At 44.1% G+C, this 57,110-nt stretch carries 61 protein-coding genes; 18 read left to right on the top strand and 43 right to left on the bottom strand.

Annotated elements, in window-relative coordinates:
• Positions 1-62: 62 nt before the first annotated feature.
• The 11 genes from pcp to HMPREF0240_RS17725 all read right to left on the bottom strand — a co-directional run bounded on the left by pcp (position 63) and on the right by HMPREF0240_RS17725 (position 10,931).
• A complete protein-coding gene (gene pcp / locus HMPREF0240_RS17775; protein WP_009004801.1) occupies positions 63-707 on the bottom strand; it encodes a pyroglutamyl-peptidase I in 645 nt (214 codons plus the stop codon).
• Between the two features lie 102 nt (positions 708-809).
• The gene (locus HMPREF0240_RS17770) at positions 810-1,802 is read right to left on the bottom strand and encodes a peptidase (protein ID WP_035314062.1); all 993 of its coding nucleotides are present in this window, start codon (positions 1,800-1,802) and stop codon (positions 810-812) included.
• Positions 1,803-1,877: 75 nt separating this feature from the next.
• On the bottom strand, positions 1,878-2,825 hold the full coding sequence (locus tag HMPREF0240_RS17765) for a DUF979 domain-containing protein (protein WP_009004799.1): 948 nt from the start codon (positions 2,823-2,825) through the stop codon (positions 1,878-1,880).
• 14 nt (positions 2,826-2,839) lie between these two features.
• On the bottom strand, positions 2,840-3,520 hold the full coding sequence (locus HMPREF0240_RS17760; RefSeq protein WP_009004798.1) for a DUF969 domain-containing protein: 681 nt from the start codon (positions 3,518-3,520) through the stop codon (positions 2,840-2,842).
• Positions 3,521-3,974: 454 nt separating this feature from the next.
• Complete coding sequence (locus HMPREF0240_RS17755; protein WP_035314061.1) at positions 3,975-4,568, bottom strand: VanZ family protein; 594 nt, start codon at positions 4,566-4,568, stop codon at positions 3,975-3,977.
• 158 nt (positions 4,569-4,726) lie between these two features.
• On the bottom strand, positions 4,727-5,335 hold the full coding sequence (locus HMPREF0240_RS17750) for a dihydroxyacetone kinase subunit L (RefSeq protein ID WP_009004796.1): 609 nt from the start codon (positions 5,333-5,335) through the stop codon (positions 4,727-4,729).
• Positions 5,336-5,349: 14 nt separating this feature from the next.
• Positions 5,350-6,360 (bottom strand): dihydroxyacetone kinase subunit DhaK, encoded by a 1,011-nt coding sequence (locus HMPREF0240_RS17745; RefSeq protein ID WP_009004795.1) that lies wholly within the window; start codon positions 6,358-6,360, stop codon positions 5,350-5,352.
• 54 nt (positions 6,361-6,414) lie between these two features.
• Entirely contained in the window at positions 6,415-7,356 is a 942-nt protein-coding gene (locus HMPREF0240_RS17740) for a nucleoside hydrolase (RefSeq protein ID WP_035314060.1), read from the bottom strand.
• A gap of 16 nt (positions 7,357-7,372) precedes the next feature.
• The gene (locus HMPREF0240_RS17735) at positions 7,373-8,395 is read right to left on the bottom strand and encodes a sugar ABC transporter substrate-binding protein (RefSeq protein WP_035314059.1); all 1,023 of its coding nucleotides are present in this window, start codon (positions 8,393-8,395) and stop codon (positions 7,373-7,375) included.
• Positions 8,396-8,453: 58 nt separating this feature from the next.
• Positions 8,454-9,413, bottom strand: a complete 960-nt coding sequence (locus tag HMPREF0240_RS17730; RefSeq protein ID WP_009004792.1) for an ABC transporter permease — start codon at positions 9,411-9,413, stop codon at positions 8,454-8,456.
• 24 nt (positions 9,414-9,437) lie between these two features.
• Positions 9,438-10,931, bottom strand: coding sequence for a sugar ABC transporter ATP-binding protein (locus tag HMPREF0240_RS17725; protein ID WP_035314058.1), 1,494 nt, complete (start codon positions 10,929-10,931; stop codon positions 9,438-9,440).
• A gap of 305 nt (positions 10,932-11,236) precedes the next feature.
• Between HMPREF0240_RS17725 and HMPREF0240_RS17720 the strand changes: the two genes are divergently transcribed.
• The 4 genes from HMPREF0240_RS17720 to HMPREF0240_RS17705 all read left to right on the top strand — a co-directional run bounded on the left by HMPREF0240_RS17720 (position 11,237) and on the right by HMPREF0240_RS17705 (position 14,636).
• A complete protein-coding gene (locus tag HMPREF0240_RS17720; RefSeq protein WP_009004790.1) occupies positions 11,237-11,887 on the top strand; it encodes an orotidine 5'-phosphate decarboxylase / HUMPS family protein in 651 nt (216 codons plus the stop codon).
• 4 nt (positions 11,888-11,891) lie between these two features.
• Positions 11,892-12,836, top strand: coding sequence for a ribokinase (locus HMPREF0240_RS17715; protein ID WP_009004789.1), 945 nt, complete (start codon positions 11,892-11,894; stop codon positions 12,834-12,836).
• 4 nt (positions 12,837-12,840) lie between these two features.
• Positions 12,841-13,677: a sugar phosphate isomerase/epimerase family protein gene (locus HMPREF0240_RS17710; RefSeq protein WP_009004788.1), complete on the top strand. Its 837-nt coding sequence runs from the start codon at positions 12,841-12,843 to the stop codon at positions 13,675-13,677.
• A gap of 110 nt (positions 13,678-13,787) precedes the next feature.
• On the top strand, positions 13,788-14,636 hold the full coding sequence (locus tag HMPREF0240_RS17705) for a DeoR/GlpR family DNA-binding transcription regulator (protein ID WP_009004787.1): 849 nt from the start codon (positions 13,788-13,790) through the stop codon (positions 14,634-14,636).
• Between the two features lie 162 nt (positions 14,637-14,798).
• Here HMPREF0240_RS17705 and HMPREF0240_RS17700 read toward each other — a convergent pair whose 3' ends face one another.
• From HMPREF0240_RS17700 to HMPREF0240_RS17655, 10 genes are all read right to left on the bottom strand, one after another.
• Positions 14,799-15,407: a dihydroxyacetone kinase subunit L gene (locus tag HMPREF0240_RS17700; protein ID WP_009004786.1), complete on the bottom strand. Its 609-nt coding sequence runs from the start codon at positions 15,405-15,407 to the stop codon at positions 14,799-14,801.
• 15 nt (positions 15,408-15,422) lie between these two features.
• Complete coding sequence (locus HMPREF0240_RS17695) at positions 15,423-16,433, bottom strand: dihydroxyacetone kinase subunit DhaK (protein ID WP_009004785.1); 1,011 nt, start codon at positions 16,431-16,433, stop codon at positions 15,423-15,425.
• Positions 16,430-16,777 (bottom strand): PfkB family carbohydrate kinase, encoded by a 348-nt coding sequence (locus HMPREF0240_RS25240; protein ID WP_083806340.1) that lies wholly within the window; start codon positions 16,775-16,777, stop codon positions 16,430-16,432. Before HMPREF0240_RS25240 ends, HMPREF0240_RS17695 begins: the two co-directional genes overlap by 4 nt.
• On the bottom strand, positions 16,722-17,432 hold the full coding sequence (locus HMPREF0240_RS25235) for a PfkB family carbohydrate kinase (RefSeq protein ID WP_035314056.1): 711 nt from the start codon (positions 17,430-17,432) through the stop codon (positions 16,722-16,724). The genes HMPREF0240_RS25240 and HMPREF0240_RS25235 overlap by 56 nt, the downstream gene beginning before the upstream one ends.
• On the bottom strand, positions 17,425-18,447 hold the full coding sequence (locus HMPREF0240_RS17680) for a PfkB family carbohydrate kinase (protein ID WP_009004782.1): 1,023 nt from the start codon (positions 18,445-18,447) through the stop codon (positions 17,425-17,427). Before HMPREF0240_RS17680 ends, HMPREF0240_RS25235 begins: the two co-directional genes overlap by 8 nt.
• A 24-nt stretch (positions 18,448-18,471) precedes the next feature.
• Positions 18,472-19,041, bottom strand: coding sequence for an SIS domain-containing protein (locus HMPREF0240_RS17675; protein ID WP_050794568.1), 570 nt, complete (start codon positions 19,039-19,041; stop codon positions 18,472-18,474).
• Positions 19,042-19,677, bottom strand: coding sequence for a 3-hexulose-6-phosphate synthase (gene hxlA, locus HMPREF0240_RS17670; RefSeq protein WP_035314054.1), 636 nt, complete (start codon positions 19,675-19,677; stop codon positions 19,042-19,044). It lies immediately after the preceding gene.
• Between the two features lie 17 nt (positions 19,678-19,694).
• Positions 19,695-20,687: an ABC transporter permease gene (locus HMPREF0240_RS17665; protein ID WP_009004781.1), complete on the bottom strand. Its 993-nt coding sequence runs from the start codon at positions 20,685-20,687 to the stop codon at positions 19,695-19,697.
• Position 20,688: 1 nt separating this feature from the next.
• Positions 20,689-22,197 (bottom strand): sugar ABC transporter ATP-binding protein, encoded by a 1,509-nt coding sequence (locus HMPREF0240_RS17660; protein ID WP_242833358.1) that lies wholly within the window; start codon positions 22,195-22,197, stop codon positions 20,689-20,691.
• A 99-nt stretch (positions 22,198-22,296) separates the two neighbouring features.
• Complete coding sequence (locus tag HMPREF0240_RS17655) at positions 22,297-23,322, bottom strand: ABC transporter substrate-binding protein (protein WP_035314052.1); 1,026 nt, start codon at positions 23,320-23,322, stop codon at positions 22,297-22,299.
• Positions 23,323-23,636: 314 nt separating this feature from the next.
• On the opposite strand from HMPREF0240_RS17655, the gene HMPREF0240_RS17650 reads away from it, so the two are divergent.
• Both HMPREF0240_RS17650 and HMPREF0240_RS17645 read left to right on the top strand, forming a co-directional pair.
• Positions 23,637-24,866 carry an ROK family transcriptional regulator gene (locus HMPREF0240_RS17650; protein ID WP_009004778.1) on the top strand — a complete coding sequence of 410 codons (1,230 nt, stop codon included), beginning with the start codon at positions 23,637-23,639 and terminating at the stop codon, positions 24,864-24,866.
• 396 nt (positions 24,867-25,262) lie between these two features.
• Positions 25,263-25,802, top strand: coding sequence for a methylated-DNA--[protein]-cysteine S-methyltransferase (locus tag HMPREF0240_RS17645; protein WP_009004777.1), 540 nt, complete (start codon positions 25,263-25,265; stop codon positions 25,800-25,802).
• Here the strand turns inward: HMPREF0240_RS17645 and HMPREF0240_RS17640 are convergent.
• The gene (locus HMPREF0240_RS17640) at positions 25,799-26,623 is read right to left on the bottom strand and encodes a MerR family transcriptional regulator (RefSeq protein ID WP_009004776.1); all 825 of its coding nucleotides are present in this window, start codon (positions 26,621-26,623) and stop codon (positions 25,799-25,801) included. The genes HMPREF0240_RS17645 and HMPREF0240_RS17640 overlap by 4 nt on opposite strands.
• 149 nt (positions 26,624-26,772) lie before the next feature.
• Between HMPREF0240_RS17640 and HMPREF0240_RS17635 the strand changes: the two genes are divergently transcribed.
• The gene (locus tag HMPREF0240_RS17635; RefSeq protein ID WP_009004775.1) at positions 26,773-28,137 is read left to right on the top strand and encodes an MATE family efflux transporter; all 1,365 of its coding nucleotides are present in this window, start codon (positions 26,773-26,775) and stop codon (positions 28,135-28,137) included.
• 60 nt (positions 28,138-28,197) lie between these two features.
• Here HMPREF0240_RS17635 and HMPREF0240_RS17630 read toward each other — a convergent pair whose 3' ends face one another.
• Genes HMPREF0240_RS17630 through HMPREF0240_RS17590 form a run of 9 tightly spaced genes read right to left on the bottom strand, consistent with a single transcriptional unit; the run spans position 28,198 to position 35,015 of the window.
• Entirely contained in the window at positions 28,198-28,713 is a 516-nt protein-coding gene (locus tag HMPREF0240_RS17630) for a YjbQ family protein (protein ID WP_009004774.1), read from the bottom strand.
• A gap of 9 nt (positions 28,714-28,722) precedes the next feature.
• A complete protein-coding gene (locus HMPREF0240_RS17625; protein ID WP_009004773.1) occupies positions 28,723-29,418 on the bottom strand; it encodes a triose-phosphate isomerase in 696 nt (231 codons plus the stop codon).
• Positions 29,419-29,429: 11 nt separating this feature from the next.
• Positions 29,430-30,263, bottom strand: coding sequence for a class II fructose-bisphosphate aldolase (locus HMPREF0240_RS17620; RefSeq protein WP_009004772.1), 834 nt, complete (start codon positions 30,261-30,263; stop codon positions 29,430-29,432).
• 22 nt (positions 30,264-30,285) lie between these two features.
• The gene (locus tag HMPREF0240_RS17615) at positions 30,286-31,437 is read right to left on the bottom strand and encodes a cysteine desulfurase family protein (RefSeq protein ID WP_050794567.1); all 1,152 of its coding nucleotides are present in this window, start codon (positions 31,435-31,437) and stop codon (positions 30,286-30,288) included.
• A complete protein-coding gene (locus HMPREF0240_RS17610; protein ID WP_009004770.1) occupies positions 31,434-31,724 on the bottom strand; it encodes a PTS galactitol enzyme II, B component in 291 nt (96 codons plus the stop codon). Before HMPREF0240_RS17610 ends, HMPREF0240_RS17615 begins: the two co-directional genes overlap by 4 nt.
• Positions 31,725-31,745: 21 nt before the next feature.
• Positions 31,746-32,216, bottom strand: coding sequence for a PTS sugar transporter subunit IIA (locus HMPREF0240_RS17605; RefSeq protein WP_009004769.1), 471 nt, complete (start codon positions 32,214-32,216; stop codon positions 31,746-31,748).
• A gap of 23 nt (positions 32,217-32,239) precedes the next feature.
• Complete coding sequence (locus tag HMPREF0240_RS17600) at positions 32,240-33,496, bottom strand: PTS transporter subunit IIC (protein ID WP_009004768.1); 1,257 nt, start codon at positions 33,494-33,496, stop codon at positions 32,240-32,242.
• Positions 33,497-33,536: 40 nt separating this feature from the next.
• On the bottom strand, positions 33,537-33,848 hold the full coding sequence (locus HMPREF0240_RS17595) for a galactitol-specific phosphotransferase enzyme IIB component (RefSeq protein ID WP_009004767.1): 312 nt from the start codon (positions 33,846-33,848) through the stop codon (positions 33,537-33,539).
• Positions 33,849-33,875: 27 nt separating this feature from the next.
• Positions 33,876-35,015 (bottom strand): uroporphyrinogen decarboxylase family protein, encoded by a 1,140-nt coding sequence (locus HMPREF0240_RS17590; protein ID WP_009004766.1) that lies wholly within the window; start codon positions 35,013-35,015, stop codon positions 33,876-33,878.
• Positions 35,016-35,221: 206 nt separating this feature from the next.
• On the opposite strand from HMPREF0240_RS17590, the gene HMPREF0240_RS17585 reads away from it, so the two are divergent.
• Positions 35,222-36,181 (top strand): sugar-binding domain-containing protein, encoded by a 960-nt coding sequence (locus HMPREF0240_RS17585; protein WP_009004765.1) that lies wholly within the window; start codon positions 35,222-35,224, stop codon positions 36,179-36,181.
• Between the two features lie 71 nt (positions 36,182-36,252).
• On the opposite strand, the gene HMPREF0240_RS17580 is transcribed toward HMPREF0240_RS17585, so the two are convergent.
• The 4 genes from HMPREF0240_RS17580 to HMPREF0240_RS17565 form a co-directional block, all read right to left on the bottom strand.
• Complete coding sequence (locus HMPREF0240_RS17580) at positions 36,253-37,788, bottom strand: FGGY family carbohydrate kinase (RefSeq protein WP_009004764.1); 1,536 nt, start codon at positions 37,786-37,788, stop codon at positions 36,253-36,255.
• Positions 37,789-38,022: 234 nt separating this feature from the next.
• Complete coding sequence (gene feoB / locus HMPREF0240_RS17575) at positions 38,023-40,176, bottom strand: ferrous iron transport protein B (RefSeq protein ID WP_009004763.1); 2,154 nt, start codon at positions 40,174-40,176, stop codon at positions 38,023-38,025.
• Between the two features lies 1 nt (position 40,177).
• Positions 40,178-40,423 (bottom strand): FeoA family protein, encoded by a 246-nt coding sequence (locus tag HMPREF0240_RS17570; protein WP_009004762.1) that lies wholly within the window; start codon positions 40,421-40,423, stop codon positions 40,178-40,180.
• Between the two features lie 190 nt (positions 40,424-40,613).
• Entirely contained in the window at positions 40,614-41,486 is an 873-nt protein-coding gene (locus HMPREF0240_RS17565; RefSeq protein WP_009004761.1) for a LysR family transcriptional regulator, read from the bottom strand.
• Between the two features lie 226 nt (positions 41,487-41,712).
• Here HMPREF0240_RS17565 and HMPREF0240_RS17560 point away from each other — a divergent pair, with 226 nt between their 5' ends.
• The 7 genes from HMPREF0240_RS17560 to HMPREF0240_RS17530 all read left to right on the top strand — a co-directional run bounded on the left by HMPREF0240_RS17560 (position 41,713) and on the right by HMPREF0240_RS17530 (position 46,279).
• Entirely contained in the window at positions 41,713-42,123 is a 411-nt protein-coding gene (locus HMPREF0240_RS17560) for a RidA family protein (protein WP_009004760.1), read from the top strand.
• A gap of 109 nt (positions 42,124-42,232) precedes the next feature.
• The gene (locus tag HMPREF0240_RS17555; RefSeq protein ID WP_009004759.1) at positions 42,233-43,132 is read left to right on the top strand and encodes an amidohydrolase family protein; all 900 of its coding nucleotides are present in this window, start codon (positions 42,233-42,235) and stop codon (positions 43,130-43,132) included.
• A 31-nt stretch (positions 43,133-43,163) separates the two neighbouring features.
• The gene (locus tag HMPREF0240_RS17550) at positions 43,164-43,943 is read left to right on the top strand and encodes an SDR family oxidoreductase (RefSeq protein ID WP_009004758.1); all 780 of its coding nucleotides are present in this window, start codon (positions 43,164-43,166) and stop codon (positions 43,941-43,943) included.
• Positions 43,944-43,990: 47 nt separating this feature from the next.
• Positions 43,991-44,671 (top strand): metal-dependent hydrolase, encoded by a 681-nt coding sequence (locus tag HMPREF0240_RS17545; RefSeq protein WP_009004757.1) that lies wholly within the window; start codon positions 43,991-43,993, stop codon positions 44,669-44,671.
• 33 nt (positions 44,672-44,704) lie between these two features.
• A complete protein-coding gene (locus tag HMPREF0240_RS17540) occupies positions 44,705-45,061 on the top strand; it encodes a RidA family protein (RefSeq protein WP_035314101.1) in 357 nt (118 codons plus the stop codon).
• A gap of 67 nt (positions 45,062-45,128) precedes the next feature.
• On the top strand, positions 45,129-45,641 hold the full coding sequence (locus HMPREF0240_RS17535) for a DUF1097 family protein (RefSeq protein ID WP_009004755.1): 513 nt from the start codon (positions 45,129-45,131) through the stop codon (positions 45,639-45,641).
• 197 nt (positions 45,642-45,838) lie between these two features.
• Positions 45,839-46,279, top strand: coding sequence for an iron dependent repressor, metal binding and dimerization domain protein (locus tag HMPREF0240_RS17530; RefSeq protein ID WP_009004754.1), 441 nt, complete (start codon positions 45,839-45,841; stop codon positions 46,277-46,279).
• Here the strand turns inward: HMPREF0240_RS17530 and HMPREF0240_RS17525 are convergent.
• Both HMPREF0240_RS17525 and HMPREF0240_RS17520 read right to left on the bottom strand, forming a co-directional pair.
• Entirely contained in the window at positions 46,231-47,280 is a 1,050-nt protein-coding gene (locus HMPREF0240_RS17525; RefSeq protein ID WP_009004753.1) for an aromatic acid exporter family protein, read from the bottom strand. The two genes, HMPREF0240_RS17530 and HMPREF0240_RS17525, sit on opposite strands and share 49 nt — an antisense overlap.
• Positions 47,281-47,389: 109 nt before the next feature.
• Positions 47,390-48,130: an AraC family transcriptional regulator gene (locus HMPREF0240_RS17520; RefSeq protein ID WP_035314046.1), complete on the bottom strand. Its 741-nt coding sequence runs from the start codon at positions 48,128-48,130 to the stop codon at positions 47,390-47,392.
• Between the two features lie 215 nt (positions 48,131-48,345).
• Between HMPREF0240_RS17520 and HMPREF0240_RS17515 the strand changes: the two genes are divergently transcribed.
• Positions 48,346-49,590, top strand: a complete 1,245-nt coding sequence (locus HMPREF0240_RS17515) for a hypothetical protein (RefSeq protein WP_009004751.1) — start codon at positions 48,346-48,348, stop codon at positions 49,588-49,590.
• Here HMPREF0240_RS17515 and HMPREF0240_RS17510 read toward each other — a convergent pair.
• The 6 genes from HMPREF0240_RS17510 to HMPREF0240_RS17485 all read right to left on the bottom strand — a co-directional run bounded on the left by HMPREF0240_RS17510 (position 49,585) and on the right by HMPREF0240_RS17485 (position 55,543).
• Positions 49,585-50,853, bottom strand: a complete 1,269-nt coding sequence (locus tag HMPREF0240_RS17510) for a HAMP domain-containing sensor histidine kinase (protein WP_009004750.1) — start codon at positions 50,851-50,853, stop codon at positions 49,585-49,587. The genes HMPREF0240_RS17515 and HMPREF0240_RS17510 overlap by 6 nt on opposite strands.
• A complete protein-coding gene (locus HMPREF0240_RS17505) occupies positions 50,850-51,524 on the bottom strand; it encodes a response regulator transcription factor (protein ID WP_035314044.1) in 675 nt (224 codons plus the stop codon). The genes HMPREF0240_RS17510 and HMPREF0240_RS17505 overlap by 4 nt, the downstream gene beginning before the upstream one ends.
• 101 nt (positions 51,525-51,625) lie before the next feature.
• Positions 51,626-52,216, bottom strand: coding sequence for a hydrolase (locus HMPREF0240_RS17500; protein ID WP_009004748.1), 591 nt, complete (start codon positions 52,214-52,216; stop codon positions 51,626-51,628).
• A gap of 35 nt (positions 52,217-52,251) precedes the next feature.
• Positions 52,252-53,241, bottom strand: a complete 990-nt coding sequence (locus HMPREF0240_RS17495) for a diguanylate cyclase (RefSeq protein WP_009004747.1) — start codon at positions 53,239-53,241, stop codon at positions 52,252-52,254.
• Between the two features lie 144 nt (positions 53,242-53,385).
• On the bottom strand, positions 53,386-54,741 hold the full coding sequence (locus tag HMPREF0240_RS17490) for a family 43 glycosylhydrolase (RefSeq protein ID WP_009004746.1): 1,356 nt from the start codon (positions 54,739-54,741) through the stop codon (positions 53,386-53,388).
• A gap of 49 nt (positions 54,742-54,790) precedes the next feature.
• Positions 54,791-55,543, bottom strand: coding sequence for a hypothetical protein (locus HMPREF0240_RS17485; RefSeq protein WP_009004745.1), 753 nt, complete (start codon positions 55,541-55,543; stop codon positions 54,791-54,793).
• 193 nt (positions 55,544-55,736) lie between these two features.
• Here HMPREF0240_RS17485 and HMPREF0240_RS17480 point away from each other — a divergent pair, with 193 nt between their 5' ends.
• Complete coding sequence (locus HMPREF0240_RS17480; protein ID WP_009004744.1) at positions 55,737-56,039, top strand: helix-turn-helix transcriptional regulator; 303 nt, start codon at positions 55,737-55,739, stop codon at positions 56,037-56,039.
• 224 nt (positions 56,040-56,263) lie between these two features.
• Positions 56,264-57,094 carry a MerR family transcriptional regulator gene (locus HMPREF0240_RS17475; protein WP_009004743.1) on the top strand — a complete coding sequence of 277 codons (831 nt, stop codon included), beginning with the start codon at positions 56,264-56,266 and terminating at the stop codon, positions 57,092-57,094.
• Positions 57,095-57,110: the final 16 nt, after the last annotated feature.

The following is a 57,110-nucleotide window of genomic DNA, read 5'->3' as shown; positions in this document are numbered from 1 at the left end:
AAAGGGCACTTCGAATATGAGGCGCCCTTTTTCGCAACTATTCAAATATATTAACAACATCTCTAATGGGTTTCCCCCATAACAATATCAATATCCACCCGATTTTCCACCACAGCCTCCACAGCCGCCTCAATTCCCCGGGCAATCATTTCCGCCGACATACTCGGCATTCCGTCCGGCAGATCTATCACCTGCTCCGGCAGATACGGTACATGAATAAACCCGCCTCTCATCCCGGAATATTTCTTATCAATCAGATACAGCAGACGGTACATCACATCATTGCACACATAGGTTCCAGCCGTATAGGATATCCGTGCCGGAATCCCTCTGCTTCGTACAGCCGCTACCATGGCCTTCACAGGAACCGCTGCAAAATACGCATTCTCGCCGTCCTCACAGACCGGCTGGTCAAAAGGCTGCTGCCCTTCGTTATCCGGTATTCTTGCTTCCATCAGGTTGATTGCCACTTTCTCTACGGATATACCGGAACGCCCTCCGGCCTGCCCGATGCAGATTACAGCGTCCGGCTTATGTTTCTGAATTCCCGCCTCAAGTATCTTTCCCTCCCTGAAAAAAACCGTAGGAATTTCCATCTTAATTACTTCTGCACCTTTGATCACATCGGGCAGTAATTTTACGGCTTCATATGCCGGATTGATGTCAGCGCCTCCAAAAGGATCAAATCCTGTAATCAATACTTTCATTTTGCTCCTCCTAACCTATAATTTCTCAGTACTTTTTTGCCGGGTATATCTACATCCAGGGATATCCATTACCCGTTCTATTATGTGCGGCTGATACGCTCATCAGACTTCCGGTTCGGGGATGATAATCTTCCCTCTCTCCATAATCATCCGGTTGTCCGCATAGATATCCGGCTTATGCACCACCAGATCAAAATGTCCGTTCGCCTCATGCACACCGCCCAGGGCAATGTTCCGTCCCACACCTATGTGAAATGTTCCGTAGGCAGACTCATCCTCGATGTAACATTTTCCTCTGCACTTTGCATAGGAATTCAGACCAATCCCTAATTCCGATGCAACATAGATACCCGGGTCTTTAAAATCCGCCATGTACTCTATCAGCTTTTTTCCGGCGGCCGTCCTTTCAATCTCCTGTATGCAGCCGTGTTCCAGACATATCCGAAACGGCTCATCGGGTCTCCCGATATACCCCAGTGAACCGTCGGGTATCAGAATCCCCTCTGTCTCTGTTTCTTCTATGGGGACATACACTTCTATACTTGCTGATGAGAATCCCCTGCCGTCTCTCACTACCCCGTTAAAAAATCCTGCCGGTCTGTTTCTTTTATACATTTTTAAATCTGTCCCAAGCCCCGTCTTTACCCGGATCACAGAGGATGAATTCAAATACTTCATAATAATTCGTGCCATCATTTTGCTTTTCTTTGTATCCATTCCCATGAAACGGTAGGACAGCATAGACTTTCCGTTATTTGTGGATAATGGGAGAGATAAAAATTTGCTTCCCCTGCTTATGGCCCGTTTTGCTGCCTTTGTTGTCACGAGGGAATAGTCTGTGGCACCAACCACGGCACTGTAATCATCAAATACATTTTCATGTTTATCGAAAAATACGCCTACATGCTTTCCCCGCTTTTCCACAACCATCAGATCTGCAGATTTTGTCCGCCTGTGGGCACAATGCCGGAGCACTTCCGCTTCTTCCAGATGGTTCTCGCTTGTCACAATGATTAATTTTTCCCAGGGCTTAAGGCGAAGCCAGTCTTTAATCACAATCATTGCACCTCGTTCTATTTTCCGGTAATCCTGCATACCCGATTTCCTTTCCTGCTGCCTGATTCACGCGTCCCTACAAAAAGGATGCAGCTTATATTTTCTGTCTCCGCCTTATTTCAGCAGAATCATATAAAAAATATGAAAGATAAATATGAGTGCTGCAGGCACCAGCTGACATTTGATCACTCCAAAGCGGTCTTTCATATCAAGCATGGCCACCGGCACGACATTAAAATTCGCCGCCATAGGTGTGCAGAGCGTGCCGCAGAACCCGCAGGTCAGCGCCAGCATTCCAATGGCGGCCGGATCTGCTCCATAATTCAGAACAAATGGTGCACCGATTCCCACGGTCATGACCGTGATGGCAGCGAAAGCATTTCCCATAATCATGGTAAATACAGCCATCCCAATTGCAAAAACAACAATTCCTACATTGACGTTTCCTTTTGGGATAAATCCGCCCACAAGACCCGCAATCACATCTCCCACACCGGCCTCGGTAAACACAGCCCCCAGGCTTGCAAGGAGCATGGGAAGCATACTTAGAGGGCCTACCGTTGAGAGGAGACGTTCCGAATCTCTCAGAAAAACCGCCGGCCTGTTCTCCCTCGAAAGAAACATCAAAATGATAATAGAAACTGCAATCCCTGCACCTACTCCGACTATGGCGCCCAGATCCGGAAGGAAAATGGCAAACAGAATTGCAAATACTCCGATGGACAAGGCCGGAATAAAAATTTTCATTCCGATATCGCGGTACTTTTTATCCGTATACTCTTCTGTTAAAGACTCAATTTTTCCGATTTTCACCTTTCTTAAGATAGCCGGAACCGTCATTAGAATAATCAGCACACCGTTGACCGCTGAAGGAATCCAGCGCCCAAATGCCAGTACGATCCCCAGAGTGCACCAGAATACTCCGGTTCCGAGACGGGAGGGATTTTCCTTGTCCAATACATTTTTGATACCCGTATAAAATGTAATCAGGCCCATAATGATATAGATAACTTCCAGGAGTTTTGTACCAAGCGTAACATCCTGGCTTAGAAAAAATGTCATGAACTATTTCCCCCTTACTTTTTATCCCCGTAATATTTCCTGTACAGTTTTCTGTCTTTCAGGAAATAGTAGACGGTTCCTGTTACAATTGCAAATATTCCCACCGGAATCTCTACCTTTGCCAAATGGATGAGCGATGTCTTATACCCCAGCGTTTCCAGTGTAGACTGCACCAGCAGAGCGCCCGAGCCGCCGACAAACAGCACCTGGCAGAAAAACCATGCAATATTTTCCATACCGGAGGCCATCCCCTTTAGCCGTTCTACATGCTCTTCATTGGGTTCTTTCCCCCGCGCTTCAATCGCCCCTGCTGCCATGGGCATAACGATGGGCCTTACAAAGCCCGCAACGCCGCCAAAGCTGACATTAAATGCCGCAAAAATTCCACGCATGATTCCGTAGGCTCCAATGACCGCACCGGCGGATGCATTCCTGATCTTACCGATCAGACTGGCCGCAGCGGGCTTCAAACCATTGCGCTCCAAAGTTCCGGTCACCAGCATGATTAATATGAATATTGCCATATTCCGGTTTGCAATAAAACTCGTTCCCAGCGTCTCCAGCAACCCGATGACACCCAAATTTCCCACCAGCGCCGTTACGATTGCAGCAACCAGAATGATCAGTATAGCGTCCAGTTTTAATGCAAATCCAATAATAACAATTAGAATTCCAGACAGTTTGATTAGTTCCATAAATCTCCACCTCGATATGCAGCCTCAGTATAAGCCTCATTTAATTTCAGCACTGCGCCGGATGATCCGGCTTTGGCACTGCATTATTTATATTTTGGGTCTATTGGCTTATTTTTACTCAGAATTCATGAATTATTTTTTAATGAGTTCACCGGGCAGGCAAAAGTTTGTCTTCCCGGCCAGGCTCTTGTAATATAGCATTTCACCGGAATTTTCCTAATCATAACAAAGTAGGCAAGCCCACCTTAACTCCCCGTCCCCTCACTCCTGAGGGGCTTGCACACTTTGGCGCGCCACGATGCCGCTCTGCGGCTATATACCTTATCGCGGCGTGTGCATCCCCCGGAGGGTTTTTATGATATAGGGAATTCCAGAGGAATTCCCTATATCATAAAATAAGCCCCAGAATCCAAAGGACTCTGAGACTTATATTTAATTCATTATTATATCCATTCTAATAGTCTCTGGGATTACGTCGCCTGCTCTGCCGCTGCTCCGCTTCCAGCTCTCTCTGCCGCGCTCTTTTGCGCTCCCATCTGCGCCGCTCCCGCTCCATCGTCCGTGCCGGAGCCAGTATGGTCCAGCAGCAGATACGCACCGCTATGATTCCAAAAAAGACGCCGATGCTGTCGATTCCCACGTCCTTTACAGAGGGGCCGCGGCCATCCACGAAGGACTGATGGTACTCGTCCCCGCAGGCAAAGCCCACACAGATCAGCCCTGCAACCAGCATGAGTCCAAAACCCCGCAGGCCGTAAACATAAAATGGCAGTGATACCGCAACCGCCAGAATAAAGTATTCTGTCATATGGGCAATCTTCCTCACTGGATATTCAATCTCATATGCCTTCTCCTCAATCTCCCATTCCTCCATATTCTTCTGCAGGACTTCATTTCCGATTTCCACAATCTTATGGCTTACCGTATAGCTCAAATTGCCGGAATCTGTACCCGTCTGGGCAGAAAAACTGAAAATAACATACATCATTACAATTGCAGGGAGAAACGACAGGGGTTTTAATATCATCAAAATGCACTTTTTAAACATTTTATATCACATCCTTATTATGTAGTAAAAATTATTTTACTATCATACGACGGTCTGGGAATAAAATCAACCTTTTGCACACATCATTTCTATATGACTAAAGTACATTTGTGCATTTACCTTTTACTAGTTCTTTGAACAATCAACTTAACATACATTTATAAACTATTTACAATTCCTTCAAATATCAATTTTCCAACTATTGCGCCTCCATCCATAAAGCCAATACTTTTTTCTTTATAATAAGCGGCCCTTCCGTGCACTGCCTGCATATTACGAGTACTTTCTGCTCCTGCAGCTGCAGCCAACGCAGCCTTTTCATAAACCCCGGTTTCATTTGCATTTTTAGAAAGCGCTTTCACTCCGCGAATAAGGGCATCTAATATTGTCTTTTCTCCTGGTTTGGATTTTGCCTTTTCCATAATCTTAAGGACTCCCTTTTCCATTGCCAGGGCTAATTCAGAAGTATCCACTTCCACTTTCCCTTTCAGAAAATCCGCCATTCCTATCATTCCAAATGATAAAATAGTTCCTAACGACGAAGGAGCTGTTTCATTCATTTTGGCAGCACATCTCATAAACATCTTTCCTAAATCAGTTTCATCCAAACTATTAAGGCAATTTCTCATAGCTGTAAATCCCGAAAGCATAGATACACCCAGATCCCCATCACCGAATTTTGCATCCGTCTCCGTTAACAGATCCTTATTCTCCTCCATTAGTTTTACAATTTCTTTCACTGCCATTAATACTGATTCTTTATTCATCTCAAAAGCTCCTCTTATTTGTTAGCGTTAGTATAAAAAGGAGTATTCGCCGGATAACGTAAAAACTCCTTCAACTGTTCATCTAATTCTAAAACCGTAACAGATATCCCTGTCATTTCCATTGATGTTGCAAATTCACCTATATGTGGCATAAAAATTCTAATTCCCTGCTTCTTAAGCAGCCGATGCAATGCGCGATAGACAATTAATTGTTCTTCAAGAGGTGTAGCTCCCAGTCCATTCACCATTAAAGATACTTCGTTGCCTTCTTTTACCGGCATATCTGTTAGAATTCTTGATAACAATTCACTGGCCATTTCATCTGCACTCATAACTTTTCTAACTTCAATTCCTGGTTCCCCATGTATTCCCATACCAACTTCAATTTCATTTTCATTAATTTCAAACGTTGCTTTTCCCACTTCTGGAACTATACAGGGTGAAAGAGCTACCCCCATTGTTCTGGTACGGTTAACTGTTTTTTGGGCTATCTCTGCTACCTCGTCCAGAGACATCATTTGTGCAGCCGCCGCCCCGGCTGTTTTGAATGCGTAAACCATACCAGCCACACCTCGGCGTTTTTCAAATTCGCTTAGTTCAGCTGAAGCCACATCATCATTAACACGTACAATCCTGGTCACGATATCATCTTCAAAGCCCACCATCTCACAGGCCATTTCAAAATTCATATTGTCCCCACCATAATTTCCCTGAATACAAAGCACACCATTTCCCTGATTACATCTACGGATTGCCTGTGCCATGCGTGAAGAAGATGGCGAAGCAAATACATTGCCTACAGCGCATCCATCCAGCATCCCCTCTCCCACATATCCAAGAAATACTGGCAAATGCCCACTCCCTCCGCCCGTTACAAGCCCAACTTTCCCTTTTTGAACAGGATAATTACTCAAAAGAACCCTCTTGTCCTCACGATCCGGCTTTATCCTATCGCCATATGCAGCATAAATCCCTTCTATAACCTCATCCACAAAATCTTCTGGCTTATTTATTATTTTTTTCATTGCATCTCCTTATCAAAAATGCAGGGGCAATAAAATGACCCTGCACTTCATAAATTAAAACACTGACGAAAATTCTTCAAAAAATGCTTCTGGGTTGACTTCACAGGCAACTTCATGCCTGCCCTCTGGATCTTCTTCAAAATATGTATATCCTAACAATCGTGGGCTGACTGTTTCTATATCTATATTTCCACGCTGGAATTTACATACATTATTATTAAATATCGTAGTAATACATACTGGGTCATGGTAACACAAAGTTTTTGCCTGAAGTGGATCATAATCGATCCATGCTTTAGACATTTCCTCCAAAATAGGCGGCAGCTTTTTCTCAAGAGTATTATGAAATGCTTCCAGGCTTAGTGTCACCTGGTGCGTCATATCAATGCCGACAGCCCTGGTCAATTCTGGTGAGCGTTGAAACACAATTGCCGTTGCATATGGATCAATGCAGGCGTTCCACTCTAAATTCTGCCCCTGTGTCGCAATGCTGAATGTATTATCCGAATTTTTCTTACTCCATGTACGCAAATTGTATTGCTGATATTTGCCGCCCATCAAATATAATCCTTTTAATAGGGACGGAATTTCAGGATCCATCTGAAACAATATCGCTATGTTACTTGCCGGTCCAATTCCCGCAAGTGTCACCTCACCCGGATTCTCCCTGATTATCTGCTGCATAAAATATATTGCTTCATTCATAGGGAATTCGTTTTTATGCTTCCAGTGTTCCAGCAAATGGGACTGCGGGCAAAATGCCTGATGCTGCTCCTTTAAAATACATGTTTCCAGCCCGGGATAAATCGGGATGTCCGAACGTCCCATAGAATTGCATACAGCACTGACCAGCTTAGCTCTAGGCACTGCATCACCTGATACTGTAGTTATACCTATTAAATCTGCTTCCGGATTTGCACATAAATAGGCAATCGCACAGGCATCATCCATATCTTGTCCAATATCAGTATCTAATAATATTTTTTGTTTTTCCATACTTCTTCCACCTCTACTAATTTGACAGCCCATCTAAATATTCTAACTTTTCCAAGTAAGTATCCACATTATCAGATGTACACAATTCCTGAGGAATAGAAATATCGCTCACGGTTTCACCCTTAATAGATTTTACTGCTAATTCAAAGGAATTTATGATTATTTGTGTACCATCCTGATATAATGTTGCTGCCAGTGTTTTGTTTTTTACTCCCTGAACGGCATCCTTTATACCATCTATTCCAAGTACTTTAATTTCATCCTCTTTGCCGGCCGATTTAATCGCCTCTGCTGCGCCAAGTGCCATCTCATCATTCTGAGCAAGAACAGCATCAATATGTGTTCCACTTGAAAGCCAATTTTCCATTAGCTGCAGCCCTTCTTCGCGTGAATAATTAGCGGTCTGATCAAATACAATATTGAATTTACCAGAATTTTCTTTCATAACATTATCGTAACCCTCTGAGCGAAGTATCTCTGCCTGATGCCCAATAACTCCGCGCATAATTGCCACATCAATTTCCTGTTCTTCTGGAAACAGCGTCATTAGATATTTAACCTGCTCTTCTGCTCCCGGCACATCCGGACAGCTGCTCCAAACCTGTCCCACCTTATCATCAACATCTGTACCATCAGAAACAACCGGTATACCCGCTGCAATAGCACTTTCATAGTATGGCTGCAGAGCTGTACTTTCCTGAGGATTGCAAATAATGGCATCAACTTTTTGATTGATAAAAGTTTCCATCTGTGATACCTGTGTAGAAGCATCGCCAGCACCATCCAAATAGAGTACCTCTATATTAGGATAATGTTTATCTACATAGTCCATCAATGCTTTCTTTTTATTTGAGACAAATTCGTTACTTAAATCCTGGAATGATATTCCAATTGTAGCCTCCATATCATCATAAACATCTTCCTCACTACTTGATGAATTCTTTGCCTCCTTCTTTGTTTTTGCGCACCCGCCTAATGATCCTAAACACACCGCTCCCACCAATGCCATTGTAAATATTACTCTTATCTTCCTTTTCATCACTTGTCCTCCTAAACATTTTTCAATAAGTGTTTCATTGCTTAATCCAAAAGGGATTCTATGACTTAATATTTTTACGGTCAAGAAACACCGCTAATAATATAATACATCCCTTTATGATTTTCTGATAATAAGAAGAAACATTTAAAATATCCAAGCCATTTCCGATGATACCAATTAACAGCACGCCTATGATCGTCCCCGTTACTCCTCCTCTGCCTCCAGAAAGGCTGGTGCCTCCAATAACAACGGAAGCAATTGCATCCAGTTCATATCCCTCCGCAGCTTGTGGAGAAGCCGCATTCAATCGGGATGTCAGAGCAACGCCCGCAATACCACACATTACACCTCCAATCACATAAACCATAGTTTGAATTTTTGCTGTATTAATTCCGGAAGCAATCGCTGCATTCTCGTTTCCTCCTAAAGCATAAACATGACGGCCAAATCTTGTATATTTTAAAAGAACACCGGACACTAGAAGCATAACAATAAATATAGCAACCGGTATAGGAACATTAAGTACATTTCCCTGGCCAATAGCTTTATATGACTCATTAAATCCGGTAATAGGGCGCCCATCAGAATACACCAGCGCTATTCCCCGCACAATTGTCATCGTAGCCATCGTTACTATAAAGGGCGGTAATTTTCCTTTTGCAACCAGCAGACCATTCATTAACCCGAAAGCAGTTGAAACTAATACTCCCGCTAATATTGCAATTAGTACCGGCATCTCTGTTTCGGAACCTGCCACTGAATAGTGTGCTGAAACTAAACCCGCCAGACATAATAGTGAACCTACTGATAAATCAATCCCCCCGGTAATAATTATAAAAGTCATACCAAGGGCAACAATCCCGTTAAATGAAATTTGCCTTAAAACTGTTACCATATTAGATAGTGTCAAAAAAAATGGGCTGGCAAAACTCAGTACAATAAATACTGCTGCAAACGCAATAATTATGCCAAATTTAGAAAAAGTCAGACTACACTTGTTGATAAATGTTTTATTCATTTTATGTTCCCTCCAAATACTTAATCAGTCTGTAATCCCAGAAGCATATCTCATAATCAGTTCCTGTGAAAGCTCTCCTTTTTTGATTTCACCTGTAATTCTGCCTTCATACATTACTATCGCCCTATCACAAATTCCTATAATTTCCGGCATTTCTGAGGAAATCATAATAATCCCTTTCCCCAGCTGGGATAATTTCCGTATAATTGTATAAATTTCATATTTTGCATGAACATCTATTCCCCGAGTCGGATCATCCAGTATGATCACATCGCTATCTGTTAAAAGCCATTTTCCAAAAACGATCTTTTGTTGGTTTCCGCCAGATAAACTATCTACGATTTGTGTGTAGCCCGTTGTTTTTATATTTAACTGGTCGATCATATCATCACAGTCACTACGTATTTTTCTTTGATTTACAATCCCATATTTGGTGTATTTATCAAGGCTTGCCATAGCTATATTTTCTTCAACATCTGCAATTAAATTCAACCCCGTACTCTTACGGTCTTCAGGCACCAGTGCAATTCCATTTCTAATTGCCTCAATTGGTTTTTGAATATTTAAAGACTTTCCATCTTTAAAAACTTCTCCGCCTTCCTTTCTCCTCATTCCAAAAATACACTCTACCAGTTCTGTTCTTCCTGCTCCCATTAGCCCCGCTATGCCAAGTATCTCACCATGCCGGACATTGAAACTAATATTATGGAGCAGCCCTGGAATGTCAATATTCTTAACTTCTAATAAAACCTCACCTAAAACAGATGAACCCTCCGGATAAATCATTTCCATTTTCCGGCCCACCATTTCTGTAATCATAGAATTCACATCGATTTCATTTACTTTATTTACACTGATAAAATTCCCATCACGTAAAACAGTTATTCTGTCACAGATTTCAAATATCTCATCCAGTTTATGTGAAATATAAATAATAGACACCTTATCTTTTTTCAGTTTTTCTATATGTAGAAAAAGATTATCACATTCTTTTTGTGTGATAGCTGACGTAGGTTCATCCATAATAATAATTTTTGCATTACATGATATCGCCTTTGCAATTTCTACCAGCTGCATCTGTGCAACGTTTAGCGATCGCATTTCCCGTTTAGGATCAATATCAACATGAAGCTCTTTAAGCAATTTTTTTGCTTCTTCTATCATCTGTTTGTTATTTACGATCCCAGTTTTTGCAAAAACGGGTTCCCTTCCCAGAAAAATATTCTCAGCTATACTCATATCTAAAACTGGCATTAATTCCTGATGAACCATTGCAACCCCATGCTTCAGTGCATCCACTGAAGCACTAAATCTGACCGGTTTTCCATCCAGAATAATTTCCCCTGAATCTGGTCGGTAAATCCCGGCCAGTATTTTCATTAATGTGGATTTTCCTGCTCCGTTCTCGCCAACTATTGCATGCACCTCCCCCTCCTTAATTTCCAGGCTTACATCATTTAGTGCTTTCACTCCCGGAAATTGTTTGCAAATATGATTCATTGACAAAATACTCTTCATAATAGCTCTCCATTTCCTTTTGTTATACAATGCCTTTTTATTGGTTACGTATTATTTTGTTTATTTGTTGATATTTTATATGTTAACATCCTTTTGATAATTCGTCAATATTTTTCTCTAATTTTTATCGTTTAATTGTCATATGATTGTATTTTCAATGTTTTTACGCGTTTTTAATTATTAAATTATTGTTTTCTGATTGTTTTTTTGTTTTTTCTTGACAAATCGTTATTTTATTACTATATTTAGCTTAGAAGTTAAAAATACAACTAAATAATTTTCATATTAAAAAAGGAGAGTTAACTATGAAACTACAATGTGCTTTTGATGATGTTACTTCAGATGAATACTTTAAAATCCTTAACACGATTCACGATGTCGTTGATATTATCGAAATTGGTACCCCTACTGCACTCCGTTATGGAACCAGCTTAATCATTGAAACCAAAAAGCTTTATCCTGCTGTTAAGGTCGTTGCGGATTATAAAATATGTGATGGCGGTAATCTCATTGCAAACATAGCGTTTGAAGCAGGGGCAGACTTTGTTACAGTCATGGGTTTTTCCCATGATGAGACTATAGGAGATGTTATTAAAAGCGCTAAACGTCATAAAAAATCTGTAATAGTTGATATGATGCGCATTCCCGATGTCGCCGAGCGCGCTGTTAACGTGATAAAAATGGGCGCTGAATATGTTTGTTTACATAATGCAACTGACGCCTACGACTTTGAGAGATCTATCCAAAGAATCCAAAGTGTATGTAATGTGATGGACAAAAGCCATATTTCTATTGCCGGAAAGATTAATCTGAATAATATAAGGGAACTTAAGCAATATGAGCCAGCCATCATAATTGCCGGCAGTTGTATCGCACAGGCAGAAAATAAAAAAGAAATGATTTTAAAATTAAAAAGCACTTATGAAAATTTTGATAAAGAGAAAGAAAGCAGGTGATATTATGGAGCGACCCAAAATATTAGTAGTCGGCAGTATTAATCATGACATTATATATCACGATATTTTAGAGGAGGGAATAAACTGTAATGGCATGGTTTTTGCACAGTATACTACTGCCAATGGCGGAAAAGGCGCAAATCAGGCATCTGCACTTTCTCTTCTTGGAGCAGATACCTATATTGCAGGCTGTATTGGTAATGATGAATATGGTCAAAATCAGCTGGCCAGCCTGAGAAAACTCGGTGTAAATACCGATTTTATTCATATAGACCCACTGCTTCAGACAGGCATGTCGGTAATGTTAAACCGAAAGGATGGATCTTATATCGGTGCAAATGTGCTGGGCGCAAATGCTTCACTTATGCCTGAATATGTGGAAAATATTATTATGAGTTTTGATTTTAATATGATAGTCATGCAATTGGAAATGCCATTAGAAACCGTATACAGAACCCTTGATTCAGCAAAGGTGAAAGGAATTCCCGTTATACTTGACGCAGGCCCCGCCAAGCCCATCCCCCTGAACCGTTTGAAAAACCTTTTTGTCATCACACCAAATGAAGAAGAAACATCGGCTTTAACGGGTATTTCTGTCACCGACGAGGAGGCAGCGCTAAAGGCCTCCCAAAAATTATATTTAGAAACAAATGCACAATATATAATACTAAAGCTCGGTTCACGTGGTTCCTATCTATATGATGGAAAGCAGGGAATACTATTCCCCGCCTACCCCGCAAAAGCCATTGATTCCACAGCTGCCGGGGATTCATTCACAGCAGAGCTTGCCATACATTTATGTAAAAATGATTCCATACATAACGCTATTAGATATGCCAATGCCGCCGGTGCCATATGTGTATCCAGGGCGGGCGGACAGCCTTCTGTTCCCTGTGAAGCAGAAGTTAAACAGTATATAGAACAATATTCAAACACAATTTGGAGGTAGACTTATGACCCTTAGAAAAAAACAATTAGCATTGTCTAATTATCCTTATTATAAGCATTCATTTAACTATACTCTTGATTCTTTACAGCATCTTGGGGCCACAGCTATCGAGCTTTACTGCTGCTATCCACATTTCCATATAGATGATGCAGATTTGCCACATGTGGCAGCTTTAAAAAAGAATCTCGGAACACATGGCATGCATCCCATATGCCTTACACCCGAAAACGGAAAATACCCTATCAATATAGCCGCTGAAGATCCAATAGCACGCAGCCGCAGTATTAAAACCTATGCAAAATGCATCCAATACGCGAATGAGTTAGAATGCCCTACTGTACAATTCCATGCCGGGTTCAATTTATTAGATTGTGATTACAATAAGACATGGCAGCGTTCCGTTGACTCCCTGAACTATCTGGCAGATATCGCAGAGGGTTATGGTGTAACAATCACCATGGAAGCGGCCCATAAACTGGCCACTATTCTTAATAGCAGCAGTCAAATCGCCAAAATGGTTGCTGAAATAGGCTCTCCGAACCTTACAGGTATGATTGATACGCTATGTCTCGCACACTGCAATGAAGATATACACACTGCCGTTAAAAATATCGGGCCCGAACGTATACATCACTTTCATTTTAGTGATTGTATTACCACTCAGCCAAAAAATCATCTTATCCCCGGCAGTGGAGATATGGATTTAGATGAAATCCTTCATGTGCTTAGTGATATAAATTATAAATCTTATATCACCATAGAAATAAAAAGTCCATATGAATATAATCCGGAAGAAGCAACCCGCAGTTCAGCTGAATGGATTCTAGAACGCCTTAATTAATAACTTAATATAAAAACGCTATTATTTTTAGCGAAGTCAACAATTTTCTTGACAGTATTTAAAAATAATCATATTATAAATTTATTATAATTAACAGGCAGGAGGACGCAATGGAAATAATTAATGAAGCTAATCAGCTCGAACTGCAGGATTATGCGTTTTCTAAAAAAGGAGTTCGGCAGAACAGAATATTATATTTATTACTTAAAAATAAATCTATGAGTACTGCCGAACTCTGCAATGAACTAAACTGTAGTTCCGCTACAATCCGCAATGACCTAAGAGAACTGGACCGTATGAAACTCATCAAAAGAATTTTCGGTGGTGCTGCCACATTAGATGATACTTATGGCTGTATACCGATGAAAGAACATCTAGAGTATGCCCGCTCCGAAAAAGAATTAATAGCTGAATATGTTGTGACCAACATTATCAAACCGGGTCAATCTATAATCCTGGATATGGGCTCTACCTGCCTGGCGCTCGCACGACAACTGTCAAATATTGATTTTGATTTAAACATTATTACTAATTCGCTATTAAATGCTGAAGCACTTTCTCAGAATCCCCATATTTATTTAAGTATGCCAGGGGGCTCATACAGCATCCCCTCAGACACCTTTGACTGTGCTTGGACCTTAGAATACTATGAAAATATTCATCCTGATTATTATCTAACTTCTGCAAACGGGGTCAGTACATCCGGTGTCACTTTAACAATGACAACAGATATGACCAGAGCTTTAATCAAACAAAAGATCTCTGAAAAGGCAAAGAAAGTGGTCTTATTATGCGATCATAATAAGATTAATAAAACTTGTTTTTATCATATGTGCGATATCTCACAAATAGATTTAGTTGTTACCGATGATCTTTGTTCTCCCGATGAGCGAAAAGCTTTTTTAAATCTGGGGGTTGATGTGGCATTTGCAGAAGACACTCAATTTTCTGTCAAGTAAGAGATCATATCATCATCACATAGCAGTTGTTCAAAGATTTAGCTTTTAATAAAAACAGGAATAGAAATTCCTTACTCAAGGGTTTCTATTCCTGTTTCTTTTAAAAGTCAGATCACTTCCCAGAATAGAGTTACAGCATTTATATCTTCTGAAATGCCCTTTTTATTCCCTCTCCGCAATCCCTTCAAATATCAGTTTTCCTACAACGGCGCCTCCATCCATAAAACCAATGCTTTTTTCTTTATAATAAGCCGCTCTGCCATGTACTGCCTGCATATCACGGGTACTCTCTGCACCTTTTGCGGCGGCCTGTGCAGCCTTCTCAAAAACGTCAGCCTCAGATACATTCCCTGTAAGTGCTTCTACCCCTGGAATTAAGGCATCCAGAATGGTTTTTTCACCTGGCTTAGATTTAGCTTTTTCTGTGATCAACTGAATCCCATTTCTCATTGCCAGTGCTAACTCAGCAGCATCCATTTCTTCCTTTCCTTTGAGTGATTTAGCCATTCCCATCATACCAAAAGATAATATAGTCCCTAATGATGACGGCGCTGTTTCATTAAATTTTCCGGCACATCTCATAAACACTTTTCCCAAATCTTCCTCAGGCATCTCTGACAGTAAATTCAATACTGCTGTAAAACCGCTTAGCATAGAAACGCCTAAATCACCGTCACCAAACCTTGCGTCCATCTCTGTCAGGAGTTCATTCTGCGTCTTTATCTTTTCAGTTATACGCTCCATTGCCTTTAATACAGATAATTTATTCATCGCAGGTTTCCTTTCTCATTTATTTAAGCTTGTATAAAATGGAGTATTAGCGGGATCGCGGAGCAGTTCCTTTAGTTGTTCATCTAAATCCAAAACAGTAACTGACAGGCCGGCCATTTCCATAGATGTTGCAAATTCGCCGATATGCGGCATAAAAACGCGTATTCCCTGCCAGCCTAATATTTTCTCTACAGCCCTATATACGAGCAGCTGCTCTTCTAAAGGTGTTGCCCCTAGACCGTTTACCATAACAGAAACTTCTCCGTCACGTTTTACCGGCATGTCTGAAAGAATCCTTGCAAGTAATTCTTTGGCAATCTCATCTGCACTCATAATCGATTTCACTTCAATACCAGGCTCACCGTGGATACCCATTCCAATCTCAATCTCATTCTCATTAATCTGGAATGTTGCTTTCCCCACTTCCGGAACAATGCATGGTGAGAGTGCTACTCCCATGGTTCTCGTTCGGTCAATGGTTTTTTTTGCTATCTCAGCCACTTCTTCAAGAGTCATCATCCTTGCTGCAGCTGCACCAGCAGTTTTGAACGCATAAACCATACCGGCAACCCCACGGCGCTTTGAAGATTCATCCGCAACGGCCGACGCCACATCATCATTGACACGGACAATTTTTGTCTCAATCTCATCTTCAAAATTTACTATCTCACATGCCATTTCAAAGTTCATGTTATCCCCGCCATAATTTCCCTGAAGACAAAGCACTCCCCTCCCGCGGCTGCAGCACCTGATAGCCTGTGCCATGCGCGCTGAAGATGGTGAGGCAAACACATTTCCCACTGCACATCCATCCAGCATTCCCTGTCCTACATATCCAAGAAACACCGGCAGATGGCCGCTGCCTCCTCCCGTGACAATTCCAACTTTCCCCTCTGCCGCCGGATAATTACTCAAAAGAACTCTGTTATCGTTCACATCTGGTTTCAGCCGGTCACCATAGGCCGCATAAATTCCTTCCATTACTTCATCTACAAACCTTTCAGGCTGGTTAATAATCTTTTTCATTGGAGTCTCCATTTCTCAAAATCCGAATCATTTTCAGGCGTTTCCTGCATCAATTTCAATGCTTTTTCCATATCGGGCATCACCAGCAAAGATCCTCTCTGCATTGTACAGCCTGCGGCACAGGCATTACAAAATTGACCAATACTCTTCAATTCCTCTTTTTCCAGCATCCCGGCACAGCATCCATTTCTGGTTATAGAATATAGCAAAGCCCCCATGAAAGAGTCCCCTGCCCCGGTTGTATCTTCTGCCTGTACATGATAGGCAGGACAATAGACGATTCCCCGTTTATTCCCAAGCAGACAGCCCGTCCCCCCCCATTGTGACTGCAACGATCTTTGCATTCTGCTCTAAAAGATTTTTCATACCATGAATTGCATCGTTTTCTCCAAGGATAATCTGCATCTCTTCAATCGTTAATTTCAGTATATCAGCCGCCTTGATTGCCTCTTTCACTCTCATGTGCTCCGCCGGCGTTTTGTATGGAAAGCGATAATTTGGATCATAAGCAACTAAAGCCCCCTCATCCCGGGCAAGCACAAGCAGCCGTTTAACGGTTTCATAAATAGGATACTCAATCTCATGTGCCAGAGGTGTATAAAGAAAGACTTTACACTCCTTCATACAGGCTGTATCGATCTGATCAAAGTATATTTCCAAATCGGAACGTTTGCTTTTGGATTCCAGAAAATATCTGTCATTTCCTTCTTTAAAATGCACGAACAGCATTCGCGTACCTGCATCTTCAGAGAATCTAATGTTGGATGTATCTGCACCCAGGTCTTCCATGACACGCTTCAGATATTGACCATGTTCATCATTGCCCACTGTCGCTATAACGGAAGCCTTACCACCGAGAGCCTCAATCTGGGAGGCCACATTCATTGGTGACCCGCCTGGATTTCTTTCATAGACAGATATTCCTTCTTCTGTCAGTCCGGTGTATGTAAAATCAATCATCAAATCTCCAATTGCAACAATATCATATTTTTTATCCATTTTCATTTCCTTGCCTTATCATTTTAACTGTTTCATCCGCCAGCAGCAAAGGGGGATTCCTGCGGGTATTTTCAACTTCATACAATTCAGGGACGGATAAAATTGCACCGTTTTTTGCTGCACAGGACGCTCCTGCTGCATTTGCAAACTCTAATATTTCCCGCATCTCCCCGTCTTTTATCTGGCCAAGCTCCTTATTCAGCTGACATAGCTTTTGCAGCAAAGCACCCGTAAATGTATCGCCTGCGGCATTGGTATCCTTCACCGGAACCTGGTAAGAGCAAACATGCCCACTTCCGCCGTCAAAACAATAATAGCTGCCTTTTTCCCCTAATGTAATGACCACAAGACGCACGCCTGAACGTAACAGTCTTTTTGCACCAGCCTCTATATCCACCGTGTCAAGAAGCAATTCCAGTTCTTCATGTGATAACTTCAGGATATCGAACTCCGACAAGACCGGTAATATCTTCCTCTGTGCAAATGTCTTATCAAAAAGGAATGGGCGCCAGTTCAGGTCACAGCACGTTAAGGTATCTTTACGGCTTTTTTTTTGCAGATACTCCAGAATTACTTTGGCTGCAGTCATGGAGCTGTCAGCCCCTAACATCGCGCCGGATATATAGACAATTCTGGTTTCATCAACTAATGAATAGTCTATTTCTTTTTCTGAAATCAGCTCATAGGACTTCTTCAACTGCACAGAGAAAAATCTCCGTTCTCCATGTTCATCTAGTTTAACGATTGTTATTCCTGTTGGCGCCTCTTGCGTTACTTTGAGGTCTTTTACCTCTATCGAAACCTGCTGTAAAGTACCTCTTATGCTTTCTCCCAATGGATCGTCTCCAACCAGCCCCATCAACGCCGTCTTCCCGCCAAGTTTTGATACGGCAGCAAGCATGTTGCAGGGGGCCCCTCCCGGCTGGCTTTCGTAGAGTATATTGCCTGTCTCTGAAATTCCCGCAGGTGTAAAGTCGATGACTGCTTCCCCTATCGCAACAACATCATATTTCATTATTCACCTCTATTTTAATGTCTTTTATTCCAAGTTGGCATGCATAAAATCAATTACGGAACCGTCCTGTCCGTCTGATTCCATTAAGGCAGCGGTAATCCCATCCAGAACAATCGTTATGGCAAGTTCCGGAATATTTCCCGGCAGGTTTTTCTTTGTAAAAGCTAATTCATTGCTGTCATCCGAACCGACCCCGGGTGTTACCGGAATCGCTACAATACAATCAGCTGCCTGCGGAACAGGCGCCTCCGGATGCTGTGTCAGGACTGCTGTTCTTGCCCCATTTCCTTTTGCCTTTTTTACCAGTTCCAGTGTAACTTTTGTATGTCCTTTTCCAGAAGCAACAAGCAACAGATCCCCTTCCTGGATACTGGGCGTACACACTTCACCTACCAGGTAAGTTGTGTGTTTCGTCTGCATCAGCCGCATAGCAAAGTTTTTCATAGATAACAGGCTTCTCCCTGCTCCGCCGATAAAGATCCTGTTTGCTCTCTGAATCTCCCTAATCAGGTTCCGCGTATCCTCTTCCTCAATTCCTGATATCATTTCTTTCAGGGCCCGAATTTCCTCTAAACTGACGTCAACTGCATTCATTTATACTTCCTCCATGATTTTTTTCATTTCCCTGGCTACTTCTAACGGGTTCTCGGCATTTGCTATCGACGCCCCTACAATGACCAGATCCGGTTTGTAAAGAACCACTTTCCGCAGGGTTTCACAAGTAATCCCCCCCGCAACTGCGACCTGTGCGTTCTTGACCACTTCTTTTACTATTCTCAGCGGTTCTTCAGGGCTGCTGCTTCCCGCTACTGAAACCGCGCGATGGACACAGATATAATCCGGCTTAAGGCCGTCTACCTCTTTTGCCCTTGCGGCTATTTCCTGATCCGGAACTCCCATTAAATCTACCAGTATCTGTTTCCCCGCCTTACGTGCCGCATGAATTGTCTGTTCGATCGTACCGTTCCAAGTGCGTGCCGATACAGTTGTTATATCCGCCCCCGCTTCAAACGCGATTGTAGAAATTTCACTGCCGCCATCCATAATCTTAAAATCGGCCAGGATTTTCACACCAGGCACTGATTTTTTCAGTTCCCTAATTGACGTAATAGGATTTACAAAGGAAAAGGGAGTCCCCAATTCAACCACATCTATGTATTCTGATACCTGTTTTACCAACGCAAAACCTTCTTCTTTTGTAATTAAATCTAATGCAAGCTGTAATTCCATCTGTCTTTCCTCCTAATTTAAATGAATAAAACGCTATCTGTTACATACTCTTCTTTTTTGTCCGCATACACGACTAATACAATCAGAACTCCCAGGATTACCTGCTGCCAGAATGAATTGATTCCATTCAGGTTCAGTCCGTTTCTTAATACTGCTACAATAGCTGCTCCAACTAACGCCCCAATCACAGACCCTTCACCGCCCGCCATGGATACACCGCCTACCACTGCTGCGAAAATGCCTTCAAATTCGTAGTTCTGCCCCGTATTCGATTGTGCAGAAAGCATACGGCATGTCATTATCATACCTGCCAGGCCTGCCAGTGCCCCACCCAGCATATAGGTCAGAAACTTTACGCGGTCGACATTAATGCCTGACATCCTTGCCGCTTCAACATTACTTCCAATTGCATAGATATTACGTCCAAATACTGTTTTCTTCAGCAGAAATGTTAAACCCGCCGCACAAAGAAATACTATGTAGACCGGAACTGGAAGCCCGAGAATTCTTCCGTTTCCAATGAAATCTACTGCCTTGACAGTTTTCTCACTCACGGCACCGCGCAATGTGATTGTTGCCCCATCATTTAACAATTTTAATATACCTCTGTAAATCCATTGTCCGCCCAAAGTAGCTATAAAAGGAATCAGTTCCATTTTAGTAATCATGAAACCATTGACCGCCCCGCATACGACACCTACCAGGATCGTTCCTGCTATTGCAAACAACAACGATTCTTTCCAGGTAAGAAAGATACAGAACAGCCCTCCTGCCAGGCCAACGACTGCCCCAAGTGACAAATCAATACCGCCGGTAATGATTATGAAGGACATCCCCATGGATAACAGCATATACACGGAGGCTGACAGGAGCGTCTGTGTCAGGTTTGCAGCGCTTCTGAAACTCGGAGTGCTGATCCAAAGCACCAATAAAATCACCAATAAAATTATTAACGTACCCATATTATTTAAATATTTTTTATATTTGCTGTTCAATGTCAGGTTTTTCATCTTAACTTTCCTCCGAGTCCATTTCTTCAAATCCGGTTGCATGGCGCATGATTTTTTCTGAATCAGCTTCCGAAATATCCAGCTCCCCGGCAACACGGCCGTTCCGGAATACCACCACCCGATCGCTCATTCCGAGCACTTCCGGCAAGTCAGAAGAAATCATGATAATCGCTAATCCCTGGTCTGATAATTCATTCATAATATTATAAATCTCATATTTTGCACCGACATCAATTCCCCTGGTAGGTTCATCAAATACAATTACTTTGGCCCTCCTGGTAAGCCACTTCGCAATAATAACCTTTTGCTGGTTTCCTCCGCTCAGGTTTCCAACTTTCTGCTGAAGATTTGGTGTCTTAATCTGCAGCTTTTCAACAAATTCTTTTGCATTATCCCTGATAGATTTATCATTCATGACTCCCTTTTTCGAAAATTTTTTATAGGAAGCCATTGTAATGTTATCCTGAATATCCAGCCCCAATGCGACGCCATTTGCCTTACGATCCTCTGTCATATATACAAATCCAGACTCTATGGCACTTTCCGGATTTTTCATACTGCACTCTTTTCCACAAATAAAGACTTGTTTGGTGTCAACTGGATCTACCCCGAATATTGCCCTCATAGTTTCTGTCCGTCCTGACCCCACAAGGCCGGCAATTCCCAGTATCTCCCCTGCGTGGACTTCCAGATGACCCACATCCAGCTTGTCTTTATAACGAATATTGTTCGCTTCAAAAATGACCTCACCTATTTTTCGTTTGTATTTCGGATAAATGTCATTCATATCCCTTCCAACCATGAGCTTAATTATGGTATCTATATCTGTATCCTTATAATTCATGCTCTGAACAAGCTGCCCATCACGCATGACCGTGACGCAGTCCGCCAGTTCGTCCAATTCTTCCATCCGGTGGGAGATATAGACAATTCCCACTCCCCGCTTCTTCAGATCCCTGATAATTTCAAACAGATGCCGGATTTCTATGTCAGTCAGCGATGATGTAGGCTCATCAAATACAACGATCCTGCATCCCTGAGATACAACTCTGGAAATTTCAATCATCTGTCGTTCGGCTATTGAAAGATATTTAACCAATGCCGTCGGATCAATATCCAAATGCACCACATCCTGCAATATTTTACGCGCCTCTTCTACTATGTAGTTATCATCTGTAATACCACATATATTTTTTACCCTTCCAAGAAAAATATTATTAGCAACATCCAGATGCGGGCAGACACTCAGTTCCTGAAAAACAACACCTATTCCATGTTTCATTGCCTCAGATGCATTCGTGATTGTCACCTTTTCCCCATCGATATAAATGTTGCCCTCATTTGGCTGATAAACCCCATACAATATTTTAATCAATGTTGATTTACCCGCCCCATTCTCGCCTACCAATGCATGGACTTCTCCTCTATTCACTTCCAGCGAAAAATTCTGCAGTGCGGCCACCCCTGGAAATGTCTTTTTTATATTTTCCATTTTTAATAATGGTGCCATGATGAATCCTCCTATTAATTTGCGGAGACAGTCCGCTGTGCAGCACGCACTCAGACTATCTCCTCCAAGAATCCCAAGCCCGTCCGGTTAAGGAAGGATTTAATCAATATACTTGAGTGGAAACAGTATACGCTGCATGTCTTCTTCCTGCATATTTTCCTGTGTGACAACCGTACATCCCGTATCAACGACCTCATGTGCCTGTTCTTCGCCTTTGCACGCTTTCAATGCTGACTCAAATCCCATATATCCCATCTGATATGGCTGTTGAACCGTCATAAAGTTAATTACGCCCTGCTCCATCAGCTGAACCGTATCTTCATTCGCATCAAAGCCAGCCAAAATAATATCTTTTTCCTTACCTAACTGTGTCAGTGCTGCCCCGCATCCGGAACTGCGGACTTCATCTACCGCAAAAATTCCTGCCAGGTCTGGATTTGCCGTAATTACATCTATGGTCTGTGATGTTGCCAGTGCCATGTCTGCATCACTGTAGAGAGATCCTAAAATTTCGATATCCGGGCAATTCTTTTCCATGTATTCCGTAAACCCTTCAATCCTGGCAATATTACTTGTTGCTGCCGCTGAACCTCCAAATATATGTATCTTCCCTTTCTTATTTAACTGCTTTGCCATTTCTTCCGCCGCTGCTGCACCGGCAGCTTTATTATCCGTCATAAATGCATTTACATAATCGTCACTTGAAATCAGGGTATCCACTAAAATAACCGAAATTCCTTCATCTGCTGCCGCCTCACAAACAACTGCCAGTGGATCCATATCCAATGGAGCCAGGATAATAGCATCTGGTTTCGAATTAATTACATCATACATCGTGTCCACCTGGCGGGCAGAAATCTCTTCATCGGGATAAATCACCTTTGCCTCCATGCCATTATCTTCTGCTGCTTTCTCGACGCCGCCTGCTACAATACTCCAGAAGTCAGCCACACCTTTCGGTATAAATACAATATTAAACGTATCATCCTCAGCTGCATCTTTTGATGCTTCACTTTTCTGTCCGTCCCCCGCTGCAGCCTTGTCGCTTTTCCCATCACTGCCGCATCCAAACAAGGATATCCCCAGAGCCATCACCATAACAACAGAAACAATTTTTTTCTTCATACCATTCTTCTCCTTTTTTAACTCTATTTATTAACTGCGTTAACTCTTGTAACTCAAATGCTATCATATGAGCGATATTTAGTCAATCTATAAAATTTATTTTGTACATTATATCCTATTTCAAAATGTTTTTATTGTGTATATCTTACAATATTCAACGTTTAATCATTTAACTAAGTTAAATATTTTACTTAATATCATTTATCTTGTTGACATTAATTTCCTTACAGGATAAAATATTAGAAAGCAATATCACATTGCATCATTGTATTGAAAACAAAGTAACATCTTAAATCATGGAACGGAGTAGGAAAATGGGAAAATCAGGAAAGAACTTAGACGATTTATTAGATTTGAACCGGGCACAGGTAATGCGCTACATTGTTCAGAATAGAGGCTGCTCTCGGACCGATTTGGGACAGAATATGGGATTGACCCAGGCATCTATAACTAAAATTATTCATTCGTTGATTGAAAACGGGGCCGTCTATGAAACCGGATATGTGGCCGGTAAAAAGGGGCGTCGTTCTGTCGGATTGTCAATCAATTATGATAAGTATAAAATATTGGCTGTGAAATTATCCTGGCAGCGATTAAAAATATGTGCTTATGATTTTTTAGGAAATGCATATGGACAGCTTATTTCCATTCCTTTTGAAAGTATGGACTTGAAAAACATTGAATCAATTACAAACATGATTATCGATGGGATCAGAAGCTTCACCAGTGAATACCCCGAGATAGTCGCCATCGGTATGGCAGTACCCGGCCCTTATTACAGGGAAACAGGTTCAATCCTGCTTCCGCCTTATAACAACGATCCCCAAAAGAGAATTTACTATTCGCTTCGGGCAAAGCTGCAGGAACACACTGCGCTTCCTCTTTTTATAGAACATGATGCAGATGCAGGAGCACTGGGTTACTGGTGGTTCTACACCAATTGCAATCACAAACTCATTACACTACACATTCTTGCCAGCGAAGGAGTTGGCGGCGGTTTAGTAGAAGATTCGCACATTTTTTCGGGCAAACGGGGGCATTCTTGTGAATTGGGGCATATTACAATTGATTATAATGGACGAAAATGCGTCTGCGGAAGCAAGGGATGCCTGGATGCATACTGCAGCTTTCGCTCAATTGAACAAATTGCAAAAGAACAACTGCCGGAGTATCCCAATAGTTTATTACAACAGCTTAAAAGTTTCTCTGCCCAGTCCTTTTTTTCTGCGATGCGCCAAAAGGATGAACTTGCTGTTAAAATTGTCCATGAAACAGGGGTTTATTTGGGACATGCTTTGATTTCCCTATTGCCTGTTTTTGATCCTGATATCGTTGTTATCAGTGATATTCTTGCATTGGGTGAAGACATTTTACTTGAAGGCATCAACCAAGCTTTTGAATCAAGACAGTCATTCTTTACCCGTAAACCCCAGATAAAGCTAATTGAAGATTCACAGGATTTAGTCCTTTTAGGCGCCGCTACCGTAGGGATTGATGAAGTATTAAAAAAACCGACAGAATATATGCTGTCATCACCAGAATAGATTTACTCATATCTTTTCTTCTTTCTACTGCTGTCAGAAAGTGAGATAAACATACCATTTTTATATGAAAGAGTAAATATCAACTGTGCAAAAGTAAACTTCACAGTCCTTTGGAGTGGTGGAATTTAAAAATTCAATTTTGGTAGTTTTATTAGACTGGCAGGGCTATGAACGATTTATCATTAATGTAGTAAACTAAATTTAACGATAAATTAGAATTCAAGCCTGCCAGACGATTTGTAAAACAGTTTGCCAACAGTTGAAGAAATCAAATAGGAACTGTATCAATTATGCAATGTCCCGTTGCACAATTACAATTTACAAGGCTAATGATTTAGATTATTCAAATTTACATACATGTAGATATATTATAAAAAAATACTAGGAGGAAACAACATGTACTACTCAACCAGTTATATGTCCCCCGTAGGAAATCTTCTGCTTGCCAGCAGCGATACCAGCCTCATCGGTCTGTGGATAGAAGGCCAGAAATACTTCAGAGCCACTGCACCCGAAGCCATGGAAGAAAGAAAAGATATCCCTGTATTAAACGCCGCCAAAGATTGGCTGGACAGATATTTTTCCAGGAAAAAGCCGGCTGTTTCAGAGCTTTCCCTTGCCCCCGCAGGAAGTGAATTCCGCCGGATCGTATGGGACATCCTCTGTGAGATCCCATACGGTGAAGTCGCCACCTATGGAGAAATCGGACGCAGGGCGGCAGAACGTATGGGAAAAGCAAGTATGTCCGGACAGGCCGTGGGCGGGGCTGTCGGGCACAACCCCATATCCATTATTATCCCCTGTCACCGCATTGTAGGTTCCAATAAGAGTCTCACTGGCTATGCCGGAGGCATCAGCAAAAAAGTGCAGCTGCTTCAGCTGGAAGGCGTAGATACTTCACAATTTTTGATGCCGAAAAAAGGAACCGCACTTTAATTTTTATGAGAGACTGTTCTGCAGGATACCCGCGTGACATACTCGTCTTCGGACTTTTGGGTCAGTCCGTCCAGCAGGTAATCCTCATAGCAGTCCCCACATAGCTCCAGTCCCTTCTCCCTGGCATACTCCAGCATCCGCCCGTAAGTACTTGGAAGCTCTTCCCAGTGCCCCTTATGGTAAGCTGCCAGATACGTCCCCGCGGGCCTTTCCTCACAACTGGCACCAGGAATTTTCTTATCTGTCACCACATATGCAGACTCATAATTATCATATATTTCTTCTATAACATTATGCAGAGATTGTTTGTATCCGATTCCATAGACACCTTTGATACCAAAAGATTCACATATGTTCAGAAGCTTTCCGGCTTCCATGGCCCAAACCTTTTCATCGTTCGAATTAACCCTGGCTGTAACCGCATAGGATGCGGGCATCTCAATCAGCTCAATCTGTCTGATTTCAACCGCTGCCGCTTCCCGAAGCACTTCCCGTTTCTTCATAATCCATTCCTTTGTTCTCTTCAGCCTTTTCTGCTTCTGTTCTACGATCTTCTGTTCTTTATCCAGCAGTTCAAGCAGATTCTCCGGCGATCTCCGATCCAGGTATTCCCGGATCTCGCTCAACGGCATATCCAGGTCCTTTAAGGTATAAATCACGTCAAACACCTCGATCTGCGCAATTGAATAGTAGCGGTACCCGTTTTTTCCTTTTCTCTCTGGGCTGAAGAGTCCGATCTCATCATAATGGAAAAGAGTATGTTTTGTAACTCCCACAATCTTAGCAAATTCCCCCGCCGTTAACGTCCTGCTGTTCTCCATATTTCCCGCCTCCGTTCTATGAAAATACAACCTTATGATAAATTTTAATATTTTTTAAATATTTTTACAATATTAGCTTGACTATCGCGTTACCCTATACTTTATCATAACATGTGCTATAAAACAAACTCATAGAAAGGATGTTTATTATGTCATTATCAATCGCTAAAGATTTCCGTTTTTTTTCACTGCTCAGATTCGCACTCCCGACTATGATTATGATGGTTTTCACTTCTTTATATACGATAGTAGACGGGATTTTTATTTCCCGTTTTGTGGGGAGCAATGCTTTGTCCTCCGCAAATATTGTCTTTCCTGTTATTAACCTGATAATCGCAGTTGGTGTCATGTTTGCAAGCGGGGGGAGCGCTCTGATCGCCAAAAAGCTGGGAGAGCATAAAGAAAAAGAGGCCAACCAGGACCTCTCTTTGATTATTGCAACTTCTCTGCTGCTCAGTATTATTATATTGGCTGCTGGCAGTTTATTTCTGGAACCACTGGTACGCCTGTTAGGCTCAACCGATATCCTGGTGGCAAACTGTAAAGGCTACCTCGGTGTCCTGCTGTTTTTTGCACCAGCCTGCATCCTGCAGCTGCTTTTCCAGACATTCTTTGTCACAGCCGGCAAACCTCATCTGGGTCTGATCCTGACTGTACTGGGGGGTATTGTTAATATGATACTGGACTATGTATTCATGGGACCTCTGAACATGGGAATTCAGGGCGCTGCCCTGGCGACCGGCCTCGGACAGGTCATCCCGGCTATTGCCGGACTGCTGTACTTTTTATCCGGCAAAAATGCACTGCGAATTGTGAAACCACGCTTCAGCATGGCGACCCTGCTCAAGAGCTGCTCCAACGGTTCTTCCGAGATGGTCACCAATATTTCCACCGCAGTGGTTACCTACCTGTTTAACATCGTAATGCTCCGGCTCCTGGGAGAAGCAGGTGTGGCCGCGATCACAATCGTGCTCTACGGACAGTTTCTGTTCAACGCACTGTATTTCGGTTTCTCCATGGGGGTTGCTCCTGTAATCAGCTATAATTACGGGAGAGGAAACATTCCGCTTTTGCAGAGGATCTTTAAAATATGTACCGGGTTTGTTTCTGTATCCTCAATAATTGCAACTGCAATCGCACTGACTTTTTCTCCTTATATCGTGGAGATCTTTACGCCTGCCGGTTCACCAACCTATGAAATTGCCAGAACAGGATTCTTTCTGTTCTCATTCAACTATATATTTGCAGGCATGAATATATTTGCCTCCTCCATGTTTACCGCATTTTCAGACGGACCTGTGTCCGCAATTATTTCATTTGCCCGCACGTTCGTGTTCATCGTCGTAAGTATCCTGCTGCTGCCTGAACTGCTGGGGGTTACCGGAGTATGGCTCTCTGTACCCGCGGCAGAATGCGTTACACTTCTGCTCTCCTTCTTTTTCTTCTTTATCAAGAGAAAGAAATATCACTATGTCGGCAAAAAGGTTACCCGGGAACTGGTAAATCAACTTTAATAAACTGGCCCCCCGTAATATCCGCCCCCAGGGCTTATATTACGGGGGCCTTTGAGTGTACTACTCTCCCATAATCATGACATGACACTTGCGCTCCCGTGAGCGGTTCTGATCCCAGTCAATAAAATAGATATACCCCACCGATCCGATCATCAGGCTGCCCTCCCGCAGGATAAAGGCTTCACTGGCCCCGAAAAATGAGGCACGGATATGAGCGTCTCCATTCAGTATTGTTGCCGGGTCACAGGGATACTGAGGGTCGTCCAGCCCCATCAAAAAGTCCAGATGTTTCGGACCCGGATACCGGTACTCCATATCCTCTGTTCTTTCTCTCGGAATAATGCGGTCCAGTATGCGGTTCAAATCAACCTGCAGAAATTCATCCCCGTTAAAATCCGTATCATGAACATATTCCTCAAAGATAACCGAGCACGTCGTATGCGGTGACTGCACCACGCACATACCATTCTCTATCCCGCTGGCTGCGGCGATGGCACGCACCTGTTCTGTCACATTGTGATAGGAAGGACGTGAACCGTTAGACTGTACAATAATCGTATCCTGGTAAATTTTCATTAATCTCTCTCACTTTCTGTCATTTTTTGCCCGTACCAGAGCCTCAATCATCTCATCAAGAGCCTTAAACGGGTCCGGCGCCGCCACGATGCCGCTGGTACCGCCCGTACCGTCCGCCCCCGACATAATTGCCCCATACACATCCTGACCTGTACTGATTCCTGCTGCCTGTAAAACAAGCGTCCCGGGGGAAACCGTTTTAACTGCCTCATTTGTGGCCGCCATATAATTCTGATCGCTGACCGTACCGGTTCCGATCAAAGAGGTTGGCTCGCAGACCATAATATCCGGATGCAGCATAGCCAGCGCTTTGGCCTCCTCCACAGTATCCGCGCACACGATCGTCAGAATGCCCAGCTCATCGGCGCGTGCCATCGCTTTTGCCAGCTGTGCAAACGGCATCGCATGCTCTGCATGATTGAGGAATGTTGCCTTCACGCCGATATCGGCCAGCGCCTCGGGCAGCACATGCCCCATTCCGCTGCCCGGATGCAGACCATCCATATGCTGTGCTGTAATAATCAGATGTTCCGCTTCCTGGCTGATCAGCCGCAGATCCACCAGCTGGCCGGTAAAAAATATATCCACATCATACTGCTTTGCCAGCTTATCTGCATACCGCGCCAGTTCCAGCGCCTGTTCCCCATAGACGTATGCCTTGGGGTTTATAACAAAAAACGGTGTCCGTATTCTATACTTTTCCATCATTCTCCCCCTCAGTTCCCGGCAAACACAGAATAGTAATGTTCTAATACATCTGCCATTCCCCTGTTGGCCGCCCGCTTAACTGCAAGATAATCTGCCGCGGAATCTTTCTGGATCTGCTCCATAGCTGCCGTCAGAAAGTCTGTAAATATATTGATTTTAGAGATCCCCTCAACCGCACACCGGTGCAGATTGTCATCCCCGGTACCGGAACCGCCGTGAAGCACCAGCGGAACCTGAATCTTCTCCGCCAGCTTATGCAGACAGTCAAAGCTCAGCACAGGACTTTCCAGATTTTTATATATACCGTGTACCGTACCGATAGAAACCGCCAGTGAATCCACCTCCGTCTGAGCCACAAATTCTGCGGCCTCCTCAGGCATTGTATAAACAGATTCGGAATTCTCGAATGAAGCAAAATTATCCCCCTGCCCCACATGCCCGATCTCCGCTTCCACCGTCACATTACTGTCATGCGCAAGCCGCACGATCTCACTTGTGCACCGCACATTTTCCTCAAAACTCTTGTCTGACGCATCAATCATGACCGAGGTGAATCCCAGTTCAATTGCACGCCCGATAAATTCCCGGTCCATCCCATGATCAAGATGAAGAGCCACCGGTACACTGGACTCTCTGCCCAGCAGACATCCAATCGCTGCGGCCTCCTCCAGTGACAGCATATTCTCCAACGCCTGTGCATAAGAAAGAATCAGCGGTTTCTGCAGCCTTTCCGCAGTTTTAACAAATACACGTGCCGAGTCAAGGTCAACAAAATCCGGGGCCGGCAGGGCATAGGTTCCCTGCCTTGCATTCTCCAGCATTTTCTTTGTGTTTACTAACATTCTATATCTTCCTCCTGTTTCCTTATTCATTCATCAGCCCGTCTGCACTTCGCAGGCGTCTGGCCGTTTCTTTCAATCCTTTAATTAATTCTCCAACCTTTTCATCTGTCAGTCCGCATCCCAGTGAGAGTCTGATACCGCCCCGGGCCAATTCTTCCGAAAGCCCGATAGCCCTTACTACATGGGACGGTTCCACACTCTGCGAATTGCACGCTGATCCCATAGAAACCTGAATCCCCGCCCTTGCAAGCCAGAATAGCATCCCCTCTGCCTCTATTCCATAAAAGGACAGATGAAGAATGGAATCCGCACTGCAATCCAGGGGACTGTCAATGCGGATTCCATCCACCACTGCCAGTTCCTGAATGATCCGGGTTTTCCACCGTTTCATATCGGCTCTCATCGCTTCTGCACGTTCTTTCAGACGCTGTGCCGCCGCACCCATACCGATAAGTGCCGGCACATTTTCTGTTCCACCCCGCAGCTGATGCTCCTGCTGCCCGCCGTGCTGCATCGGACATAGCGGCACACCTTCCCGCACGTACAGAGCACCCGCACCTTTCGGGCCATAGAATTTATGTGAGGACAGCGTCAGCAGATCAATCCCTGCCGCCTCAACATCAATCTCCTGCGTCGTCACGGCCTGCACGGCATCGGTATGGAACCAGGCCCCTCCCGCATGTGCAATACGCGCCAGCTCAGGAATGTCCTGTATGGTTCCCAGTTCATTATTCACCCACATGATGGATACCAGAAATGTATCCTCTGTCATTGCCGCCTGCAGATCGTGGGGATCTACAAGTCCCCGTGAGTCAACCGGCAGACGGGTAACCCGAAAACCTCTCTGCTCCAGCCATACGCAGGTTTCCAGGAGTGCGTGATGTTCAATGGAGCTTGTTATCAGGTGACGCTTATGCTGGCCTGCATGCAGGGCCGTACCCAGAACAGCCAGGTTATCGCCCTCCGTGCCGCCGGATGTAAAAATAATCCTCTCTGCGGGAGCTCCGATCAGATCTGCTGCCTGTCCTCTTGCCCGCTCCACCGCCCCATGAACCTGCCGCGCCTGAGGATACAGCGCCGACGGATTATAAAAATACTCCGTCAGGTAGGGCAGCATTTGTTCTGATACCATAGGATCCAGCGGCGTTGCAGCCGCGTAATCTGCATAAATCATGCGCTCGCCTCCATACATAATAAGCCGGCAATGCTGCCGAGCAACTCCTTTTCACCCACATGGTTTATAAACGGTTTGCCGCTTATGACAGGACACTGCACATCCTCAAAATAGGGGAACATCTCAATGATCAGATCGTAGCCCGGGCGGACATAAGACGTCTCCCACAGGTTCTGGATCGTAACCGCCACCATCACTCCTGCCGCAGCACAGCGGGCCTCTATCTTATCTGCTGCGACCAGCATAGTTGTACCACACAGGCCGCCCGCGATCAGTACTTTTTTCACAAAATGTCCCCCTTTCCCTCACTATGACTCCGGATATGTCTCCCAGGCAGCAAATATCCGGGCAAATTCTGCCGGTGTTTCCGCCACCTTCAGATCCCTCAACAGGCCCACGCGTGAAAAGCACTCCATCAGTTCCTGCAAATCCTCAAGATGTGAATCCGCTCCGGAAGCATTTGCAAGCATAAATATCAGCTCTGCCGGAAGCTTCTCATCGCTGTCCGCCATGTTGCCAAACTCAACGGGGCTGAGAAGGCGAACTGCACTTACTCCGGTCCGCAGCACATCCCCGCTCTTGGCATGGGGCAGCGCTGTAATCACGTCATCTGTCGGCAGCCCGGTGGGATAAGACTTTTCCCTTTCCAGTACATCTTCCACATATTGTGTACCTATGTATCCATTTCTGTACAGGCAGTCCGCAGCCAGGCGGATCGCCTGTTCACTGGACTCGGCACTGCAGTCCAGCAGAATATTATTTTCATCTAATACAATCATTTCATCCTCCAGTTTTGAATCTGTTATCCAATCAGATTGAACAGCCATACAATCAGCCCGCCCAGAGGATCACCACCCATATCAAGGCTGGAATTCTGGATAGACGCGTCTGCCAGTCCGAGCATTCCCATAGTCTCTGTATGGATAGGTGCCATGGCCGAAGCGATATAAAATACAGGTATCGACCATACCAGTAGGAACAGCACAATACGGAAGACATTCCCTTTGAGCTGTGCTGCGCAGGCTCCGCACCAGTATGGGATCAGCGCCAGAGACGCAATCGGAAGCAGTGCATTTCCCGGCAGTACCATTGCCAGTATTATAATAAGAGGATACAGGATTACTGCCGCCGCCATAACGGACGGATGTCCAAGCAATGCTGCGCAGTCCACGCCCACATACAGTTCCCGTCCCTCGAACTTTTCCTGGACAAATTCAGTGATCGCATTGGCAACAGGTATTACGCCTTCGCATAACACAGAAACTGTCTTCGGCAGAAATACCATCAGAACACCAATCTGGAAGCCCAGGTTCAGAACCGCCCCGTACTGGTAGCCGGCCATAATCCCGATAAGAATCCCGATCACAACACCCATGACACCAAGTTCACCGAAAACGCCCATCCTTTTACGCGTGTTTTCAGGGGAGGCATCTATATCTCTCAGGCCCGGTATTTTTTCTATCAATGTATTAAATGGTTTTGCCACAAGTCCGATCAGATTCACGGTACACGGAACAGCAATTCCCGGCATCCCATTGAATTCCTGGTAATCCTTGGCTGTCCAGTCTGCAATGATGGAACCGACCGCAAGAAACAGCACACCCGCCAGGACACCCAGCGTAATATTGCCTCCGGTAGCCGCCCAAACGAAACCGCCCACCACATTGCCGTGCCAGATGCTCCAGATATCCGTCCACATCGTCTTTGTAAGCTTCAGCACGATCATCAGTGCATTAACGGCAAGAATTCCAAGAATAACCAGTGCAAGGCCAGGCCATGCAAATGCGATTCCGGAGCTTCCCCACCCCAGATCTGCCACATCGAGATTCGTATCAAACCGGTCCGAAAATGCCTGTATTGCGGGTGTCAGCTGCGCAATCGCCGCATTGACGATTACATTCAGCCCCGCCAGTCCGATGCCTGCATAAATGCCGCCGCGGAGGCTCTTTGAAAAGCCGGCCCGAAATACAAGACCCAGAATAAACAGTACTGCCATGACCAAAACAGAGCTTCCCAGGTTAGACAAAACACCGGAAACCTGTGCTACTATATTTTCCATATCCCCATTCCTTTCTCTATTTGAATATCATTGTCAACGGTTATCCTTCATATATCTCGTTCATTTTGTCAAGTATCTGTGCACAGAGCTGCAGCTTTGTTTTCTTGGAGCCGATGACAAAGCTCATCCCCTGGATGCCCGGGGCATTAAAATTAGGATCAATCTGCGTCATCCATACGACCACCATATTTTTGCGGCCATTGTATGGGTTAATGTCTCCGATCATCGCATGAATCACCTCAATATCCTGTACATTCTCGGACTCCAGATACTCTTTGATTTTGTTTTTTGCGTTGAGTGACGTATTAATTCCGCCGCCGCATACACAAAGAATCAGTTTACTCTCAGCCATAATGTTTCTCCTCTCTGAACATTTTTATTATTGATGACTGCCAATGGGATAAATCCCGTAACTCCTGCCGACTTCGTACATATGTAAGAAATTTTCAACCGGCACATCTGTCTGGAAGTGATTGGATGGTGAAAGAATATAGCCGCCGTCCTTTGCAAAAGCATCCAGACGTTTCTTCACATCCTTCTCCGTATCTTCCTTTGTTCCCGGCAAAGCCTGCTGGATATCCACTCCGCCGTGGAAGATCAGCCGGTCTCCGAATTCCTTCTTCAATTCTGCAGAATCCATGTCCTTTGCCAGCGGCTGCAGTGCACTCTGGATATCCACCCCCATTTCGATAAAATGCGGCATCAGCAGCTTAACGCTTCCGCAGCTGTGCAGGAAAATCTTAATATTAGGAGCCGCTTTTCTGCAGGCGTCAAACAATCTTCTGTGAGGCTCCAGCATAAATTCTTCAAATAAGTCCGGTGACATAAAAGGTGCATTCTGCGTGCCAAAATCCGAAGAAAACTCCAGCCATTCAATATATGGCCCAACCGCTTCCAGATACCATACATTCAGCTCAATCAGAAGATCCGTCACTTTGTTGATCAGAGCCATTGCAAAATCGGGATCTTCATACATATCAACCAGGAACTGTTCGATTCCCCTGAGATACTGGCACATTTCAAAAATAGTTCCCGATGTGGCTGAGGTAGCAGTAATAGCAAAATCTGTATTCTCATACCAGTCTGCCGCGCGCTCACGCAGTCCCCTCACTCTTCCCTCATCTCTCATAACCGGCCAGTGATATGTTTCCAGATCCTCAATCTCTGCATCGGCCAGGGGATGGTATGACAAGGAGGGATGAATTCCAATCAGCTTACGCCCTACGCCCCACTCATCGATAATATTGCCGTCATCGTCTTTATAACTTTTAAAACCATCCGGCTTCCCGATGTTGATATGACGAAAATCTGAACCGATCAGATCGCTGATGCGGTAATCTTCATATTCTGAGGTTGACCCCGGACGAATACGTTCCCCCAATTCTGTGTATCCCAGATATTTGGCAGCTATTTCGTAAAACTCGGTATTCATACGGCTGTCGGTTCCCCACAGATCCATCGGTACCCGATCCGGTATCTCACGCCTCAGAACAGCCCTGACTCGTTCCCTGCTATTCATAATAACTACTCCTTTCTTAAACAGCTTTCTTCGTTTTTTTCATATTAGCATTCACTTGAACATAAGTCAATATTTCCGATACTTAATATTGCACATATGTTCAGTTATGTGTATAATATAGACAATGAGCAGTTGTTTACACATGATTTATAAGAAAAAAAGCATAAATGCACTGATATACTCAGGGCTGAAGGAGGAATTTTATTATGGAGCACAGTCAAAAACGAAAGGATATTATTAAGGCTGCCAAATTATACTATTACGGGAACATGTCACAGCAGGAGATTGCCCATCTGATGAATATTTCGCGCCCCAAAGTCTCGCGTCTTCTCACAGAGGCACGCCAGCTGAACATTGTACAGATCACTATACGGGACCCCCGCATGTCCCTGGAACAGAATGCGGATAAGCTGAAAAAGCATTTTAACCTGCGTTTTGTGAGTGTCGTTCCCAGTGCCGTCAACGAAGAAGCCACAAAGGTAAATGTGGGGCGCGCTGCTTCCGATTACCTGAATTCCAATATGCAGGAACATACAAAAATAGGCATCTCCTGGGGTACGACTCTGTGCGCCTTTACCCGTGAATTCCAGGCCAGAACCTCTTTTCCAAATGCAATGGTGGTGCAGCTGGTGGGCGGTACATACAGCCAGAATCTGAATATTGATGCCCGTGAACTGGTCAAAGTGATTGCCCACAAGCTTCAATGCAATCACAGTATTCTCCAGGCTCCCCTGATTGTAAGTGACCCGGCACTCAGGGATCTTCTGATGAAAGAACCGGCTATCCTTGAACATTTCCGTCAGATTCACTCCCTGGATATCGCGTTTGTCGGCCTGGGCAGTTCCTACTACAAGGACTCTATTGCCTACCGTGCCAATTACATTGAAGAGAACGAAGCCAGAAGGCTCGGCGAACTCGGTCTGGTCTGCGACATCTGCGGGCACCAGCTTATGGAAGACGGTTCAGAACCAGATACATTTCTGAGCAACCGGGTGGTAGGGGTAACTATGGAAGAACTGCATCAGATCCCGACTGTCGTCGGTCTGTGCGCCGGACATAAAAAAACACAGCCAATTCTGGCTGCGCTGCGGGGACGCCATATCAACGCCCTGATTATTGATGAGATCGCCGCGATTTCTCTGCTCACGGCTGAGCAGATATTATAGCTCCATTTATAGCAGAAAGGCAGGCCGCACCGGCAATATGACCGGTGCGGCCTGCTTCTTTTTAGTTTGTTTTAAAATTGGGCCAGATCCCGAAAAACCTTTGCGCCTGTAAGTGCCTCGCAGGTATTGCAATACACCGCATAAAGCTTTTCATATATGGCGGCCTGCTCCGGGTCCGGTTCATAACGCCGACGGACATGCACCATCTCCCTGGCGCCCTGCCCAATGGATTTAAACGCCCCCACTCCCGCCCCGGCGCTTATGGCTGCGCCCAACGCGGCGGCATCGCTGACCTCCAGAGTCTCGCAGGGCAGATTGTAGACATCAGCCTGGATCTGATTCCAAACTTCGGACCGGGTTGCCCCGCCGACAATCCTTACATAGGAAAATTCCTGTCCCATACTCGGAAGACTGCGCAGAATATCCTTTTGTTCCAGTGTAATTCCCTCTACACACGCGCGTGCCATACATGCACGGTCATGGGACAGTGTAAGTCCGATAAATCCTCCGCGGGCCGATGCATCCCAACGCGGAGCTGCGCTGCCTGCAAAGTAGGGCAGCATGAGCAGGCCTTTTGCCCCCGCGGGCACCGAACTAATCATCTGGTTCAGCGCATCATATGCGTTACCACCGTTTTGTTCTGCATTTTGTTTTTCTAAAGCGGCAATCTCATCCCGAAACCAGCGGTATACACCTGCCGCCGCATTCTGAAGGCCCTCGAATGTCCACATGCCATGAATCGCATGGCTGGTCACCATTGCCTGTCCCTTCGGATCCCGATAGCAGTCCTGGAGCAGTGCCGTTGCCAGCCCTCCGGTCCCCAGAGAAACGGATACCGCGCCGGGTGTAACAATCCCAGCCCCAACTGCCGCGCTGTTCTGATCTCCGATTCCCACACAGATTGGCATTCCCTCCGCAAATCCCGTCAGTGCGGAAGTTTTTTCCGTGATCCGCCCAACCAGCTCTCCCACCTGCCGGATCTCTGGAAGCAAAGAAGGGCTGATGGAAAACGTCTGCAGCAAAGCCTCATGGAAGCACAGCTTCTGGTTATCCCAAAGCCCCCAGAATCCCGCCTCCGGCTCGTTTCCGTAATAGCCGTCCACTCCCAGTGCCCGCAGAATCAGGTCCTGCAGCTGGCATACTTTGTGCACCTTCTTCCACAATTCAGGCTGATTCTTACGCACATGAAGCAGCTTCGGCAATATCCATGTGGCACATAGCGGCAGGCCTGTTATCTCGTAAAAACGTTCTGCCCCGAAAGCCTCCTCAATTTCCTTCACCTCATCCACAGCACGGTTATCCAGCCAGGAAATCATTTTCAACGGAGTCCCGGCCTGTGACATCAGTACTGCACAGCTTCTCTGCGCCGATACACTGACACTCTGAATATCACATACATTCACTGCTGTACTGCAGATTGCTGCGCGGCATGTCCGGTATACTGCCTGGATGAGCATATCCGGGTCCTGCTCCACCCATCCCGTTTTCAGATACATACATTTATATTCTTCATACGCACTTCCCATTATGGTGCCCTGCATATCAAAAAGTATCACCTTGACGCCTGTGGTTCCCACATCAATACCTGCTAACATCTGTTTTCCCATGGTCTTTCCTCCTGTACAAATAGTCTAAAGTTACCATAGCATCGACAGAACATAATTACAATATTGATACACTTTTCGCTGCACAATTGTTCGCCTTTTTAGGAAGGTCTGTACAGGGATTTATTATTCCCTGATAACTTTCCTATAAAACTAAAAAAGAATGCTGCCTTTCTGTCCCGGCAGCATTCTTTTTCACAGTTCTGGCGGTTTCCTTCTCCACCTTTAATTTTATTTTTACAAAAACTGCCTTCCCACCTGAGCAACGATGAAACATACCAGAATCCCCGCCCCTGTCGGTATGACCAGCGCTGCCAGAGTCCACTTCCAGCTTCCCGTCTCTTTTTTAATTGTCAGCAGTGTTGTGGAGCACGGCCAGTGCATGAGGGAAAAGAGCATTGTACACACTGCCGTAAGCCAGGTCCAGCCATGATTTACAAACAGGTTCTTCATTTCTGCAAGACTGTCGAATTCCACAAGACTCCCCTGCGCCATATAGGCCATAATTATGATAGGAACCACAATCTCATTCGCCGGAAGTCCGAGGATAAAGGCAATCAGAATAACGCCGTCAAGCCCCAGCATTTTCGCAAATGGGTCCAGCATGGATGCACAATAGTTCAGAAGGCTCATATCCCCCACGTTAATATTTGCTGCAGCCCATATAAACAGGCCTGCGGGAGCAGCCACCACAATTGCACGGCCCAGTACAAACAGTGTTCTGTCGAAGATAGACCTTACAATCACTTTGCCCACCTGGGGCCTGCGGTATGGCGGAAGTTCCAGTGTAAATGAAGACGGCACACCTTTCAGCACGGTTTTTGACAAAAGCCAGGAAACCAGAAATGTCATGCCCACACCAAGCAGTATAAATGTGGTAAGCAAAAATGCAGATAAAAGGGATCCCCCCACTCCGCCTGAAATGCCTGCAAAAAACATGGTAATAATTGCAATCAGAGTTGGAAAACGGCCATTACAGGGGACAAAACTGTTTGTAAGGATGGCAATCATCCGCTCTCTCGGAGAGTCTATGATCCTGCACCCTACGACACCGGCAGCATTGCATCCGAAGCCCATGCACATGGTCAGCGCCTGTTTTCCACAGGCACAGCATTTTTTGAATGGTTTATCCAGATTATAAGCTATTCTGGGAAGATATCCCGCATCCTCCAGCAGTGTAAACAGAGGGAAAAATATTGCCATAGGCGGAAGCATAACGGATATCACCCATGCCAGCACCCGGTAAACTCCCAGAACCAACATGCCATGGAGCCAGGATGGAGCCCCCATAAACTGAAACAGCTCTGTCAGTCTGTCCTGTACCCAGAACAGTCCCTTTGCCAGAAGTTCTGAAGGATAGTTTGCCCCGGTTATTGTCATCCACAGTACTGCCATCAAAAGGGCCGCCATAAGCGGATATCCCGCCCTTCTGCTAGTAAGGATACTGTCGATTTTCCGGTCCCTGCTGTCAGAATGCTCCTTTGTGCAGGTGACCGCTTTTTCGCAGATCCGCTCTGCAATATACATCACAGAAGAGACAATCTCTTCCTCCAGCCTCTTCTTATCTATATGATTTTTCTGCAGTAATTTTTGTGCCTCCGGCAGTGCTTCCTTCAGGCAGTGCTCCCGGCAGATATCCCGCTGCAGGTATCTGCGGATGCTTTCCCCCAGCGCTTTGTCGTAATCCAGCAGCCGCAGGGAAAGCCATCTGCTGTTCAGACATCCGTTGCATGAGGAGGCACACGGCATCTGTATCCCCTCCAATACTACATCGACCGCAGACTCCACCACCCCAATAGCTTTTTCCAGGACGCCACAGTATGGAATCACATATCCGGTTCCGGCCGGGCAGCTTACAGAGGATGCCTGAAGTTCCTGCCTTACCTTTTCAGCGCCTCGCATCATATCATCCATTGTCTCCAGCAGCTGCTCCCTGCCCTTTCCTTCCCGCGCCACCATACCGATCACAGGTACGCCCAGCTCCCGGGAAAGGATATCCAGATCCACATAGATCCCTTTTTTCTCCGCTTCATCCAGAAGATTCACACAGACAATCACTTTTCTGGTAATTTCCAGTATCTGAAGCACAAGGTTGAGATTCCGCTCCAGGCAGACTGCGTCACAGACTACAACTACCGCATCCGCATCTCCAAAGCAGATAAAATCCCTGGCCGCCTCCTCTTCCGCGGAGTGGGCCAGCAGCGAGTACGTCCCCGGTATATCCACCATTTTATAAGAATATTCTTTCGTCTCACAGTGTCCGGAGGCATTTGTGACTGTCTTCCCCGGCCAGTTTCCCGTGTGCTGGTGCAGATTTGTCAGACTGTTGAAAACGGTACTCTTTCCTACGTTTGGATTACCTGCTATGGCAATCACTTTTTCGCGCCCCATCTCAGGCACCTTCCATCATTTGAACGAGAATATTTCCACAGTCTTCCGATCGGATCGCGATGACCGCGCCGCGGATTAAAAATGCCCCCGGATCTCCTCCGGGACTTTTCCCTACGCATTCAACTTTTGTTCCTCTTACAAGACCAATGTCCAGAAGACGCCTGTGGATGCTGCCATCTGCCTTCAGCTCCCTGACCACTGCTTTCTGCCCCGGCTGTATATCGTTTAAACAGGTTTCCTTCTTCATAAGCGCTACCGCCTTGTCATAAATTTTAGGATAAGGAAACTTTCTTTCCTGGTTCTATAATATTAAATATTCAGGATTATGTTACACATTGGGAAGTAAATTTCAGAGGACCTCTTTGGATCACAAAACTTAACAGGAGAAATATAAAAGTGGACAAACGTGAGAATTTAAACAGCAGAAACTGCTCTGCTCAGGATAAAAAATTTATATTATCTAAAATATATTGCCGAAAGTTCATTGCCTGTGGAGATAAAGGATGCATACTGTTGTAGGCCAGATAATTAATATCGTCAGCTTTTCTTTCAAGAGGAACGACAGTCGTAACCTCGCTGTAATAACTTTTCAATGCCAGCTCACTTACACAGGCTATTAGCTGGTTATCCTCTGCCATAGATATTACAAGTTTATCATTGTTACTTTGGAACTTCATTACAGGATGGTAACCCTGATTATACAGTTTCTGTAAATAGGATTCAAATAATATGGCTCCGCTTCCGCGTCCTCCAATCTTTTGCCCATCCCAATCATGATCATGAAATATCTTTAGCCTGGACAGAGGATTCTCATTATGAATAACCATACAAAATCTGCTTCGAAACAACAAGTCCTTTTTAACGGAAGGATATTCATTTGGAAACTGTACGATCGCAAGTTCACAGTCGTTTGAACGCAATTGAGAAATCGCGATTTCATTGGAAGTCTCTGTAATGTCAATTAACACATTTGGATTTTCAGCATAATAGTCTGACAAAAAATGTATATCGAAATAATTAAATGCATTATCAATCGTACATATTTTCAGTTGATATTTCCCATGAGCCAAATTTTCTATTTGATTATATGAGTCAATTATTCTTTGTGCATAAGGCAATAAGGTCGTTGCATTAGTTGTCGGTATCAGTATATTTCCATCTCTGTTAAATAATTTTAAGTTTAATTCTTTTTCCAGATTAATAATCGTTTTACTCAGTCCTTGTGTAGAAATCATAAGAACCTCGGCTGCTTTTGTAATGCTTTTTAATTTATATACTTCCATAAAATACAATAATTGCCTGGGACTCATCGATTTTCCTCCTAAAAAATATTTATTTTAAGCGCATTATATAGCGAATCATAAAATAATGTCAATAAACATCAACCAAATTGTTGATATAAGTCAATCATTCTTCTGTTTGATATCTGAAAATTATTCCAATATAATTTAACTATAAATAATAAACGAATATTTTTTGAATGCATTCACGAAATAGATTCAATTATTTAAAATAACAAAAAAAGGAGAAAAATTAATGACCAAAACAAACATTAAACTGAATCCAAAGGAAGTTTATGAACCAACAGCGGCATATTCTATGGCTGCAATTATACAGCCTGGCCACCGCATTGCTCTGCTTGGCGGAATGGTAGCAATCGACGAGAACGGAGAACAACTTCAGGGCACATTCGAAGAACAGGTCGCTCTTACTCATAAAAATGTAACAACTGCGTTAAAAAGCCTGGGTGCAGACTGGGATGATGTTGTTTTCTGCCGCGGCTATCTTACAAGGGAAGAGGATTTTCCACGTTACGTTGTTGAGCGTGATAAATTCTATCCTTCAGTTTGTGATATGCCGCCTGCATGTACTTCCAGTATTATCACAGGTCTTTACAGACCAGATTGTTTATTTGAGTTAGATGTTATGGTAGCTCTGCCAGATTAATGTATTTTGAATTATAGAAGATCCTTAAAATCCAGAATACGATTTACATATTTGCGGGACGGGAAGTTCTGAAACTGGAAAGATCTTCCCCCTGTCTAAGGAGGTAAATATGAGAATTATAGATACACATGTTCATGTAGCTAAGCGCAGCCAATGGGAGCCAGACTATATCAGGCCATGGTTTGAACCCTTTGGTATGCCGGTGGAAGCATTTGATATCGACACCGAAAACTTGATAAAAGAAATGGATAAAGCGGGAGTTTCTTTGTCTGTATTCCTGGGATTTGCAGCCAAACGAAATATGAAGCTGCATGTCACGAACGATTATGTTGCAGAGCAATGTGCCCGCTTTCCCGGACGTGCAATTGGCTTTGCATCTGTAGACCCAATTGAAGTAAATGCGGTTGATGAGCTGAAATACGCGGTTGAAATTTTAGGATTAAAAGGCCTGAAACTTGCGCCAAACTATCAGGACTTTGATCCAAATGATCTTCGTGCCCGTCCAGTATTTGAATATTGTGCAGCACATAAAGTACCCGTACTGTTCCACATGGGTACAACTGTAAATCCGCAGGCGGTGGCGGCGTATGAATCGGTAAATATTCTGGATGGTATCTGCCGCACATTCCCAGAACTTTATGTAATCATTGCACATCTTGGGGTTGATTTTCCAAACGGAGTTGATGCGCTGAATTTAATGCGCAAACATCAGAATGTGTATGCAGATATTTCTGGCCGTGATGGAGATGGCTATGGTGGTGGAATTCGGGTATTATGGGATGAATTATCCTATGCGGTTGATAAGAATGTTACAGATAAGATATTCTGGGGTACAGATTCACCCTGGAGTACACCGGAAGCTTCGATTGCTGCTCTTCGTACACTTCCTTCGTATAATCAGGAAGGGCGCGCAAAGATTACAGAAGAACACCTCAATGGATTTCTTGGAGAAAATTTTGAACGCTTCGCCAGGACACTTGGCTGGGTTCTTCCAGAACAAATAAAATAAAAACCATATAATGATGGGACAGGAGGATAAGATGGGTAAATCTGCAAAGGGACGTTTTGTAAATAAGCGAGTGATGGTAGCCGGGGGGCTCTCGGGTATCGGAAGGGCAATTGTTGAAGGGCTCGTTGAAGAAGGCGGAGTAGTAACGATTGTCGATATCCGGACAAATTCCAGAGATAACAATATGTCAGCAGAAGATTTTTGCAACAATCTCGGGGAAAAAAATTATTTCATCCAGGCTGATATTTCCAGTCAGAAAGAAGTAGAACGTGTCTTTGACGAAAGCGAACCGATTGATGCTTTAATTGATACCGCTGGTATTACGCGTTTTAAAAAAATCGAAGATCTGATGAGTGAAGATTTTGATAAAATTATGTCGGTAAATGCAAAAGGTGCATTCTTGCTGACACGAGAGTGTTCAAAACGCTGGCGCGCGACAAAACGCGGTGGTCCAATTGTATTATTCGCTTCTAATCTTGCGTTTGTTGGTGCACCTGATGCTACTCTCTATTGCGCTTCCAAAGGTGCTGTTGCAGCTTTCACAAAAGCGGCGGCGGCGGAACTGGGACCTTATGGCATTCGTGTAAATATGATGGCGCCCGGAGCTGTAGAAACAGAGTTCAACAGTGATTATAGGGCGGCAGGCGCTCAGGAAGCCTGGGAATCTGTTACTGTACTGCGTAATGCGGGTGAAAGCATTCTTCCGGACCCGGCAAGAATTGCACCGGCAGCAATTTTTCTTGCAAGCGATGATGCAAGACATATGACCGGGGCGGCAATATTGATTGATGGCGGTGCAAATTCTCAATAATATAACAGATCTTGAAAAGGTAAAATGAAGAAGTAAGGAGGGATATCATGAAAATACAATGGTTAGGACAGGCAGGGATTCGTCTGGAAGATGAAGGACGAGTTGTACTGATTGATCCATGGATTGATGAAAATCCAGTATCTAATCTAAATTGGAAAGATGTAAAAGCAGATGTTATCATTCTTACACATGGGCATTTTGACCATGTCGGCGATGCGGTAAATATTGCAAAACGCACCGGAGCAAAAGTGATTGCACAGACAGAGCTTTCTTATGAAATGGAGGCGGAAGGCCTGACAGATGTTGTTGGTCCCGGCATTGGCGGAACTGCAGAATTTGAAGGCGGATGGGTGAAATTAGTTCAGGCAGTACATAGTTCGGTATCTCAAAAGGGAAATGTATCTGCACCTGCAGGAGTGATTGTTCATTTTGGCGGAAAAACCATCTATGATTTGGGTGATACTGCATTATTCTCAGATTTAGCCCTTCCCCAAAAAAGATATCACCTGGATTTAGCCTTTATTCCTATTGGGGGATTCTACACAATGGATCAGGTGGATGCCGTGGAAGCCGCGAGACTTGTAGGTGCACCAATTGTTATCCCGTTCCACTATAATACCTTCCCACTGATTAAAGCGAATCCGGAGCAGTTCGCCCGCGATGTCTCCGAACAGATTCCAGGAGTGAAGGCTGAAGTTTTAAAAGTGGAGGATACATTTATTTTATAGAAAATGAAGTTGGAGAAAGGAGTGAATGGCAAAATGGAATTACGTAAACCAGTTCCTGCCCCATATTCTTCGGCAGTAAGGGCGGATAATCTGATTTTTACATCAGGTCATCTCCCTCTTGATGAAAATGGAAATAAAGTTGAGGGTGGAATTATAGAACAAACACATCAGGTGATGAAAAACCTCAAGGCCACTTTGGAGGCTGAGGGCTCCGGCTTAAGTAAAGTCGTAAAAGCTACGGTTCTATTACGCAACCGGAATGATTGGGCAGGAATGAATGAAGTGTATGCCCTGTACATGGAAGATAACAGACCTGCACGAACTGCAATCACAGCAGGGGATATGAAGCTTGGTTCATTACTGGAGATAGAAGTAATTGCCCGTATCTGATTAACATGGATGATATGATTTCAGGCATTTCACAAACGCCTGACTCTCATAAAGAAAGGAGATTACAATGAAAGTTCAGGTTAAATCCTTGATCGCGCAGGGAATCTTTATAGGTGCTTCAAGTGGTTTGTTTTACATGACTTATCGTTTAGGCATGGGGTTTACAGCGCCTATGTGGATGGCCTTTATCGGTTTTCCGATTACAGCCAATGCAAACGCCAGAATAAAAGACCTCCCAACCTATCTGGGATCTATGGCAATCGGAATTTTATGGGCTTATTTTTTCCTGTATGTATATGCACTGGGACCCAGGCAGGGATTATCGGTACCATTGACAAATCTGTTATACGGTGGTCTTGGAACTATAGCGATGGTTGTGATTCATTTATTAATTACGATGAAGTGGCAGAATAAAATTCCTATCATGTTTGGCGCTTTGGCATGTTTATTTGCAACAAATGGAGAAAACCTTCCGACAATGATGATTACTTATGGGATTGGAATCACTTTAGCAGCCGTTTTTGATGATGTATGTATCTTGATTGACCGTAAAATTATGAAACAAAGTGTCTCTAAATAAAGTTCACTATGCAGACACAGCATTCTCAGCCCGTCCAATTTTCATAAGCACCGTTGCTCTGTCATAGAATTTAGGATCAGGAAACTTTCTTTCCTGATCCTATCCGTTTGCCGAGAATCTGTAAGAATGCTGCACTCTGGCAAATTAATTTCAAACAACTTTATAGGCTTACGAAGCTTAACAGGAGAAACAAAATAATGGACAATAGAAATGGTTTTTATACTCAGAAGGGCTATGAACTGCATAATACCGATGATCTTACTGCATCCATGGAAGATTATCTGGAGATGATCTGCCGGATGCTGAAGGGACAGGATGTTGTAAGAATCCAGTCATTATCGGAGAATCTGCACGTAAAACCATCCTCCGCCTCCAAAATGGTAAGTGCGCTGAAAGAACGGGGGTATATTTCTTTCCAGAAGTACGGTTACCTGACCGCAACCCAAAAGGGACTGGAGATTGGGGAATATCTGCTATACCGCCACGATGTCCTGCACGAATTCCTCTGTCTGCTCAATCATTCCGAAAATGAGCTGGAACAGGTGGAAAAGATTGAGCACTTTATAAACCGGGAGACCGTCACAAATCTTCAGCTGCTTCTGGAGCGGCTGAAATCCTCCACCTCTTTTTTCCAGTAAACTGCAAACTGAGTATCATCAATCCGCTCCACAAAATGCTGTTTATACTGCAGAAACTCTTCCAGATCTATCAGTATATGATAGAGGACCGCCCGGTTCTCGAACTCCTCACGGCTGTGGGGAAGTTCCTGGGATTTCATATCCTCAGCCAGCGCGTGCAGACGCGCCAGCTGCTTTTCAGGGCGGTTCATCTCCGTAACGTAATTTTTCAAATAATAGATATAATCTGCCACTATTACAGCCTGTTTTGGGAGCGTCTTCAGCTTTTCCATTTCCAGATGAAGATGCTGAAGCGCGCCGCACTGTTTGGCCCGCATTTCGAAGTAAGAACTGTAATAACTGGTATGAGACCTGAACGTATTATTCTGATATACGTAGGCCTGTTCTATAAATACCTCCAGCTTTGCCTCCAGGTAATCCAGCTTTTCCCAAACAATTTCCTTCCTGTCCTGACTGGACAGAAAAGCTGCCAGTTCTTCCAGAATATTAGAAAATTCCTGCTCCGTAAAGCGCATATTTTCTATGATTCTGCTCTTCTGCACCCCATTATTCTGAAACAGGTTTACAATGACGGCTATGGCAATACCTAAAAATACAATCAGAAATTCATTTGCAATAAATGAAACTGAAAAGTTGCGTGTAGCCAAAAAGTGAGTCCCTATAACCGCATTTACAGATGCTGTTACCCTCCAGCCGATCCACTCGCTTATCAGAACCAGAAAAAATACGAAGATTCCAAATGCGGCGCCGTCGCTTTTGATGTGGCTGAACACGGCCCATGCCAGAACAGCGGCCAGAATAAATGTCAGAATACGTGCTGCCGACAGCCTGAGCGTTTCCCATTTTGTAGTCAGTATCGTAAGCAGTGTTACCATCCCCGCCGATGCAGCGAATTCCAGACGCAAAAGGGAAGCCGCATACATGGCTGCGCCGCTTCCCACTGCAATTCTTACCGCTTCAATCAGGACTGCCCCTGTTTCTTTTCTTTTTCCCAGTTTCATAGAGCTTCCCCTTTTCACTTTCCTGTCAATAGACTGCCAGCTCGTATACTGGAGTTTTACTTTATATCATATCCCATTTTCTTACTTTTATCTCTTTTATGCAGATAACTCAGTAGAATATATATGACTTCACCTGTCTGGGCAGTATCCCATATGTTTTCTTGAATTCTCTGGTGAAGTTCTTACTTTCATTATATCCTGCAGCCTCTGCAGCTTCATATACCGGAAAGCCCTGACTTAATAAAGAAAGTGCTTTTTTCATACGGTACTGTATTAAAAACTGATGGGGTGTCATTCCCATACAGGAACGGAACAACCGTATGTAATACTGTGGGTGGTATCCGCTGACTTCACTCAGCTCCTGAACTGATATCTTCTTATCCACATTTTCCATCATATACAATACGCTTTGTGATATTTTTTCCTCCACAGTTTCAAAAACTCCTAGCAGTTTTAAATACTCTATGATGGATTTTGTTAAACTCTCCTGCAGCATGGACATAGACTCCCCCTCACACTGTCGGCAGCTCTCGGTAAAAGCCTCAAGCAGATTAAGAATAATCGGATGTTCTGCTGGATGGACCTCACGTAATTGTGATATCACATAAGGAGCTATATCAACATGCAAATACAGGCATTTCAAACGATCTTGCTGGTTTTGATGCATTTGATAAGGAATTTTATTTGGAAAGCAATATAATGTATCTGGTGCTAACTTCTTTTTTTCAGCATTAGATTCATATACCACATCCCCCTTCTTAACATAATAAATTCTTGTATATATGGACGCTTTCTGTTCCATAACATACCATGACTTTGGCACTTCCTGGTATCCGCAAGTTAATAACATATTCACCCTCCGACTTAATGAGTATACATATTCCTCCCCCGGCAGGCGGGCATGTATACCTCAGTTTCTCTTTATTTTACCATATATAAAATACAAAAAGTTGTTTTTTGAGTGTTTTTTGTTACTATTTCAGATTTCATGCAGCTGCATTTCATGCTATTTTATAGGCAGGAAACACCTAAATAAACTTCATCTATTTTACAGGAGGTAAAAAAATGAATCTAAAACAGCATGACATCGACGTTCTGAGGCAACTGGCAAAAGAATATGCGGAAATAGCAGCACTTCCCATCCAAAAAGAAAAAATGGAACTTTGGAAGTCTTTCAACCGCCATGATAATACAAGACCCATGGTTACGATCAGCCAATTACCCTGGAATGAGTTAAACTATGACGGCTCTCTGACCTGTGTAACAGAGAACGGCTTTCTGCGGGATATTGAGACATCTCTGCGGAGAACAATCTATCAGTGGAAACATTTCCCTGTGGATATGGTGGTTGAACCCATTCTTACCATCCCTTATTGTGCTCATAATACGGGTTATGGCCCGACTTCCCATGAGGATAATGCCTGTACCGATATTGACAATACTGTCATCTCTCACAGCTATCATAACCAATTGAATAGTGAAGACGATCTGGAAAAAATAAAAGATATGCAGATTACGCTGGATAAAGAACAGTCAAGAGAGTGGAAAGAGGCTGCAGACTTTATTTTTGACGGTATTATTCCCGTCCGTCAGGCAGGCGGTGTTGAAATACGTTTACAGATTTGGGATGTCCTGGCTGAACTCATGAATGTGGAGAGTGTATATTTTGATTTAATTGACCGGCCGGAATTTATTCACTCCATTATGGAAAAGATGACTCACTCTGCACTTGCCGGCATCCGGCAGGCGAATCAACTTAAGCTGTTCGATGCTTCAGCCAATCTCTGCCACTGTTCAGGAATATATACCGATGAACTGCTTCCCGGCTTTGGGGCTGGAAAGGTAAATGACTCTCATCATTCATGGGGATGCTCCATGGCCCAGCTTTTTACCTCTGCCTCACCTGATACAACCAGGGAGTTCGAAGTCCCTTATGTGTCACAGATCGCCAGCCAGTTTGGCATGTTTTATTACGGCTGCTGTGAACGGCTTGATGACCGGTTAGATATTATACAGCAGATTCCGTCTGTCAGAAAAATATCCTGCAGCCCGTGGAGCAATAAAGCAGTTTTTGCGGAACGCATCCGAAAAGATATCATCATGTCAAACAAGCCATCACCTGCATTCCTTGCATCCCCTTCACTGGATCTGGAGCTTGTGCGCGCTGATTTGCTTGAAACATATCAGGCTGCATCTTCTAATCAGGTAAAAGTGGAATTTCTGCTGAAAGATATATCAACAGTTAAATGGAAGCCAGAGAGGTTAACACAGTGGGCCGATTGTGCGATGAACCTGGTACAGTCCTTATGACCATGCATTCTGCACTTTCAGCCTTACTGTGAATATAATCTGGTTTTCTTCATAGGATGCCGTAATGCTTCCTTTATGTGATTCTGTTATTGCGCGGGCTACGGACAGTCCAATGCCGTATCCCCCGCTCTTTTGTGTCCTGGCGCTGTCGCCTCTGTAAAAGCGGTCGAAAAGTTTTTCCGGCTCGACTTCCGGAAGAGTATCACACGTGTTTTTTATATTTAATGCAACAGTATTTTCTTTTCTTTCCAAATAAACTTTTATGTTTCCTTTCCGAGATGTGTATTTTACCGCATTATCCATCAGGATCGTGATAAGCCTTATCATATTATCTCGGTTCCCGTGCACTATGATATCTGGCTGGATATTTTCTTGTATTATAATTTCTTTGAGGGATGCCGGCTCATAGAAAGACGGCAGGATCTCTTCCAGCAGACTGCTCAGTAAGATATCTGACGAAAGAAGCTTTACTCCGCCTTCATCCATTTTCGCCAGCGCCAGCAGATTCTGCATAAGTCCGTTCAGACGTATTGTCTGCTCCCGGATGTTGCGGCTCCATTTATTTTCTCCATTGTGCAGCTCCATGGCATCTGTATTTGCCATAATTATGGCCAGAGGTGTCTTGATCTCATGGCCGGCATCTGTTACAAACTGTTTTTGTTTTTCTATGTTTTCCGCGATGGGAAGAATCGCTTTTTTAGAGAGAAGAATGACGAGAACCAGCATAAGGCTCCAGCACAGCATGCCGATGAATATTGAAATCCCCAAGACCATGAGAATGGAATGCATCTGTGAGGATGTATCCAGAAAAATGACGACACTGCCTTTTCCGTCCCCGGATTCTGTTATTTTATAACGAAATTGTTCTGTTCTGCCTTCCGTATCCCCGTTTTCCCGCGCTTTATCCGCCATTTTACCGGCCTCTTCTTCTGTTACAGAGGCAATTTTACTGATATCCGTCTGCACAACTTCCCCGTCCGAATTATAACGTACCATAAAATACCGGGCCGACATGGCGGTATCTTCATCGATCGGCTGATCCAGGAATCCCGGCCTGCCTCTCTGAGGCATCTCCTTCTCTGGCATTTCCCTCTGCATGGACGGAGCACCGCCATTATCAGCCAGCATTCCCAGCATCCGTTCCATCTGTTGGCCGGATATCCAGCAGTATATGCCATTAATTGCTCCAAGCAGTACCAGGATCAAAACAGTAATTGCCAGCATCGCGGTTGTAATAAACTTTTTCTGAAGTGTTCTTGTCATTCTTTTACCTCAAGAGTATATCCAATGTTCCGTTTGGCCTTTATTTCCACGTTAGCGCCCAGGGCTGCCAGCCGTTTCCTCAGATAAGAAATATAAACCCAGACTGTGCCCAATTCGGCTTCTGTTTCATATCCCCAGACTTTTACGAGCAGCTCCTCTGAGGAAAGGTACATACCCTGGTTCAGCAATAGAGTTTCCATCAGACGATATTCCAGTTTCGCCAGTACAAATGTCTGCCCGTTCCCACTCAGTTCGTAACTTTTCTGGTTCAGATAGATATTACCACATGTAATAATATCGGGAGTGAACTCTTCCCTGCGGCGCAGCATAGCACGGATCCGCGCCAGAAGTTCCCCCATGGCAAACGGTTTAGGGAGATAATCATCCGCACCAAGATCCAGCCCCTGAATGCGGTCCTCCACCTCCGCCTTCGCAGTCAGCAGCAGGATGGGCGTTCGGTATCCCTCCCTGCGCAGACAGCCCAGCACCTCAAGCCCGCTCATTTTGGGCATCATAATATCCAGGATAATCCCGTCATACTGGGCCGAACGGGCATATTCAAGAGCCGCCTCTCCGTCATACACAGCGTCTACAATATATTTATGGTAAGTCAAAATATCAACAACCGCCTCTGACATGCTGATCTCATCCTCAGCAAATAATAATTTCATCATCATCACCTCAGTATCAGTATCCCACACAGGAGTAAATGACAAGAACACAGGGCTTTGCAATTTGTCAACCTCTGGTTGCAATACCCAAAATACGCTTGCTATGCGCTGTAATTCTCCATTTCTTTGCTTATACTTTCCTCGCAGGAACGCATTGCAAGGATCGTTTTCTCAAACAAATCATTCAATTCCCAGCCCAGACGCTCTGCTCCCTGACGTATTACATCTCTGGAACATCCGGCCGCAAACCGTTTGTCTTTGAACTTCTTTTTGATGCTGGATACTTCCATGTCCATTACGCTTTTGGAAGGGCGCATCAGTGCTGCTGCTCCGATCAATCCTGTCAGCTCATCCGCTGCAAACATTACTTTTTCCATCTCATGTACCGGCTCTACATCGCTGCAGATTCCAAAGCCATGAGAACAGATAGAATGAATCATATCATCTCCCACACCGCCTTCTTTTAAAAGCTCCGGCGCTTTCTGACAGTGTTCCTCCGGGTAAAGTTCAAAATCAATATCATGGAGCAGCCCGGTTACTGCCCAATAGTCCGCTTCGTCTGTAAAACCTAGTTCCCCGGCATACCAACGCATAACACCTTCCACAGTCAGTGCATGCTGAATATGAAACGGCTCCTTATTATATTTCTTTAGCAACTCAAATGCTTCTTCTCTGCTAATTTTACTTTCCATAACCCTTTCCGCCTTTCTTCTCCTTAAATTTCATTTTATTCTTTCAAATGCCAATGGAAATTTCTTTTTCCCAAGGCTTTTGATTCGTATAACGCAGCATCTGCTTTATGGTATAAGCTTTCAAAGCTTTCTCCTTCTGCACCTGCCCTTGCAATCCCGATCGAACAGCTCTGCTGCATTCCTATTTCCGAAAACACCTGCCCGATCGCTTTTATAAGGTAATCCGCCTGACGGTCTCCCTCCTCGTCACTTCTCACGCCAGGCAGGAACACCATAAATTCATCTCCGCCCATCCGGCCTGCTATCTCGGAGGCCTGCGCAGCGCTCTTTGCCAGGACTCCTGCCACCTTCTTCAGCAGCTCGTCCCCTACAAGATGGCCCATCTCGTCGTTAACCCGTTTGAATTCATCCAGGTCGATCATAAACATCAGACCGCCGGTCCTATCCTCAGTCAGCATTCTGTTGATATGCTTCTCTGTATATTTACGGTTATATAGCCCCGTCATGGAATCCAGCTGAATACTTTTCTCCAGGACCTCACTGCGGCGCAGTGCTTCTTCTGCAATATCAGCAAAAGTCTTCGGATAATACTCGCCCTCATGCTGATATATATATGGAACCGAGTGATGCAGGCTGTCAACCAGCAGACTCCCATCCGGCTGTCTGTGAACTTCTGCCGTAATTCTGGTGTCCATATGAATGATGACCTGTTTTCCCTCTATGTCAGACTCACTCGCTTCAAACTCTCCATAGACAACACAGGAATTTTCTGTAATCTGTTTTGCCTCAAACCACTCATTTTTTATAATAAAATCAATATCCTTTGCCTCTTCCTGATCTTTTTCCAGACCTTCCTTAAGAGATTCAAGATCGGTGTAAAATTCATGCTTACCGGTTCCAATCACCAGAATCCCCGGTGAAAGATACTGGAACATCGATTCAATTTTAACAGCCCCTCTGGATACATAACACTCCATCAGTTCCTTTATCAAATGGCAGGCTTCTCTGCATAATGTATCATTCATATTCTTTCCTCCATTCATTCATATGACTATCATAGCACAAAGCGATCGGCATTGTCGATAGCTTAAACTCAAAGGGGTCAGACCCCTTCTGCAGGGGGGACAGCCCCCTCTGCAAAAGGGTCTGACCCCTTTGACCCTGCTTGTCTAATTTATAACGATCTCTTTTATCTGCAGTCCTTTTGTATTTCTGAACCGCAGTGTCAGTTCATACTCTCCGGCTGCCATTTTGATTTCGCTGTTTTGCTGTACTCCATCCGTAACTGTTACAAAACCGGCTGTTTTTCCGCCCAGCAATACTTCTATCAGTCCGCTTCCTTCGGAAAGAATCCATATACTGTTGTATTCTTCTTCACTCTTCACATACCGGAAGACGGCTTCGTCTCCATCGGATATATGTGTCAGTTTTTCACAATACCCTGCACCCGGATTCTCTTCTGCACCGATATATACAGTCCCCTTGAGACCGCAGGCCTGATATCCCATAATTGTCTCTCCGGGTCCGAATGGTTTTCCCGCCCCCTGAGAAGTCATCTCGACTTCATCAATTGTTCCATCCGGATTGATGGTAATGGGCTCAATACATAGTCGTCTGTACTGCCGGCAGCCCCGGGAGCTGCGGTGATAAAATACATACCACTGTCCATTCATACATTCTATAGAACCATGGTTATTCCAGCTTTCCGGATCACAGCCATCATTATCTATGATAATTCCCTGGTATTCAAACGGGCCCAGTGGGGACCTGCCTGTCGCGTAGCCAAGAGAAGTTGGCTTTCCCCTCTCCATATCTGCATAGACATAATAATACGTATCCTTTATCTTTCTCATAGATGACCCTTCATGGAAAAAATGTCTTTCTTCCGTCACCAGATGATCCACAATATTTTCCGGGTCAAATGACATCATATCCTTATTCAGCCTGACACCATGGGAGAACAATTGTCCCCAGTAGTAATAGGCTTGTCCGTCATCATCTATAAAAACAGCGGGGTCAATCCCTCCGCATGGAAGCTGTACCGGGTCCCCAAACGGACCCTCCGGGCGGTCAGATACTGCCACACCTTCGCTGTCATCAGATGCACAAAAGTAAAGATAATATGTTCCATCTTTATAAATACAGTCCGGAGCATATAAAAATACCGGCTCTTCTTCAGCCGGCTTCTCCTCCTTCTCCACCCCGTCATTTCTGCAGGAAGTCTCCTCCAGAATCCTTTTCATGAACGGTGTCGGATGGGTCAGGTCGATTCCCGGATATTTAGGTGCATCCGGGTCATTTATCCATGGAACCATTCCTCCAGTTAGCGCTTCCTCATGAATAACCCAGTTCTCCATGTCAGCAGTCGATACAACATAATACTTATCACTGCAATATTCATCCTCTGTGTCATCAAAGCTTCCATAAATATACAGTTTTCCATCCGGCATAACATGTCCTTCCCCGTCCGGAATATGGACATCCGGCGGCAGGACAGGATTTCTTCCATTCTTAAATTGTCTCATGGCAGCGGCTCCTCTAAGGGGTCTGACCCCTTTGAAGGAAAAAAGAAACTTAAAAGTGTCCTATTTTTCCTTTGTTCATTTTTCTCAGCATATCCAGGGAGATGAATCGAAATCCGAGATAGCTGACCTGATTCTCAGGTTTGTTTATCTCCCCCTGCCATTCTGCTAATATGCCTTCATATTCCCTCCTATTCAGCCGATTCAGCCTTTCGCTCTCTTTCCCGATCGGAATCCAGCTGATCCGCGCGAACGGTTCCAGGTTAAACAGGGCAAGTACTGCATCTGATACGATTAAATAATCACGAGGGGATATCCCGCATACTTCTCCTAGCTTTTTCATTTTATCCAGGTTTTTAGTAAACATTCTGTACAAATCAGGCTCATAATAATTCATCAGCATGATATTATTTTCATTTTCGAGCAGGTCAAGCATGGTATCTGTCTGCTGAGGGTTATCAGATACATAAAAAGCCTCCTCATTCAAATCACAGCTCAGCCTGATTTGGTCCATTACCGACAGTAACTTTTCCCGGGAGCTGCATTCACATATATATGTAAGAAGACTGCTATCTTCTTTATATCTCATATCCACATATTTATCAAGATGTTTAAAATGATTTCTCAGATTTCCCGTCCATTTTTGCTCGCCATAAATCTGCAGCAGATAATTTCGCAGCCCTAATCTGGTCATTTTGGTCTCTACTTTTTGACTGACTGTTCCACAGTCCACGAGCATATGGTAAATCTGTATTCTTTTTTCTTCAGAATCTAAAACGGGCCAGATATTCACTGCAAAAACCATTATATTTACTCTGCCTTTCGTCTTTTGATATGTTCTTGAAACATTTTATACTGCGAAAAAAACCTATATGGATTCCTTACTTATTTCAACTTAAAATTATAACTTAATCTTCCGTTCTTTGTCAACTATATCAATACTTAATCCACCTATCAAATACATATACTATAGTAAACTACAATTGGGAGGTGTAAAAATGGTATATTTTGGAAACACGCTCAAGACTTTACGTTTGCTAAATAATTTAACTCAGGCTAAGCTGGCACAACGGCTTGGAGTTACTAAATCCGTAATCAGTGCCTATGAGACCGGACTGCGTATGCCCTCCTATGATATTCTAATTTCTATATCACAAATCTTTAAAGTTACTACCGATTATCTGCTGGGACTAGAGAAAAAGCAGGATCTCGATCTGTCAGGTTTGACAGCAGATGAGATCCAGGCTTTGACAGATTTAATAAAAGCAATGAAACGTAGATCTGGGGACTATAGTAAGTAGATTGGGGGATGGGGGACGCCTGTCCAAAATGAGGCGCGGGATACCGGCAGGATGAGGTGCTTCCCTATTTTAATTTCATGACGAAGGCAGCGGATTAGGCCGGCTTTACGGAAGCACACAAAGATTGAGACTTTTATAAGTTGCTTTGTCGTTTTGCTATTGAAGTGCTGCGCAGCCCTCTATATAATCAATGGTATAACTAAGATTACGAACGGGGTGGTTATGTGTTTCGGATTGGTGAGTTTTCACGGTTGACACAGGTTTCCGTAAGGATGCTCAGGTATTATGATAAAATGGGGCTTTTGGCTCCGGCGGAGATTGATCCATGGACAGGTTATCGAATGTATTCTGCGGCGCAGATTCCTGTTCTGAATAGAATTGTATATTTGAGGGACAGCGGATTTCAGGTTGCGGAGATTGCAGCTGCAATTAAGAGCAAAAATGATGCTTTTATTATAGAACAGCTGGATCAAAAGTATCTGGAAGTAGTAAAAAATATCAAAGAGGAGCAGGCAAAACTGAAGAGGATTGAGACTACCAAAGATCAGCTTCTTCATGGAAAAGGTGATCTGCATTATCATATTTCTATAAAACCCCTTCCCGGCTGTCATGTCCTGTCTTTGAGGCGGGTGATTCCTGATTATTATGCTGAAGGCGGACTGTGGAATGAACTATCGGCCTTTGCTGAGCATAATCGGATTGATCTGTCCGGTGAAACATTTTCGATCTACCATGATGACGATTACAGAGAGGAAAATGTAGATGTAGAACTTTGTGCTGTTTTAAAAAAAGAAAGCTTGACAACGGGGCAGGATATGGGCAGCTTCTCTTTCCGCCATACCGAGCCGGTTTCCGCTATGGCCTGCACTATGGTATATGGCGAATTCTCTAATATCGCAGGGGCCTACCTTGCTTTTGCAGAATGGCTGCAGAAAAGCACCCAGTATAAGATGTCCGGGCCAAATCGTCAGATCGTACACCGGGGCCCATGGAATGAAGAATGCCCGCAAAAGTATTTAACAGAAATCCAGATTCCTTTAAAAAAACTCCCCTGAAAAATCATAAAANANA

This window comes from Clostridium sp. D5, from assembly GCF_000190355.1.
GTDB classification, from domain to species: Bacteria; Bacillota; Clostridia; order Lachnospirales; family Lachnospiraceae; genus Faecalicatena; species Faecalicatena fissicatena_A.
Note: the sequence above shows the minus strand (reverse complement) of the source record. Positions and strands in the feature narration are given on the sequence as shown.

Bases quoted from the DNA above. Each gene is read 5' to 3' on its own strand.
- pcp (WP_009004801.1), bottom strand. From the start codon at position 707: ATGAAAGTATTGATTACAGGATTTGATCCTTTTGGAGGCGCTGACATC.
- HMPREF0240_RS17770 (WP_035314062.1), bottom strand. From the start codon at position 1,802: ATGCAGGATTACCGGAAAATAGAACGAGGTGCAATGATTGTGATTAAA.
- HMPREF0240_RS17765 (WP_009004799.1), bottom strand. From the start codon at position 2,825: ATGACATTTTTTCTAAGCCAGGATGTTACGCTTGGTACAAAACTCCTG.
- HMPREF0240_RS17760 (WP_009004798.1), bottom strand. From the start codon at position 3,520: ATGGAACTAATCAAACTGTCTGGAATTCTAATTGTTATTATTGGATTT.
- HMPREF0240_RS17755 (WP_035314061.1), bottom strand. From the start codon at position 4,568: ATGTTTAAAAAGTGCATTTTGATGATATTAAAACCCCTGTCGTTTCTC.
- HMPREF0240_RS17750 (WP_009004796.1), bottom strand. From the start codon at position 5,335: ATGAATAAAGAATCAGTATTAATGGCAGTGAAAGAAATTGTAAAACTA.
- HMPREF0240_RS17745 (WP_009004795.1), bottom strand. From the start codon at position 6,360: ATGAAAAAAATAATAAATAAGCCAGAAGATTTTGTGGATGAGGTTATA.
- HMPREF0240_RS17740 (WP_035314060.1), bottom strand. From the start codon at position 7,356: ATGGAAAAACAAAAAATATTATTAGATACTGATATTGGACAAGATATG.
- HMPREF0240_RS17735 (WP_035314059.1), bottom strand. From the start codon at position 8,395: ATGAAAAGGAAGATAAGAGTAATATTTACAATGGCATTGGTGGGAGCG.
- HMPREF0240_RS17730 (WP_009004792.1), bottom strand. From the start codon at position 9,413: ATGAATAAAACATTTATCAACAAGTGTAGTCTGACTTTTTCTAAATTT.
- HMPREF0240_RS17725 (WP_035314058.1), bottom strand. From the start codon at position 10,931: ATGAAGAGTATTTTGTCAATGAATCATATTTGCAAACAATTTCCGGGA.
- HMPREF0240_RS17720 (WP_009004790.1), top strand. From the start codon at position 11,237: ATGAAACTACAATGTGCTTTTGATGATGTTACTTCAGATGAATACTTT.
- HMPREF0240_RS17715 (WP_009004789.1), top strand. From the start codon at position 11,892: ATGGAGCGACCCAAAATATTAGTAGTCGGCAGTATTAATCATGACATT.
- HMPREF0240_RS17710 (WP_009004788.1), top strand. From the start codon at position 12,841: ATGACCCTTAGAAAAAAACAATTAGCATTGTCTAATTATCCTTATTAT.
- HMPREF0240_RS17705 (WP_009004787.1), top strand. From the start codon at position 13,788: ATGGAAATAATTAATGAAGCTAATCAGCTCGAACTGCAGGATTATGCG.
- HMPREF0240_RS17700 (WP_009004786.1), bottom strand. From the start codon at position 15,407: ATGAATAAATTATCTGTATTAAAGGCAATGGAGCGTATAACTGAAAAG.
- HMPREF0240_RS17695 (WP_009004785.1), bottom strand. From the start codon at position 16,433: ATGAAAAAGATTATTAACCAGCCTGAAAGGTTTGTAGATGAAGTAATG.
- HMPREF0240_RS25240 (WP_083806340.1), bottom strand. From the start codon at position 16,777: ATGCAAAGATCGTTGCAGTCACAATGGGGGGGGACGGGCTGTCTGCTT.
- HMPREF0240_RS25235 (WP_035314056.1), bottom strand. From the start codon at position 17,432: ATGGATAAAAAATATGATATTGTTGCAATTGGAGATTTGATGATTGAT.
- HMPREF0240_RS17680 (WP_009004782.1), bottom strand. From the start codon at position 18,447: ATGAAATATGATGTTGTTGCGATAGGGGAAGCAGTCATCGACTTTACA.
- HMPREF0240_RS17675 (WP_050794568.1), bottom strand. From the start codon at position 19,041: ATGAATGCAGTTGACGTCAGTTTAGAGGAAATTCGGGCCCTGAAAGAA.
- hxlA (WP_035314054.1), bottom strand. From the start codon at position 19,677: ATGGAATTACAGCTTGCATTAGATTTAATTACAAAAGAAGAAGGTTTT.
- HMPREF0240_RS17665 (WP_009004781.1), bottom strand. From the start codon at position 20,687: ATGAAAAACCTGACATTGAACAGCAAATATAAAAAATATTTAAATAAT.
- HMPREF0240_RS17660 (WP_242833358.1), bottom strand. From the start codon at position 22,197: ATGGCACCATTATTAAAAATGGAAAATATAAAAAAGACATTTCCAGGG.
- HMPREF0240_RS17655 (WP_035314052.1), bottom strand. From the start codon at position 23,322: ATGAAGAAAAAAATTGTTTCTGTTGTTATGGTGATGGCTCTGGGGATA.
- HMPREF0240_RS17650 (WP_009004778.1), top strand. From the start codon at position 23,637: ATGGGAAAATCAGGAAAGAACTTAGACGATTTATTAGATTTGAACCGG.
- HMPREF0240_RS17645 (WP_009004777.1), top strand. From the start codon at position 25,263: ATGTACTACTCAACCAGTTATATGTCCCCCGTAGGAAATCTTCTGCTT.
- HMPREF0240_RS17640 (WP_009004776.1), bottom strand. From the start codon at position 26,623: ATGGAGAACAGCAGGACGTTAACGGCGGGGGAATTTGCTAAGATTGTG.
- HMPREF0240_RS17635 (WP_009004775.1), top strand. From the start codon at position 26,773: ATGTCATTATCAATCGCTAAAGATTTCCGTTTTTTTTCACTGCTCAGA.
- HMPREF0240_RS17630 (WP_009004774.1), bottom strand. From the start codon at position 28,713: ATGAAAATTTACCAGGATACGATTATTGTACAGTCTAACGGTTCACGT.
- HMPREF0240_RS17625 (WP_009004773.1), bottom strand. From the start codon at position 29,418: ATGGAAAAGTATAGAATACGGACACCGTTTTTTGTTATAAACCCCAAG.
- HMPREF0240_RS17620 (WP_009004772.1), bottom strand. From the start codon at position 30,263: ATGTTAGTAAACACAAAGAAAATGCTGGAGAATGCAAGGCAGGGAACC.
- HMPREF0240_RS17615 (WP_050794567.1), bottom strand. From the start codon at position 31,437: ATGATTTATGCAGATTACGCGGCTGCAACGCCGCTGGATCCTATGGTA.
- HMPREF0240_RS17605 (WP_009004769.1), bottom strand. From the start codon at position 32,216: ATGATTGTATTAGATGAAAATAATATTCTGCTGGACTGCAGTGCCGAG.
- HMPREF0240_RS17600 (WP_009004768.1), bottom strand. From the start codon at position 33,496: ATGGAAAATATAGTAGCACAGGTTTCCGGTGTTTTGTCTAACCTGGGA.
- HMPREF0240_RS17595 (WP_009004767.1), bottom strand. From the start codon at position 33,848: ATGGCTGAGAGTAAACTGATTCTTTGTGTATGCGGCGGCGGAATTAAT.
- HMPREF0240_RS17590 (WP_009004766.1), bottom strand. From the start codon at position 35,015: ATGAATAGCAGGGAACGAGTCAGGGCTGTTCTGAGGCGTGAGATACCG.
- HMPREF0240_RS17585 (WP_009004765.1), top strand. From the start codon at position 35,222: ATGGAGCACAGTCAAAAACGAAAGGATATTATTAAGGCTGCCAAATTA.
- HMPREF0240_RS17580 (WP_009004764.1), bottom strand. From the start codon at position 37,788: ATGGGAAAACAGATGTTAGCAGGTATTGATGTGGGAACCACAGGCGTC.
- feoB (WP_009004763.1), bottom strand. From the start codon at position 40,176: ATGGGGCGCGAAAAAGTGATTGCCATAGCAGGTAATCCAAACGTAGGA.
- HMPREF0240_RS17570 (WP_009004762.1), bottom strand. From the start codon at position 40,423: ATGAAGAAGGAAACCTGTTTAAACGATATACAGCCGGGGCAGAAAGCA.
- HMPREF0240_RS17565 (WP_009004761.1), bottom strand. From the start codon at position 41,486: ATGAGTCCCAGGCAATTATTGTATTTTATGGAAGTATATAAATTAAAA.
- HMPREF0240_RS17560 (WP_009004760.1), top strand. From the start codon at position 41,713: ATGACCAAAACAAACATTAAACTGAATCCAAAGGAAGTTTATGAACCA.
- HMPREF0240_RS17555 (WP_009004759.1), top strand. From the start codon at position 42,233: ATGAGAATTATAGATACACATGTTCATGTAGCTAAGCGCAGCCAATGG.
- HMPREF0240_RS17550 (WP_009004758.1), top strand. From the start codon at position 43,164: ATGGGTAAATCTGCAAAGGGACGTTTTGTAAATAAGCGAGTGATGGTA.
- HMPREF0240_RS17545 (WP_009004757.1), top strand. From the start codon at position 43,991: ATGAAAATACAATGGTTAGGACAGGCAGGGATTCGTCTGGAAGATGAA.
- HMPREF0240_RS17540 (WP_035314101.1), top strand. From the start codon at position 44,705: ATGGAATTACGTAAACCAGTTCCTGCCCCATATTCTTCGGCAGTAAGG.
- HMPREF0240_RS17535 (WP_009004755.1), top strand. From the start codon at position 45,129: ATGAAAGTTCAGGTTAAATCCTTGATCGCGCAGGGAATCTTTATAGGT.
- HMPREF0240_RS17530 (WP_009004754.1), top strand. From the start codon at position 45,839: ATGGACAATAGAAATGGTTTTTATACTCAGAAGGGCTATGAACTGCAT.
- HMPREF0240_RS17525 (WP_009004753.1), bottom strand. From the start codon at position 47,280: ATGAAACTGGGAAAAAGAAAAGAAACAGGGGCAGTCCTGATTGAAGCG.
- HMPREF0240_RS17520 (WP_035314046.1), bottom strand. From the start codon at position 48,130: ATGTTATTAACTTGCGGATACCAGGAAGTGCCAAAGTCATGGTATGTT.
- HMPREF0240_RS17515 (WP_009004751.1), top strand. From the start codon at position 48,346: ATGAATCTAAAACAGCATGACATCGACGTTCTGAGGCAACTGGCAAAA.
- HMPREF0240_RS17510 (WP_009004750.1), bottom strand. From the start codon at position 50,853: ATGACAAGAACACTTCAGAAAAAGTTTATTACAACCGCGATGCTGGCA.
- HMPREF0240_RS17505 (WP_035314044.1), bottom strand. From the start codon at position 51,524: ATGAAATTATTATTTGCTGAGGATGAGATCAGCATGTCAGAGGCGGTT.
- HMPREF0240_RS17500 (WP_009004748.1), bottom strand. From the start codon at position 52,216: ATGGAAAGTAAAATTAGCAGAGAAGAAGCATTTGAGTTGCTAAAGAAA.
- HMPREF0240_RS17495 (WP_009004747.1), bottom strand. From the start codon at position 53,241: ATGAATGATACATTATGCAGAGAAGCCTGCCATTTGATAAAGGAACTG.
- HMPREF0240_RS17490 (WP_009004746.1), bottom strand. From the start codon at position 54,741: ATGAGACAATTTAAGAATGGAAGAAATCCTGTCCTGCCGCCGGATGTC.
- HMPREF0240_RS17485 (WP_009004745.1), bottom strand. From the start codon at position 55,543: ATGGTTTTTGCAGTGAATATCTGGCCCGTTTTAGATTCTGAAGAAAAA.
- HMPREF0240_RS17480 (WP_009004744.1), top strand. From the start codon at position 55,737: ATGGTATATTTTGGAAACACGCTCAAGACTTTACGTTTGCTAAATAAT.